The organism is Aequorivita todarodis, assembly GCF_028561335.1.
GTDB lineage: Bacteria > Bacteroidota > Bacteroidia > Flavobacteriales > Flavobacteriaceae > Aequorivita > Aequorivita todarodis.
On record NZ_JAQQTG010000007.1, the window covers coordinates 1 to 57671 of the forward strand.

General features: G+C 40.9%; 47 protein-coding genes and 1 pseudogene (1 of these 48 running past the window's edge). 28 read left to right on the plus strand and 20 right to left on the minus strand.

Annotated elements, in window-relative coordinates:
• The first annotated feature begins 203 nt into the window (after positions 1 to 203).
• On the plus strand, positions 204 to 542 hold the full coding sequence (locus tag POV26_RS03125; protein WP_272855033.1) for a hypothetical protein: 339 nt from the start codon (positions 204 to 206) through the stop codon (positions 540 to 542).
• 78 nt (positions 543 to 620) lie between these two features.
• On the opposite strand, the gene POV26_RS03130 is transcribed toward POV26_RS03125, so the two are convergent.
• Positions 621 to 1238: an L-threonylcarbamoyladenylate synthase gene (locus POV26_RS03130; RefSeq protein ID WP_272855034.1), complete on the minus strand. Its 618-nt coding sequence runs from the start codon at positions 1236 to 1238 to the stop codon at positions 621 to 623.
• 115 nt (positions 1239 to 1353) lie between these two features.
• Here POV26_RS03130 and POV26_RS03135 point away from each other — a divergent pair, with 115 nt between their 5' ends.
• Positions 1354 to 2223 (plus strand): alpha/beta hydrolase, encoded by an 870-nt coding sequence (locus tag POV26_RS03135; RefSeq protein ID WP_272855035.1) that lies wholly within the window; start codon positions 1354 to 1356, stop codon positions 2221 to 2223.
• Positions 2224 to 2435: 212 nt separating this feature from the next.
• Here POV26_RS03135 and POV26_RS03140 read toward each other — a convergent pair whose 3' ends face one another.
• Complete coding sequence (locus tag POV26_RS03140; RefSeq protein WP_272855036.1) at positions 2436 to 4757, minus strand: ATP-dependent helicase; 2322 nt, start codon at positions 4755 to 4757, stop codon at positions 2436 to 2438.
• Positions 4758 to 5050: 293 nt separating this feature from the next.
• Here POV26_RS03140 and POV26_RS03145 point away from each other — a divergent pair, with 293 nt between their 5' ends.
• A complete protein-coding gene (locus POV26_RS03145; protein WP_272855037.1) occupies positions 5051 to 6667 on the plus strand; it encodes an FMN-binding glutamate synthase family protein in 1617 nt (538 codons plus the stop codon).
• Positions 6668 to 6739: 72 nt separating this feature from the next.
• Here the strand turns inward: POV26_RS03145 and POV26_RS03150 are convergent, their stop codons facing one another.
• The 3 genes from POV26_RS03150 to POV26_RS03160 all read right to left on the minus strand — a co-directional run bounded on the left by POV26_RS03150 (position 6740) and on the right by POV26_RS03160 (position 12083).
• Entirely contained in the window at positions 6740 to 7480 is a 741-nt protein-coding gene (locus POV26_RS03150) for a LytR/AlgR family response regulator transcription factor (protein ID WP_272855038.1), read from the minus strand.
• Positions 7477 to 10257 carry a sensor histidine kinase gene (locus POV26_RS03155; protein ID WP_272855039.1) on the minus strand — a complete coding sequence of 927 codons (2781 nt, stop codon included), beginning with the start codon at positions 10255 to 10257 and terminating at the stop codon, positions 7477 to 7479. The genes POV26_RS03150 and POV26_RS03155 overlap by 4 nt, the downstream gene beginning before the upstream one ends.
• Positions 10258 to 10328: 71 nt before the next feature.
• Positions 10329 to 12083, minus strand: a complete 1755-nt coding sequence (locus tag POV26_RS03160; protein WP_272855040.1) for a T9SS type A sorting domain-containing protein — start codon at positions 12081 to 12083, stop codon at positions 10329 to 10331.
• Between the two features lie 186 nt (positions 12084 to 12269).
• Here POV26_RS03160 and POV26_RS03165 point away from each other — a divergent pair, with 186 nt between their 5' ends.
• The gene (locus POV26_RS03165) at positions 12270 to 12794 is read left to right on the plus strand and encodes a DUF7935 family protein (RefSeq protein ID WP_272855041.1); all 525 of its coding nucleotides are present in this window, start codon (positions 12270 to 12272) and stop codon (positions 12792 to 12794) included.
• A gap of 110 nt (positions 12795 to 12904) precedes the next feature.
• On the opposite strand, the gene POV26_RS03170 is transcribed toward POV26_RS03165, so the two are convergent.
• The 6 genes from POV26_RS03170 to POV26_RS03195 all read right to left on the minus strand — a co-directional run bounded on the left by POV26_RS03170 (position 12905) and on the right by POV26_RS03195 (position 20510).
• Positions 12905 to 13537 (minus strand): response regulator transcription factor, encoded by a 633-nt coding sequence (locus POV26_RS03170; protein ID WP_272855042.1) that lies wholly within the window; start codon positions 13535 to 13537, stop codon positions 12905 to 12907.
• 41 nt (positions 13538 to 13578) lie between these two features.
• Positions 13579 to 14331 (minus strand): sensor histidine kinase, encoded by a 753-nt coding sequence (locus POV26_RS03175; protein ID WP_272855043.1) that lies wholly within the window; start codon positions 14329 to 14331, stop codon positions 13579 to 13581.
• A gap of 647 nt (positions 14332 to 14978) precedes the next feature.
• On the minus strand, positions 14979 to 15662 hold the full coding sequence (locus POV26_RS03180) for a hypothetical protein (protein WP_272855044.1): 684 nt from the start codon (positions 15660 to 15662) through the stop codon (positions 14979 to 14981).
• A gap of 190 nt (positions 15663 to 15852) precedes the next feature.
• Positions 15853 to 16767, minus strand: coding sequence for a patatin-like phospholipase family protein (locus POV26_RS03185; protein WP_272855045.1), 915 nt, complete (start codon positions 16765 to 16767; stop codon positions 15853 to 15855).
• Positions 16764 to 18872, minus strand: coding sequence for a M1 family metallopeptidase (locus POV26_RS03190; RefSeq protein WP_272855046.1), 2109 nt, complete (start codon positions 18870 to 18872; stop codon positions 16764 to 16766). The genes POV26_RS03185 and POV26_RS03190 overlap by 4 nt, the downstream gene beginning before the upstream one ends.
• Positions 18873 to 18932: 60 nt before the next feature.
• Positions 18933 to 20510: a peptide-N-glycosidase F-related protein gene (locus POV26_RS03195; RefSeq protein WP_272855047.1), complete on the minus strand. Its 1578-nt coding sequence runs from the start codon at positions 20508 to 20510 to the stop codon at positions 18933 to 18935.
• A gap of 116 nt (positions 20511 to 20626) precedes the next feature.
• Between POV26_RS03195 and POV26_RS03200 the strand changes: the two genes are divergently transcribed.
• The 6 genes from POV26_RS03200 (at position 20627) to POV26_RS03225 (ending at position 32105) form a co-directional block, all read left to right on the plus strand.
• Positions 20627 to 23185, plus strand: a complete 2559-nt coding sequence (locus POV26_RS03200) for a DUF559 domain-containing protein (protein WP_272855048.1) — start codon at positions 20627 to 20629, stop codon at positions 23183 to 23185.
• A gap of 160 nt (positions 23186 to 23345) precedes the next feature.
• Positions 23346 to 24176: a helix-turn-helix domain-containing protein gene (locus POV26_RS03205; protein WP_272855049.1), complete on the plus strand. Its 831-nt coding sequence runs from the start codon at positions 23346 to 23348 to the stop codon at positions 24174 to 24176.
• A 178-nt stretch (positions 24177 to 24354) separates the two neighbouring features.
• Positions 24355 to 25869: a putative metal-binding motif-containing protein gene (locus POV26_RS03210; RefSeq protein WP_272855050.1), complete on the plus strand. Its 1515-nt coding sequence runs from the start codon at positions 24355 to 24357 to the stop codon at positions 25867 to 25869.
• A gap of 404 nt (positions 25870 to 26273) precedes the next feature.
• The gene (locus POV26_RS03215) at positions 26274 to 26933 is read left to right on the plus strand and encodes a DUF6623 family protein (protein ID WP_272855051.1); all 660 of its coding nucleotides are present in this window, start codon (positions 26274 to 26276) and stop codon (positions 26931 to 26933) included.
• 519 nt (positions 26934 to 27452) lie between these two features.
• Positions 27453 to 30080 (plus strand): M4 family metallopeptidase, encoded by a 2628-nt coding sequence (locus POV26_RS03220; protein WP_272855052.1) that lies wholly within the window; start codon positions 27453 to 27455, stop codon positions 30078 to 30080.
• A 303-nt stretch (positions 30081 to 30383) separates the two neighbouring features.
• Positions 30384 to 32105: a M28 family peptidase gene (locus POV26_RS03225; RefSeq protein WP_272855053.1), complete on the plus strand. Its 1722-nt coding sequence runs from the start codon at positions 30384 to 30386 to the stop codon at positions 32103 to 32105.
• 162 nt (positions 32106 to 32267) lie between these two features.
• Here POV26_RS03225 and POV26_RS03230 read toward each other — a convergent pair whose 3' ends face one another.
• A complete protein-coding gene (locus tag POV26_RS03230; protein ID WP_272855054.1) occupies positions 32268 to 32450 on the minus strand; it encodes a hypothetical protein in 183 nt (60 codons plus the stop codon).
• A gap of 45 nt (positions 32451 to 32495) precedes the next feature.
• Between POV26_RS03230 and POV26_RS03235 the strand changes: the two genes are divergently transcribed.
• The 11 genes from POV26_RS03235 to POV26_RS03285 all read left to right on the plus strand — a co-directional run bounded on the left by POV26_RS03235 (position 32496) and on the right by POV26_RS03285 (position 46730).
• Positions 32496 to 34700, plus strand: coding sequence for a RelA/SpoT family protein (locus POV26_RS03235; protein ID WP_272855055.1), 2205 nt, complete (start codon positions 32496 to 32498; stop codon positions 34698 to 34700).
• A gap of 159 nt (positions 34701 to 34859) precedes the next feature.
• The gene (locus POV26_RS03240; protein ID WP_045080145.1) at positions 34860 to 35333 is read left to right on the plus strand and encodes a Fur family transcriptional regulator; all 474 of its coding nucleotides are present in this window, start codon (positions 34860 to 34862) and stop codon (positions 35331 to 35333) included.
• A 5-nt stretch (positions 35334 to 35338) separates the two neighbouring features.
• Complete coding sequence (locus tag POV26_RS03245; RefSeq protein ID WP_272855056.1) at positions 35339 to 36613, plus strand: adenylosuccinate synthase; 1275 nt, start codon at positions 35339 to 35341, stop codon at positions 36611 to 36613.
• Between the two features lie 68 nt (positions 36614 to 36681).
• Positions 36682 to 38442 (plus strand): OstA-like protein, encoded by a 1761-nt coding sequence (locus tag POV26_RS03250; RefSeq protein ID WP_272855057.1) that lies wholly within the window; start codon positions 36682 to 36684, stop codon positions 38440 to 38442.
• Positions 38442 to 39626, plus strand: coding sequence for an aspartate aminotransferase family protein (locus POV26_RS03255; protein ID WP_272855058.1), 1185 nt, complete (start codon positions 38442 to 38444; stop codon positions 39624 to 39626). Before POV26_RS03250 ends, POV26_RS03255 begins: the two co-directional genes overlap by 1 nt.
• A 141-nt stretch (positions 39627 to 39767) precedes the next feature.
• Positions 39768 to 41168, plus strand: coding sequence for a tetratricopeptide repeat protein (locus POV26_RS03260; RefSeq protein WP_272855059.1), 1401 nt, complete (start codon positions 39768 to 39770; stop codon positions 41166 to 41168).
• 35 nt (positions 41169 to 41203) lie between these two features.
• Positions 41204 to 42199 carry a DUF368 domain-containing protein gene (locus tag POV26_RS03265; protein ID WP_272855060.1) on the plus strand — a complete coding sequence of 332 codons (996 nt, stop codon included), beginning with the start codon at positions 41204 to 41206 and terminating at the stop codon, positions 42197 to 42199.
• A 50-nt stretch (positions 42200 to 42249) separates the two neighbouring features.
• A complete protein-coding gene (locus tag POV26_RS03270) occupies positions 42250 to 43272 on the plus strand; it encodes a DUF368 domain-containing protein (RefSeq protein ID WP_272855061.1) in 1023 nt (340 codons plus the stop codon).
• The gene (locus POV26_RS03275; protein WP_272855062.1) at positions 43265 to 43996 is read left to right on the plus strand and encodes a shikimate dehydrogenase family protein; all 732 of its coding nucleotides are present in this window, start codon (positions 43265 to 43267) and stop codon (positions 43994 to 43996) included. Before POV26_RS03270 ends, POV26_RS03275 begins: the two co-directional genes overlap by 8 nt.
• Positions 43997 to 44098: 102 nt before the next feature.
• Complete coding sequence (locus POV26_RS03280; protein ID WP_272855063.1) at positions 44099 to 46237, plus strand: DUF349 domain-containing protein; 2139 nt, start codon at positions 44099 to 44101, stop codon at positions 46235 to 46237.
• Between the two features lie 16 nt (positions 46238 to 46253).
• Positions 46254 to 46730: a hypothetical protein gene (locus POV26_RS03285; protein WP_272855064.1), complete on the plus strand. Its 477-nt coding sequence runs from the start codon at positions 46254 to 46256 to the stop codon at positions 46728 to 46730.
• 7 nt (positions 46731 to 46737) lie between these two features.
• On the opposite strand, the gene mazG is transcribed toward POV26_RS03285, so the two are convergent.
• The 4 genes from mazG to ruvX form a co-directional block, all read right to left on the minus strand.
• The gene (gene mazG / locus POV26_RS03290; RefSeq protein ID WP_272855065.1) at positions 46738 to 47514 is read right to left on the minus strand and encodes a nucleoside triphosphate pyrophosphohydrolase; all 777 of its coding nucleotides are present in this window, start codon (positions 47512 to 47514) and stop codon (positions 46738 to 46740) included.
• A gap of 138 nt (positions 47515 to 47652) precedes the next feature.
• The gene (locus POV26_RS03295; RefSeq protein ID WP_419180003.1) at positions 47653 to 48213 is read right to left on the minus strand and encodes a DUF5606 family protein; all 561 of its coding nucleotides are present in this window, start codon (positions 48211 to 48213) and stop codon (positions 47653 to 47655) included.
• A gap of 65 nt (positions 48214 to 48278) precedes the next feature.
• Positions 48279 to 48869, minus strand: coding sequence for a peptide deformylase (gene def, locus POV26_RS03300; RefSeq protein ID WP_272855066.1), 591 nt, complete (start codon positions 48867 to 48869; stop codon positions 48279 to 48281).
• A 129-nt stretch (positions 48870 to 48998) separates the two neighbouring features.
• The gene (gene ruvX, locus POV26_RS03305; protein ID WP_272855067.1) at positions 48999 to 49409 is read right to left on the minus strand and encodes a Holliday junction resolvase RuvX; all 411 of its coding nucleotides are present in this window, start codon (positions 49407 to 49409) and stop codon (positions 48999 to 49001) included.
• Positions 49410 to 49582: 173 nt separating this feature from the next.
• Between ruvX and POV26_RS03310 the strand changes: the two genes are divergently transcribed.
• The 3 genes from POV26_RS03310 (at position 49583) to POV26_RS03320 (ending at position 51423) form a co-directional block, all read left to right on the plus strand.
• Positions 49583 to 50398 (plus strand): 2,3,4,5-tetrahydropyridine-2,6-dicarboxylate N-succinyltransferase, encoded by an 816-nt coding sequence (locus POV26_RS03310; RefSeq protein WP_272855068.1) that lies wholly within the window; start codon positions 49583 to 49585, stop codon positions 50396 to 50398.
• Positions 50399 to 50719: 321 nt separating this feature from the next.
• A complete protein-coding gene (locus tag POV26_RS03315; protein WP_272855069.1) occupies positions 50720 to 51256 on the plus strand; it encodes a hypothetical protein in 537 nt (178 codons plus the stop codon).
• Entirely contained in the window at positions 51253 to 51423 is a 171-nt protein-coding gene (locus POV26_RS03320) for a hypothetical protein (RefSeq protein WP_272855070.1), read from the plus strand. Before POV26_RS03315 ends, POV26_RS03320 begins: the two co-directional genes overlap by 4 nt.
• 28 nt (positions 51424 to 51451) lie before the next feature.
• On the opposite strand, the gene POV26_RS03325 is transcribed toward POV26_RS03320, so the two are convergent.
• On the minus strand, positions 51452 to 52195 hold the full coding sequence (locus tag POV26_RS03325; protein WP_272855071.1) for a lipopolysaccharide kinase InaA family protein: 744 nt from the start codon (positions 52193 to 52195) through the stop codon (positions 51452 to 51454).
• A gap of 149 nt (positions 52196 to 52344) precedes the next feature.
• On the opposite strand from POV26_RS03325, the gene POV26_RS03330 reads away from it, so the two are divergent.
• Complete coding sequence (locus POV26_RS03330) at positions 52345 to 53418, plus strand: glycosyltransferase family 9 protein (RefSeq protein WP_272855072.1); 1074 nt, start codon at positions 52345 to 52347, stop codon at positions 53416 to 53418.
• On the opposite strand, the gene POV26_RS15345 is transcribed toward POV26_RS03330, so the two are convergent.
• Both POV26_RS15345 and POV26_RS15350 read right to left on the minus strand, forming a co-directional pair.
• Positions 53415 to 54290 (minus strand): glycosyltransferase family 2 protein, encoded by an 876-nt coding sequence (locus tag POV26_RS15345; protein ID WP_272855134.1) that lies wholly within the window; start codon positions 54288 to 54290, stop codon positions 53415 to 53417. The genes POV26_RS03330 and POV26_RS15345 overlap by 4 nt on opposite strands.
• Positions 54285 to 55100 (minus strand): annotated as a pseudogene (locus tag POV26_RS15350) (glycosyltransferase family 2 protein); the annotation flags it as partial. The pseudogene POV26_RS15350 and the gene POV26_RS15345, both read right to left, overlap by 6 nt.
• Positions 55101 to 55228: 128 nt before the next feature.
• Here POV26_RS15350 and POV26_RS03345 point away from each other — a divergent pair.
• Positions 55229 to 55966 carry a glycosyltransferase family 2 protein gene (locus POV26_RS03345; protein WP_272855073.1) on the plus strand — a complete coding sequence of 246 codons (738 nt, stop codon included), beginning with the start codon at positions 55229 to 55231 and terminating at the stop codon, positions 55964 to 55966.
• A gap of 130 nt (positions 55967 to 56096) precedes the next feature.
• Here the strand turns inward: POV26_RS03345 and POV26_RS03350 are convergent, their stop codons facing one another.
• A complete protein-coding gene (locus tag POV26_RS03350) occupies positions 56097 to 56801 on the minus strand; it encodes a polysaccharide deacetylase family protein (RefSeq protein ID WP_272855074.1) in 705 nt (234 codons plus the stop codon).
• A gap of 59 nt (positions 56802 to 56860) precedes the next feature.
• Between POV26_RS03350 and POV26_RS03355 the strand changes: the two genes are divergently transcribed.
• On the plus strand, positions 56861 to 57622 hold the full coding sequence (locus POV26_RS03355) for a glycosyltransferase family 2 protein (protein WP_272855075.1): 762 nt from the start codon (positions 56861 to 56863) through the stop codon (positions 57620 to 57622).
• 32 nt (positions 57623 to 57654) lie between these two features.
• Positions 57655 to 57671: the 5' end (the start) of a DUF3995 domain-containing protein gene (locus tag POV26_RS03360; RefSeq protein ID WP_272855076.1), read on the plus strand. The gene runs 403 nt beyond the window's last position; only the first 17 of its 420 coding nucleotides appear in the window; its start codon is at positions 57655 to 57657; its stop codon lies beyond the right edge, outside the window.

Here is a 57671-nt window from a genome sequence, read left to right on the forward strand (position 1 = left end):
ATTTAAGAAAGAAAAGTGCCTAAGAAAGGCCAACTTTGCGTCTAAATTTAAAATTACCAAAAAATCATCGCCATCAACCAAAAAATAAAAAACCGTCCCAATTAGATTATTGAGACGGCTTCTTTTTGTCAGCTCATCCATTGGTATTGCCAAGCTTTTCGTATCTTGTATAGCAAATAAACCAAAAACAAAATTGTAGCGAAATGGAAGATTTCACCACCGACTGGACACACGACGAGTTAAAAGCCTATATGTTGTTATACTGCGCTCACGCAGATTTTAATGTTTCAAAAGAAGAAAAAGAATATATAAAGTCTAGGGTGGGAGAGGAAAAATACCGAAAAATCCATAAAGAATTTGAAAACGATAATGATTACCAGCAGATTCAGAAAATAAATGCCGCCATAGAAAGGTTTGAATATTCCAAAGAAGAAATAGACGAAGCCTTCCAAAGTATAAAAAAGTTATTTTTAGCAGATGGCGAAATGGACATTTTGGAACAAAACCTATATCGCGGGCTGAAGCATTTGCTGAAAAAATAGGAAAAGTTGATTGAATTCATCATTTGCTTATTGTGAAACTTTTTCACAAGAAATTAAAAACGCGAGCTTCCCTGTATTTTACAACTCCAAACTTCCCTTCCCTTCACGTATTACCAAGGGTTCATCGCCGGTAAGATCAATTACCGTTGAAGGAATGTTTCCGCCATATCCACCATCAATTACGAGATCGACCAAGTTGTCCCATTTCTCTAAAATAAGTTCGGGATCGGTGGTGTACTCAATAACCTCATCCTCATCTTTTATTGAAGTTGAAATAATCGGATTGCCCAATTCCTGAACAATAGCAAGGGTTATGGAATTGTCAGGAACACGAATCCCCACCTCCTTTTTCTTTTTAAACACCGAGGGAAGATTGTTGTTTCCCGGAAGAATAAAAGTATAGGGGCCGGGCAGGTTTCGTTTCAGCAATTTAAAGGTGGGCGTATCAATTTGTTTCACATAATCGCTAAGGTTGCTCAAATCCTCACAAACAAAGGAAAAATTGGCCTTTTCAAGTTTCACGCCCCGCAACTGGGCCACACGTTCCATGGCGCGGGTATTTTTTATATCACAGCCCAAGGCATAAACGGTATCACTCGGATAAATAATAACCCCGCCATCGCGAAGTATTTTCACAACACGCTTAATTTCCCTTGGGTTTGGGTTTTCCTCGTAAATCTTTATAAACTCGGCCATAGCGCAATTATTTTTTTTAAATATAAACCATTTTATAGGAATTAACAACTTCAAGAATATCGCCGTAACATAAAAATCATATTTCTTCGTTACAGCTTGTAGCAAAGCTTAATTTATGAAAAAACTCCTCATTCTAATTTTATTCTTCGGAATCCAATTTTCTTATATTTCCTGCTCAAAAGACTCTGATGCCAACGAAGAGCAATCTTTGCCGGCCGAAACATTCTTGAATGTTTCCTACGGAAGTAACGCCCAAGAAAAATACGATCTTTATTTGCCCGAAAACCGTTCCGCGGAAAGGACAAAAGTAATTGTACTGGTACACGGCGGAGGCTGGATTGAAGGCGACAAAGCAGATATGGATTTTCTGATACCGTACATAAAATTGAGACATCCCGACCACGCAATTGTCAATATAAATTATGTTTTGGCAGATGCAAACACGCCAGCTTTCCCCAACCAATTTTTAAATTTGGATGCCGTCATCAACAAGCTGACCAGTGAAAAGGATGAATTGCATATTTTGCCGCAATTTGCACTGGTTGGTGTTAGTGCTGGCGCACATATTTCCTTAATGTACGATTATGTTTATGACACAGACGATCAGGTAAAAATAGTAGGCGATATTGTGGGGCCGACTGATTTTACGGATCCGTTCTATAGCGACAACCCCAATTTTCCGGTTTTGATGGCAGCCTTGGTGGACGAGAGTGCCTATCCTGCCGGAACAAATTATGCCGAGGTTTTGAGTCCTGCATTTCAAGTCTCGAATGCCAGCAGCCCTACCCTACTTTTCTACGGAAACGCCGATCCTTTGGTGCCGCTTTCAAATGCCACAACCTTAAATTCGGCGCTCAACATTGCGCAAATAGACCATACTTTGAATGTTTATGAAGGTGGCCACGGCGATTGGTCAAACGTGGATATTGAAAATATGAAAGCACAGATAAGTACGTATGTTGATATGTATTTGGAAGTGAATTAAAAAAGAGATGCGGGATGCGGGATGCGGGATGCAGGATGCGGGATGCAGGATGCAAAAAAACTATTTTTTTTTTGATTATAGAACCTTCGAATTCACGAATCCCGTATCCCGAATCCACGAATCGCAAATCCACGAATTTACCCCCGACCCCTAAAGGGGTGTATGAAATTATTTTTCAACTGAATCCCTTTACGTAGTAACAAATCCCGAATTCACGAATTCACGACTTTCAGTTTTGCAAAACGAAGGAGCAGTTTTTTCAAGCCTCCATTCTCAAAATCTATTTCGGCCTTAGTGTCTGCGCCTACCCCTTCAATTTTAACGATTTTTCCTTTTCCGAAGCGAACGTGCTCCACCATGGTTCCCACCTCCAGATTTGCATCCTTCGCGCTGAAATTTTTATTCGTTTCACTGGAGACGGGCCTCAATCTTCGCAGTTTCTTAAGTTGCTCTTCCGTCGGACCCATTGGTGCTTTGCCGGCAACAGGCTTTTTTAATCTAAGCTTGCTGTGGTCCACCTCATCAAAAATATCGGCATCCAAAAGGGGTTTGTAGCGGTTTTCGGTAATTGGCGTTAAATATTCCAAAAAACTTTCGTCAATTTCCTCGATAAAGCGGCTGGGTTCGGCATCAATTAATTTTCCCCAACGGTAACGGGACTGGGTATAGGTTATATACGCCTGCTTTTCGGCACGGGTAAGGGCAACGTAAAACAGTCTGCGCTCCTCTTCCAGTTCGCTGCGGGAATTCATATTCATCCCGCTGGGAAAAAGGTCTTCTTCCATCCCCACGATATATACGTACGGAAATTCCAACCCTTTGGCCAAATGCACCGTCATCAAAGCTACACGGTCGCTATCGCCCTTGTCGTTATCCAAATCGGTTGCGAGGGCTACATCTTCCATAAATTCAGCAAGCGAGCCCGTGGCATCGGCAATTTCCTTTTGCTCTTCCACAAAATCGCGCATCCCGTTCAGTAATTCCTCAATGTTTTCTATCCGGGCAATTCCTTCGGGCGTGCCGTCTTTCTTTAATTCCTGAAGTAAACCTGTTTTTTTGGCAACGTGTTCTGTAATGGTAAACGCGTCGTAATTTTGGTTCAAGACCTGAAAACTTTCAATCATCGTTACAAAATCCCGCAACTTGTTTTTGGTCCCGGAATTTATTTTTAGATCAATTTTATCGATGTTTTTCATCACTTCAAAAATCGAACGGTTGTAATGGTTGGCGGCAACGATCAAACGTTCAATGGTCGTTTCACCAATTCCACGAGCGGGATAATTGATTACGCGTTTCAGCGCCTCTTCATCTTTCGGGTTTAACACCAATCGCAAATACGCCAACACGTCTTTTATTTCCTTTCGTTGGTAAAAACTGAGCCCACCGTAGATTCTGTACGGAATATCCTTTTTCCGAAGCGCATCCTCAATGGCACGGCTTTGGGCATTGGTTCGGTATAAAACCGCAAAATCACCATCCTTCAATTGGTGGTTCATTTTATTCTCAAAAATGGAACTCGCCACAAATCGGCCTTCATCCCCATCGGTCATGGTACGGTTTACGAGGATTTTGTTGCCTTCATCATTTGCGGTCCAGACTACTTTTTCAAGTCTCGTCTTATTTTTTTCGATGATATTGTTCGCGGCATTTACGATGTTTTTGGTGGAGCGGTAATTCTGTTCCAACCGAAACACCTTTACATCGTCATAATCCTTTTGAAAATTTAAAATATTGTTGATGTTCGCGCCGCGAAAGGCGTAAATACTCTGCGCATCATCGCCCACTACGCAGATATTTTGGAACCTATCGGAAAGTGCGCGTACAATTAGATACTGGCTGTGGTTGGTATCCTGGTACTCGTCCACCAAAATGTAGCGGAAACGGTTTTGGTATTTTGCCAATACTTCCGGGAAACGGGTCAACAGCTCGTTGGTTTTCAGCAACAGGTCGTCAAAATCCATCGCGCCGGCCTTAAAGCATTTGTCCACATATGCTTTGTAAATATCGCCGAGTCGTGGCATTTTGGCCATGGCATCGGCTTCCATCAATTCGGGGTTGTTGAAATATGCCTTAACGGTTATCAAACTATTTTTATAGGAAGAAATGCGCGAATAAACCTGCTTGTATTTATACACATCCTTGTCCAGGTTCATTTCCTTTATCACCGCGCGGATCACGCTTTGCGAATCCTGGGTATCGTAAATGGTAAAATTGGAAGGATAGCCCAGTTTATCGGCCTCAAACCGAAGGATTTTCGCAAAAATACTATGGAAGGTCCCCATCCAAAGGTTTTTTGCCTCGCTGGCGCCAACGATTTTTGCGATGCGGTTTTTCATCTCGCGCGCAGCCTTGTTGGTAAAGGTGAGCGCCAAAATATTGAACGGGTCCACCCCTTGCGACATCAGGTATGCAATACGAAAGGTAAGCACCCGGGTCTTGCCCGAACCCGCTCCGGCAATAACGATCATGGCCCCATCCTTTTGCAGTACGGGCGCACGCTGGGCATCGTTGAGTTGTTCTAAATATGCTTCCAAAACTTCATTTTCTTCAGGTTGTGAAAATAGCCATTATGAAACTTTTTTGCGAAGGGTTTTTAAGGAAATTATAAACAACAAGAATAGAATGTAGCATGAAGAATTTTAAAAATATTGTAAATTAATTTTGCTATTTACGGCGGGGAAGGGAACGCGATGCAATTGCGCCCAGCAGCGGGGAACGCGATGCAACCGCCCACCAGCGGCAGGGAAATTATAAACAATGGCCTACTTCAACAATAATTCTTTAGAAACAATATTTTTTTTAAATATCTTTATCAAAAATTGATTCTATGGACGAGTTTCTATCTTTCTTGGGGCAAGTGCCTTGGTGGGCCTGGGTGCTTATTTTCCTTTTAATTGTCGCCATTCGCGATGTATTTTTCAATAAGCACCACACGGTGAGCCACAACTTTCCCATTGTTGGCCATATACGTTATATGCTGGAAAGTATTGGGCCGGAACTTCGGCAGTACATTGTTGCCAACAACCGCGAAGAGCTTCCCTTTAATAGAATTGAGCGCGGCTGGATCTATGCGTCCGCGAAGAACGAAAACAACTACGAAGGTTTTGGGACGGACCGCGATATTTATGAGCCGAACTATATTTTTATAAACAATTCCCTGCTTCCGTATAAAGTGGAAAAGGACAACCCCAACTATAAAAACCCTTATTTTCTGCCCTGTGCCAAGGTTATGGGCGAATATCACAAACGTCGCCGTCCGTACCGGCCCGCTTCGGTAATAAACGTTTCGGCCATGAGCTTTGGGTCGCTTTCAGCAAGGGCTGTGGAATCTTTAAATAGAGGATGTGGACACGCCTATGCCTATCATAATACAGGGGAAGGGGGGCTCTCTCCATACCATAAAACCGGGGCAGACGTTGTTTTTCATTTTGGAACAGGCTACTTTGGCGTGCGCGATGAGCACGGTAATTTCTCCATGGAGAAAATCGTGAAACTTGTAAATGACAATCCGCAGGTTCGGGCCATAGAGGTAAAACTTTCACAAGGTGCAAAACCTGGAAAGGGAGGTGTTTTGCCCGGTTCAAAAATTACTCAGGAAATTGCCGAAATTAGACATGTTCCCTTGGGAAAAGATGTGCTGTCGCCACCAAACCATACCGCTTTTGAAGGGGTTAAAGGCTTAGTTGAATTTGTGGAAAGCATTGCCGAAGCAACTGGACTACCGGTTGGAATAAAATCTGCCGTGGGCCGTTTAAATGAATGGGAAGAGTTGGCGAAAGTCATGAAAGAAACCGGCAAAGGACCGGACTTTATTACTATTGACGGTGGCGAGGGCGGAACGGGTGCAGCGCCCCCCAGTTTTGCGGACCACGTTTCGCTACCATGGCTTTTCGGGTTTGCGGAGGTCTATAAAATCTTTAAAAAGAACGACATCTGCGACCAGATAGTCTTTATTGGCAGCGGTAAGTTAGGCTTTCCCGCAAAGGCGGCCATGGCTTTCTCTATGGGTGCCGATTTAGTGAATGTGGCCCGCGAAGCCATGATGAGTATCGGTTGCATACAAGCACAGCAATGCCATACAAACAAATGCCCCAGTGGGGTTGCCACCCAAAACAAATGGCTGCAGCGGGGTATCAATATAGAAGACAAATCGGTACGGGCACATTTCTATTTCAAAAACTTCAGAAAGGAATTATTGGAGATGACCCATGCCTGCGGTTATGAGCATCCGTGCCAGTTTACCATGGACGATGTGGATTTGACCGTGGGCGACAAAAACCTCATCAAAACCTTGGCGCAATCGTTTATGTACCACAAATGTGCCGTGCCTTTTGAAAGTATGAAAGCCTTGTCGAAATGTGAATACCTGGGAGGAAACTATCACGAAAAAGAGGCCAAGAAAGAAGTGAAGGAGATGCGGAAAAAGAATAAGGTAAGGTATTAGCCCCCTAACCCCCGAAGGAGGAACTGTTAAGGTGTGCTGCATTGCCGAATACTGAACACTGAATAAAAAACCTCAACGGAACATTTCCAAAAATGCTTTTCGGTTGGTTTTTGAAATGGGCACGCGGTTGCCGTTTTCCAGTACCAAATAGCCTTCGTTTTCAAAACTGCGCACTTTTTCGAGGTTCACGATATGCGATTTGTGGCATTTGAAAAATATTCGCCCCAAGGAAGGTTCAAATTTCCCGAGGTTATAACTGCTTAAAAGTTCTGTATTGTTGCTTAAATGAAATTTAGTATAACCCTGAAAACCTTCCAAATGCAGTACCTCGTCTTGAGGAATAAAGGATAGCCCTTTTTCGGTAGGAACGATAATCTTGTTTCTTTTTGAAATGGTTTCCGTGAGAACTTCTATGAGTTTGTTGCTGCTTTCCAATTGTTGTTTTTCCCGTATTGTGGTTATGGCTTTTGTAATTGCATGTTTCAGATCGTCATCATCCACAGGTTTTAAAATGTATCCAATTGCCGATTTTTTTAACGCTGCCACGGCGTATTCGTTGTAGGCGGTTACAAAAATGACCTGAAAATCCAATCCGTCCAGTTCCGAAAGCAGTTCGAAGCCATTCAAACGTGGCATTTGTATATCGAGAAAAAGAATTTCGGGAGGATCCTTTTTTATATACGCTATGGCGTCCTCGGGTTTTTGGAAGGTAGCGGTTATTGAAATCTCGGGAAAAAACTTTTCCACCTTTTGTTGCAGTCCCTTTAGGGCAGAAAATTCATCGTCTATCAATATGGCCGTTATAGTCGTCATCGCACTTTCTTAATTTTAAAGGTAGTAATATTGCCTGTATCGATCTTCTCCGGAAATGCTTCCGCATTAAAAAATTGTATTTCCCATTGTTTGGAACGGTTTAAGACCGCAATTCTATTTTCAAGAACTGCGGAAGAATTTACCTTGCCGTTGGGTTTCTTTCTTGAGTTTGAAAAGCCCACGCCGTCATCCATAATTTCCACCATAAATTCCTGCTCGTCAATGCTACGAAAATACAGATTGATATTGCCCTCTTTTTCTTTATTGAAGATACCGTGGTTCACAGCGTTCTCTACAATGGGCTGGAGCAGCATACTGGGAATGGTGGTTTCGGGTAAATTTAACGTAGAATCTATATGTATCTGATAGTCCAATTTCTCCTTAAAACGGAGCTTTTCAATATCCAAATAGTTTTTCAGCAATTTAATTTCAGTTTCCAGCGGAATTTCACTTTCTTTTGAAAGCTCAAAAAACTGGCGTATCAATTTTGAGAATTTCACCAGATATTTTTCTGAAGTTTCAAAGTCGTTATTGTTGATATAATACTGGATAGCAGCAAGCGAGTTGAAAACAAAATGCGGGTTCATCTGGGCGCGCAGGGCATATAACTCATATTCAGCCATCTTTTTCTGTGCGGTAATCTTGGCGGTTTTTTTTGAAACTTCCTTGTTTCTGAAATAAAAGAGCATTCCGCCTAAGAGCGAAATGCCCGCCAGCCAAAACACGGCTTTTGCCAAAGGCCTTTGCCACCATAATGGCAAAATAGTGAAATTGGCGGTTTCCATTAGGTTTCCGGTTTTCAATTGCAGGGCGTACTTGTCTGGTGGCAGATTTGAAAAATTAAGGTTTGAAGCGGTTGTAGTTGTCCAATCTTTTTGAATGGGCAGCAAACGGTACCTGTAGCTCAGTTGGTTTTGGGCGGACGAAAAGTCTATGGTGGCAATGGAAAAATCTACACTATTGTCGGTGGTGTAGCGCATTGCAGGTTCGGAGGCTGGGATAGGACTTTGATTGAACAGTGCCCTTTCAACGTAAATTTTCAAAAGTTGGGGCTGCTTATAAAGGGCTCTCGGAAGAATGGCAACCCCATCGTCCGTTGATACAAGCAAATCATCGCCCACCGGCAGAATAGCGTTAACCTTTTTCGAAGGCAGTCCGTCGTTTTCGTTTAAAGTGCCTGTATATTGATAATCGGGACCTGCTTTTTTATATTGTAAAATTCCGCTTTCAGAAGCCAGCCAGATAAAATCCTTGTTTGCAACAGCGCTTTCAACACTCAAAAATTCTGAATTCGGCAATTGTGATACCTCCTTGAGGTCTGTGAGATAAGAACCGTGCCCGTCAGTATTGACCAAAAATTGGGAGTCCGTAACCTTAGTGAGGCTCAAGATAGGTTTCTTTAAAAGATTATCGGCAAGGGTTACGGAGGTTATGGTCCCGTCCGATAGTATTTTTAAACCATCAGAAGTTGCCAAGAGCAGGGAATCGCGAAACCTCAACAAATCCCTTACGCCATAATAATCGTAGGTTTTGATTCGCTCAAAGGTTTCTGGGTCTATTTTTATTACCCCTGAGGATATATTTCCGTATAAAAAACCGTTGAGATAGACCAAGCTCCTTACGCCACCAATTTTATTGAAATGATCGACTTGGTGCCGGCTGGCTGCTTCATTCGCAATTTGTATGGTTTTCTTTTCAGAACAGAAAAATGAACTTTCAAGGGAATCTAAATATACCGCGTTGAAAACAAAACTTTTATCCGTTATAAACGGCCTAAACTTTTTTTGAAGTGAATCGTATTCATAAAATCCTTTATTGTACACATTGGCCACTATCCGTTTACCCACTCTGGCCAGTTGATCTACTTTTTGATGAGGAAGTACGTAGGTACACTGGCGCTTTACCTGTGGCAACATAAAGATTCCACGCGAAAAGGTGGCGCACCAAATGTTCTCACTTCTGTCTATCATTGAAAAATAGGCCTTTAGATTGGGGGGTATCTTAACCACCTTTTCCATCTCAAAATTCTCGTCCAGTATGCCCACAAAGTCAAATCCCGTTATCTGGATTTGATCGTTCACAAAATGGTTGCGAATAAAATTGGGGTTTTGGTGACTGGCGTATTTTTTAAACTCCCTTTCATAAATTTTCCCGCTAAGCAGGTTTATTACGCTAAAACCTTCGTTATAGAGCATTACCATGATAGAATCGCGGTTTCTGAACCGTGTTACGGACTTTTCTTTAAAAACAGGAAGCTCTGCCAATTGTACCGCTTTTTTATGAAGCTTTTTAAAATGGTATTTTGAGGTATCCTGTACCTCTGAAAATGTGAGGTTTTTCCAACATCCGTTTTCCAGATAAAACCATTGCCCGCTATTTCCGACTATTAAGGTGTTACCATAAACATTGGTAGATGCCGGAAACATTACGACTCCCGCCTGGCAATTGGGAAAGGTATGTACCTTCCCATTTTCAATATACCCCAGCAAAGTTGATTTTGAAAAGAACCAAATCCTATTTTCGGCATCAACCCGTAGGTCCCAAATATCGTTGGTTGGCAATCCATTACGGGTATTGAAAACCTTAAATTCCCTTCCGTTGAATTTTGCCATACCCTTATCGGTAATGACCCAAATAAAGCCTTCGTTATCTTGGGTCAATCGGTAGATTCGGTTGCTGGGTAGGCCATCCTTTATGGTGTAATTCACAAATTCCTGTGCAGCACAAAAATTCCACATCACAATAAATACAATGATATGGAATTTTGTTCTGCTCATATTAAAAGGGAGAGTATTAATCTTTTTTCCAATAACTAAGGTAAGGAAAATATGGCGCAAGAAGGAGGGTGCTACTCTTTAATGAGCTTAAAGGTGGTAGTATTTTTTCCGTTGGAAATTTCAACAAAGTACAGGCCAGCCGCAAGCTCAGAAACGTCCATTTGCCGTTCATTATTAAGGTATTGTTGCGATACAATTTTCCCAGAAGCATCCATAATAGTAACGTCAAGGGCATCAACTCCGGTAAATGAAATTTGCTGTATGGCTGGGTTTGGAAACATTTTTATTTTTTCCATCGAATGTTCTTCGACAGCCAATTCGCGTACGCAGAAATCCTCGGTATAGGGCATTGCCGTTGCCGTAAGATTTATAGGAAAAGCATTAGTCGGCACGTGTGCCGAGGTAACCGGCACCGACTGCTTGGTCAAGGACAAATGGTTGGGATTGATAATCTTGCTGTCGCAGGTATTGCGTTTTGCGGGATCTACTTTAAAAAGTTCCAGACTTACATCGGTCACCGTAGGATCAATAGCACGGTAGCCCGCCAAATAATAGTGGTTATTGTTGCTGTTGTCTGTTTTTGGAAAGGCCATATCGGGGTAATAGATGGTGGGCATCTGAAAATCCCAAAGGTTAAAATCCTCGGTACCGGGCTCTACGTTTGGCACAAGGTATTGATAGTTCGTCGCAACAGGATTTCCAGTGTTTTTGTCAAATTCATAAAAAAAGACATTGCTTTCGCCATAATATGAATTGGCACCAATGTTCCAGCTTTCATCTCTATCATAGCCTGCAATTACAAGGTTATTCGCACTGTTGAAGGATGGCATCAGAGCAAAACCGTACATGTTCAGGTTGTTGGGATCGTCGGCATACCAGGAGCGGGCACTATCATAGGTTCCATTATTATCAAAAACCGTTATTCCAAAGTAATGCGAGAAGGAATAATTGGTAAGCATATAGATTTTACTGGTCGTACTATCAAAATAGGCATCGACACTTACATCATTGGCATTTCCAAACACATAGCTTTGGTCCCATTGCATAGTTCCCTGAAAGTCCAATTTGTGCGCCAATACTATTTGTTGGGCCGTATTGTTCGATAGGTCTTGCCAGGTTGCGCTTCCGGTAAGAAAAAATCCATCACTGGTTTCGGCCACACCATTTACAAAGTCGTATTCTAAGGTATTTACCGTATTGGGAGCATCGGTTTCTGCGGCCCATAACACGTTTAAACCCGAATCAGTACGTAGCACAAAACCAATGTTGTTAAAAACACAATTGATATCAAGGCTGTAACAATCACTGAAATACCCGGCAATTACGAAGCCAGGATCGGCAATACTATCGCCATTGGCATCGCTGTTTGAAAAACTGATGTGCAGGCCGGTGCTATTAAAATTGGGGCCCACCACATCATAATAATTGGCTTGGAGAAAGTTTCCGCTCAGTGCCTCAAATTGTGCCACGAATACTTTTCGTTTACCGCCAATGTCTATATAGCCCGTAGCGAAAATAAGATCCAAATGGCTCACTATATCCAGAATACGCAAATGGGGTGAAGTTGGTTCCTGATAGACGATATTCCAAATTACGGCGCCATTTTCATCCACTTTTTTTAGAAACGCTCGTTCAGATTGCAGGGCCGTGTCAAAGAGATTGCCAGCCACAATATAATCTGTAGTTGGCGGACTATTAAATGAGAGGGGCTCGATACATACATCGTGATAGACCATAGTAGCTACCGAAACATTTGTTTGAAATTGACACCAACCGGATATGGCAAAGGTCAAAAAAAACAGGGTTATTAGTAATTTTGTTTTCATTGGTGAAATATTTAATAATTAATACGTAGTTGAAATTTCTTCCCTAAGGTCAAGGCTTTTAGTTAATTTTAAAACCTCCATTTATTGGCACGAGGGTTTGAGCCGATCTATTATGGGTTTGATGCAAGGAACTAATAGTTGTACAACTATTAAAAACGACTTAAGTTTGTCAATAAATTAAATTCTATGGAAGAAGCATCCCAAGTTATTAGCTATGTAGCCTACTTATTGCCCGCAATTGTTGTGGGGCTGGTCGCCTATTTTTTCTTTAAGGGCCATACCGCCAATGAAGAAGGGCGCCGAAGGTATTTGGTCCAAAAAGAGGCACAAAAACAAGTGTTGCCCCTTCGATTACAGGCGTATGAACGTATTACTTTATTTCTGGAGCGCATAGACCCCAATAAGTTATTGGTTCGGGTAAGGCCTTTTTCCGATTCAAAGGACGATTATGAAAACCTGCTCGTGAAGAATATTGAGCAGGAATTTGACCATAATTTAACGCAGCAAATCTATGTTTCTCCCGAATGTTGGAACCTGGTGAATGCCGCCAAAAATGCGACAATCCACGTTATCCGTCAGGGGGCGATGCACGAAAAGGAAGGAAATGTAGATAAAATGCGGGAGTGGTTGTTACAGAACTTTATGGAAGAGGTTACCCCATCCCAGAAAGCGCTGGGATACGTAAAAAAAGAGGTGAGCGAACTTTTCTGAGTTTTTAATAGCACAGGTTAAGACGAGCTCGTGGACAATTATTTTTCAGAGGGCTTTATATTCTTTATATGTTATATGTCATATATCCTATCATCAAAAATCAACTTTTTTTAAGGGGTAAATATATTGTGGTGAATGGCGAAAAGCATAAGCCCAATCCTGTTCTTTATTCCGAGTTTTTTGTATAGTGAATCCCTGTAACCTTCAACCGTTTTGTAGCTGCAGAACATAGTTTCGGCAATTTCCTTATAGCTCATATCGGTACAGGCCAATTTTATGAATTCCAGTTCCTTGTCCTTTATTTCGGTATCAAGGTTTTTTTCTATTGAATCCATAAGTATTTGCGAAACGGTATTCGTGTAATATTGGCCGTTTTTAATTACTTCCAACAAAGCTTGTTCAAGGATATCCTTTTTGGTATCTTTCATAAGATACCCCTTGGCTCCAGCGCGGAGCATCTTCAAAATGGTGTATTCATCCTCTTCAATGGAAAGGGCCAGCACTTTTACCTCTGGGTAATTCTGTTTAAGCTTTTCGGTAGTTTCTATACCGTTCAAAATGGGCATTTTAATATCCATCAGCACCAAATCGGGAATGTTTTGTGGGTTTTCAAATTTATCTAGCAGTTCCCTTCCATTTTTGCATAAATAAAGCACATCAAAATTTTCAAAATCCTGGACGAGCCCACCAATAGCCTGGGAAAGCAAAAAATGATCGTCAACTACTACTACTGAATACTTCATTGTATAATTCCTTTTAAATGTTTTTATATCTAAAGAATGCCCTAAGCAAATTTATATTTTAAGAGCAGAGCAGTGCCCTCGCCTTTTACCGAATCTATTCTCAAAGTTGAATTGATAAGCTTTGCCCGGGTTTTCATATTTTTCAATCCAATGCCCATGAAATCGTCATCCTTTTCAAACCCCACTCCGTTATCCGCGGCTGTAATGGTCAATTTCTCCTCGGTGTAATTCAGTACTACCTTGAGTGAGGATGCCTTTGAATGTTTTATGGTGTTTGAAAAAAATTCCTGCAAAATCCGAAAAAGAATTATCTGTGTATTTGCTTCAATCGGCACCACTGTTCCCTCTACTGTTAATTTTGCGGCTATGAATTTCAATCTATTGAAACGCTCAATCTCCAACCTAACGGCTTCCCGCAAACTAAGGCTCTTTAGAGCTTCGGGGTTTATCAGCTTTGAAAGCGCCCGCAACTCGTCAATCCCTGTGCCTATGGTTTCTGAAACCTCGATCATCATCTCTGGCTTTTCCAAGGCCATTTGTGCCTGTATTTTTGCCAAGGTCATCAACTGCCCAATGTTGTCGTGCAGTTCCCAACTTATGTTGCGCAAGGTTTCTTCCCTAATTTCTATCTGCGATTCTGCCAATTCGCGCTCAAAAGCTTTTTTGGCTTCTGCCTGTTCCCGCAACAAGCGGTTCTTTCTTCGGGTAAAAACGGAGAACAATACAATAACAATAATGACCAAGGATATTGGAATAGCTATTGCCGCTATTATTATGATCTCTTTTTCATCCATAGAAAGCCCGTCAAAAAGAACAAATACATTAGTATTATGAGCGAAAACTGTATTATTAGCAATAGGTCAAAAAAACTATCCGGCTTATAGAACCATGTTTTAATAATTTTTATTGGCAAATAACCAATATAAAACAAGAATAGCCCAACACTTACCCAAAACAACAGGTCGTTCTTAACTACCAATACCAATGAGGACTGTAAGATACTTATATAATATAGAATTATACAAAATATTAAAATACTCGCTCCAGCAATATAGGTTCTCGTGAAAGAATCCTTAAAAAAGCCGGTAAACACTATATCGCTCAAAAAAAATAACAAAAAAATACCGAAACCTATTTGAATGTTTTTTTTGAATCTTTCATTTTCAATCATCTTCATAAAAATATAGAAGAATATGGAAAAATGAATCAGATAATACCCATTGAAAATGGTAAAAATAAGTTGTGTATTCCCTGAATTTTTTAGGTAAGTGCCCAAAAATTCCGTAACCATGGTAACAAACAATACAATGGGCAAAAACTTTAAAGCAGTATTTTTATAAAGTGGAAATCTTATTAATGAAATTACAAAAACAATGGCGTATAGTACCAAATAAGTATTTTGAAGAATGGTTAATGCTGTTTCCACTAAATGAACGAGTTTTTAATCATTCCCAAAATCATTTGTACCAGGTGGCGGGATTATGGATCCGTCATTCAAAATCAAACTGCTTTCAGTACCTCCGACCGTTGCATTGTTCGACATAAAAAATCCAGCCTCATTCATCTGGCCTGTAGAATCGGCCTGGCGCTTATCTTGGTTTCCTTCCTGCTGCAGCGTACGTCTATTGATGGGTACCGCCGTATATCTACCATCCACTTCCTCCACTGAAAAACCTACGTTTTTTCCTTCATAAGCCATTGTTGGCAATACAAAAAGGCTATTCCTTCTGGGATATCTAACGGCATCGCCATTTGGAAAGGTGTCGCTATTCGGGTAATTGGAAAGGTAGAAACGCAAGGTCTGTATATCTACATTGGCCTCTTTGGCTTCGTGCTCTATATAGGCAATGTATTGTTTTATGGTTTTAAGATCGTATTCCGCATAACGTGTGGGCGTAAATTTATCGCCCCCCGGAACTATGCTGTCCTCATATTTTTGGATAATCGGCACGCGTCTTTGCGCATAGGCATCATACATTTCCTGGGCGCGCTCCACAGAGATTATATGGTCTTTCGGCGGACCTTCATAAGGTGGCTCTGTGTGTGTAGTTGGCTCTTGGCAGCCAACAAGCATCAAATTGACGAAAATCAATACGAATAAACGGTTTGTCATTTTTGCTGTCATAATAAAAGGTTTTTACAGTTGTGGGATAAATGTAATTACTAAAGAACACATTAAAAAATGTGGTTTTATAATCTAAAAGTGAAGATACACCATTAAGTCTGATTATTAATTACTTAAATAAAATTTCACAAAAAAATACGGGGAAAACACTTAAAAAAAGGGGGATTTCCCCCTATAAAATGTAGGAAGATTAATCGTCTTTAGTACGAATTTCGTTCAATTCCTCGTTCTTTTGGTGTGCGTATTCATACCCGCGCTCCCACCATTTGCTCATCATTTTCTTGTCGAAAATCAAGGAATTGGTGGTCAGCACCGTAGGGGTATAATAAAGATTGATGATTACGTTATTGTTGGTAGCCACAAATTTCCCAATACGGATGTTCTGCTTTTCAATACGGTCTGCCATATAACTGTGCATATTGGTAAGTAAGGAAAACACATTTTTTGAGGGAAGCCGATTGTAATAGGTAATCTCCGTTTCCAAAATAATAACGTCAATGCTCTTTGCACCGCGGTTGATGGCCTCTTCAATGGGGACCATGCTGCCAAAACCCCCATCGGCATATTCACAGCCGTCCTTTTTAACAAGACTCATAAAAGGGGTGAAATTTGATGAAATCCAAATCCAGTCCAAGAAATCCTGGTACTCAAAATCATTGACCGATTTGTATTCCACTTGATTTAGCGAAAGATTGGAAACCGTTACCACCACCTCTTTTTTCGAAGCCTTTAAAGTATTGAACTCTGTTTCGGTTACCGACTTTTCTATCAATTTTCGCAAATTCAGACTTTCGCCGAAGGTCTTTTTCCCTTTCAAAAAATTCAGGAGCACGGTATAATGGTCAATACCAATTTGTTTTCCGCCGAATTTGTCTTCCTTGATAACAAAGGGGCAACTGTTGAAAATGCTCTTTTGATTGACCGAAGTATAGATTTCCTTGATTTTTTCAACCTTGTCCAGTGCCAAATGCGAAATGAGCAAACTGCCCGTAGAGGTGCCCACAAAAAGATCGTAATTATGGTGCAGCGTATCAATTAAGTATTGCGCCACGCCTCCCGCAAATGCGCCCTTGCTCCCACCGCCAGATATTACCAATGCTCTCATTCCTTTATGATTGAATTTAAATAATTTGCCGCCTTTTCTGAAACCTGCCTGCCCAAAACTTTTACCTGTTCGTGGTATTTTTTGTCCTGAAGCAACTTATTCAACATTTCTTTTGAAGGCTTTGAAAAGCGCCACGTAGGATGCACACAGGCTTCTGCCAGATTTTTAAGCGTTTGCAGGTCCCAGAGTTGAAGCTCGTTTACATATTCAAAAGCCTTTTCGCGGATTTCGAAACTGTAATCTGTTGAAGTGTAATGTTTAAGTTCGCTTACATAATTTTCCTTTTCCGGATTGTCATATCCCTCCGTCAGCAAGGCCAGAGCAAGCCACAACTGCCGAATGTTTTTATTTTGAAAACCTTCAATTCCCTTCGTTTTGTTTAAATATTCTGTTCTTTTTTTAGGAAATTGCGTCCATAATTGATACAGCGCAGATTCCATCGTTACATAGGAATCATCTTGCAGCAAACTTTCATATTCGGTTCGAAGTTCCTTTGGAATAATTTCCAGCGAAAGCGCCATAGCCTGCCGAACGTATAGATTATTGCTTTCAAAAGCAGTTTTATAAAGTGGAAGCGTTTCAGCAAGTGGTTCATCCGCCAATTGATATACCGCTTCCTGCCCAATAAAATCGTTCGGGAAGGTAAGCGCGGTTTTCAACTGATTTTTTTTATCTGAAAATGGAACGGCCCGAAGCGCGGAAATTTCAAAATATTTATGGATGAAGGCCGATTTCAGCAAGGATTGGTACGCATCTTCACTTTGAAATGCCGTTTGTTGCAGCCAATCCTTTTCAAAGGTCGAAATATCCGCATCGGAAACCTTTTTCACTTCATTTAAAAAATCTTCCGTGGCAACATTTTTGAATTTATATTTTTCCAGATAATTTTTAATAGCCAATTTAAAAGCATCCTCCCCCATTCGCTCGCGTAAAATGTGCAGCGCCCATGCCCCTTTTTGATAAAAGGTAAGCGAGCTTGCCTTTGGGTTTAAAAGTGATTCGCCTTTGCCTTCATCGCTCGCAGCCTTTAATTGCTCGGCGGTTTGGTATAATTGCCAGTAATAATAATCTTCGCCGAAAATTTCCTTTTCAGCCAGTAACGCATAATAGGTTGCGAAACCTTCCTGCAGCCAATGATCTTCATTAGCCTTTTCGGTAACCATATCGCCAAACCATTGGTGGGCCAGCTCGTGGGCGTTTACGTTTACGTAGTTTCTGTCGTTAAAACCCGTGGAATCTACCACAAACGCTTCGGAAAAAATGGTGAGGGTCGTATTTTCCATCCCGGCATACAGAAAATCGCGGACGGGAACCTGTTTGTAGTTTTGCCACGGATACGGCACGCCGATTTCGGTTTCCAGAAAATCGAATATTCGTTTACTGTAACGATACGTAGGTTCTACTTTTAGGGAATCTTTCGGTTTGAAATACAATTCGATAGGAATTCCTGAGTTTGAAACGAGGTTTTTTTTGTTGAAATCGCCGATGGCGAAAGCCACGAGATAGCTGGACATGGGTTCATTCATATCAAAGCGCCAGCCGTTTATTTCGTGTACATTTTCCACATTCAATAATTTTCCATTGGCAACCACCGTTTTTTCCTTTGACGCAATTATCTGTAAATCGAATTCAATTTTATCATTTACGTCATCGATGCTGGGCAACCAATTTGAAGTGTATTTCCCCTGGCCTTGCGTCCAAATTTCAGTGTCGAAGAAGTAGAGTGTCTGCTTTGGTTTCATACTGTACCACAAATCTGCCTTATAGGTTTTTCCTGCTTCAAAATTACCTGAAAACCACAGTTTTTTTTCGTCAGAAGAAATTTTGAAATCTTTCGTAATTATGTCCAACAATTCAATGTTTACGGCATTTAAGAATACAGAATCGGTGTTTTTTAAAACTTTAAAAGTGACCGTAAAACGTCCTTCTATTTTCTTTTCAAAAACATTGGGGCCAATAGAAGCCTCAATCCTCAAAAAATCCACAACATCGGTCTGTTGGGCTTGCAATTCCGCACATCCCCCAAATATTATGAATAGCAGAAATACTATCGACGAAAACCTTCGCAACAAATTAGTTGGCTTCAATTTCAAAAAATAAAACATAAAAAAAGGTTATTCGTGTTTACCAAAAATAACCTTTTTAAAAGTTTGTGAAGTAATTTTCTATTCTAAAATGATTCTTTTCGCGCCTGTTCCGTAAGAATTTTCAAGGTTGATGAAATAAACTCCTTTTGAAAGGTCAGTAAGATCAAAAGAATAGTTGTTCAATTCAGCAACTGATTTAAAATAATATGACTTTACCGATTTTCCGTCCACAGTGTTGATGGTCATGCGTGAAACGGATTCTGGATATTGGGTCTTTATTTGAAAAACACCATTTGAGGGGTTTGGATATATTGTAATATCATACACCGCGGTATTGTCTATTGCCGTTATTCCGAGTGTGTTTCCATAAACCATCGGGTTATTGCTGTGGTTTATAATGTGCGTATCTACATAATAAATTGGGTTATACCCGTCATTGCAATCTGCACAGGTCTGGCCCGAAACGCAATTTGGATTGTTCGGGTGGCAATTATCCTGATACCCCGGATGGAAACGGTAGTCGAGGTTAAAAGTAGTGCCCGCGTATTGGGTTAAGTCGTAAACATGCGGCGGCGAAATAGCTCCGGGACACCAACCCGCCCTGCTGTACTGCCAAGTTCCCTGCTGACCGGTACAGCCATCGGGGTTCGGATTGCATTGGTTCCACAGGTGCTGCGTAAAAGTTTCGGTACCATTAATATCAAAATAGTGTGTAGCATTAAAAAATTCCGCGGCATTTGCCGTGTTGTTGCCTCCCCAGCCGTGCCCCGTGTTTGAAACACGCAAATGGGAAGCCTGCACTCCTTCCGGAATTTCCACACTAAAAGTTTCAACAGGCTGCAAATTGGCAGGATCGCCAAAGGCATAACCGTCGTCCCAAACTTCTACAACATTGCTATAAGCGTACTGCGGTGCACCGGCAGTATATTCGGTGTCTAAGGTAAGTTGCCAGCCTCCCGTGCCCCAAGTGTCAATAAACACACGGATTTCCACCTCGCCTTGCAGCAACGACATATAATCGGTAACATCCAACTCGTGATTGCACCCCACGCCATAGGGAGTAATGTATCTAATTAATTGAATCCAATTGCCGTCCGGTGCCTTTACATCTATAAATGCCCAGCGGTCCCAATCATCACATCCTCCTGGAATATTTGGGCATTCCACTTCCAAAAACGCGTTCATATCGTTATAGGCACCCACGAATTGCGGAAAGGTATGGGTTCCGTAGTACCAGCGGTCGTTTTGGCCCGTAAATTCAATAACCACATCTTCCAAACTTCGCACTACTTGGGTGTTGGCGGTCTGGTTTACCGTAATATTACGGGTGAGGGAAGTTTCATCGCCATCCGTGGTTTTGGCGGTAATAACAATGGTGTGCGCTCCGTAATTGGCGGGCGTCCACAAATAGTAATAAAAACCGGTTTCTGCCACGGCTGGGTAATCTGTGCCGTTTATGTTTACAATTACTTCTGAAATGCTATCGGGCGAATCTACCGAAGCATTCATATAAATAGGGTACGGTTTTAAAACGGGCATTTCAAGCGGATAATCTTCCGTGAGTCGCGTAGTAAGTTCGGGAGTGGCAAGATTTTCAGCAAACACTGAAAGTTGCAGAAAAAATGCCAATGCAAATAAAAGGTAGTTTTTTTTCATCTGTAAATACTATTTGAATGATTAAATTAGCCAAGATATACCAACAAATATATCATTTAAAACTTCAGAGGAAGTAAGCCAGGGATTTTTTTTTCTTAAAATGGAAGCCTAATTATATGAATGCCAATTTTCTGCAAACCCCGATAGATTACCTAAAAGGCGTTGGGCCCAACCGGGCCGATTTGCTGAAAAAGGAACTCGGCATCCATACCTTTCAGGATTTGCTGAATCTTTTTCCGAATAGATATTTGGACCGTACCCAGTATTACAAAATCGCGCAGTTGCAACAGACCAATGCCGAGGTACAGATTATCGGAAAAATCACCCACATTAAAACCGTAGAACAAAAACGAGGGAAGCGATTAGTTGCAACTTTTATTGACGAAACGGGAACGATGGAATTGGTTTGGTTCCGTGGCCAAAAATGGATTCGTGAAAATTTAAAGCTGAATGTTCCGTACGTAATTTTCGGAAAGACGAATTATTTCAACGGTAGTTTTTCCATGCCGCACCCTGAAATGGAATTGCTCGATGCGCACGAAAAAAGTATTCGTTCCGCAATGCAACCCGTGTATCCTTCCTCTGAAAAATTAAGCAACAGTGGCATCACAAATAGGGTGATAAATGGACTGATGCAGCAGCTGTTTTTAGAGAGCAAAAATAACTTCGCCGAGACCCTCTCAAAACCACTTTTGGAACAGCTGAAATTGGTCTCGAAAAAGGAGGCACTTTTCAACATACATTTTCCGAAAAGTCAGGGGCATTTGGCACGGGCACAATACCGATTAAAGTTTGAGGAATTGTTTTATATTCAGTTGCAATTAATCCGAAAAAACCTCATCCATAAATCGAAAATCAAGGGCCATATGTTTGATAAAATAGGCCATAACTTCAACACCTTTTATTCGCAACATTTGCCCTTTGAATTGACCGAGGCACAGAAGCGCGTCATCAAGGAAATCCGCAACGATTTGGGAAGCAATGCGCAGATGAACCGACTTTTGCAGGGCGATGTGGGTTCGGGGAAAACCATAGTAGCGTTCATGTCAATGTTAATAGCACTTGACAACGGTTTTCAGGCCTGTTTAATGGCGCCGACTGAAATTTTGTCAGTTCAACATTACAATGGTTTAGCTGAAATGTGTAAAAGCCTGAACACCAGTATTGAATTATTGACCGGCTCAACCAAAACTTCAAAAAGAAAAGAAATTCACGAAAAACTTGAAAATGGCGAGTTAGACATCTTAATTGGCACCCACGCCTTGCTCGAAGATAAGGTAAAATTTAAAAATTTAGGGCTTGCAATTGTGGATGAGCAACACCGTTTTGGAGTGGAACAACGGAGCAAATTATGGCATAAGGGAGGCCCACCTCAATCCTCCCTGAGGGAGGAAGCAGCAAGAGTGCGTAAAAAATATATGACGGCTAGGCCATCTGCTTATAAATTACTAAAAGAGCTCCAGCAAAAAAACAAAAAACAACCCACCCAAGCCGAAGCAATTTTATGGGAATGTTTACGAACCAAAAAACTTGATTATAAATTTAGACGACAACATATTATTGATGAGTTTATTGTCGATTTTGTCTGTCTCGAAAAAAAGCTGATAATTGAAGTAGATGGGGGATATCACAACCATCCACAGCAAAAAGAAGCTGATGAGCTGAGAACGCAGATTTTAAAAGAACTGAAGTTTAAAGTACTACGGTTCCCAAATGAAGAAATAATAGGCAATATCGATGCCTCGCTAAAAACAATTGAAACAGCTTTAAAAAGCCTCCCCTCCGGGGAGGTTGGAGGGGCCGGGGCCATTCCCCCCCACATCCTCGTTATGACCGCCACCCCCATCCCCCGCACCCTCGCCATGAGTGTGTATGGCGACCTGGATATCAGTGTGATTGACGAGTTGCCGCCAGGCCGAAAAAACATCAAAACTGTCCACCGTTTTGACGCCAATAGACTAAAGGTTTTTCGCTTTATAAAGGACGAAATTTCGAAGGGACGGCAGGTGTATTTTGTCTATCCATTGATACAGGAAAGTGAGGCGATGGATTACAAGGATTTGATGGATGGATACGAAAGCATCGTGCGCGAATTTCCTCCCGACGGTTCGGGACCGAAATATCAAGTTTCCATCGTTCACGGACAGATGAAACCAGCCGATAAGGATTATGAAATGAACCGTTTTATAAAAGGCGAAACCCAAATTATGGTCGCCACAACGGTTATAGAAGTTGGCGTAAATGTGCCAAATGCCAGTGTGATGATTATTGAAAGTGCGGAACGTTTTGGACTATCACAATTACATCAATTGCGCGGCAGAGTTGGTCGCGGTGCCGAACAGAGTTACTGCATTTTAATGACCGGCCACAACCTTTCGGCAGATGCCAAAACCCGCTTGGAAACTATGGTACGCACTAGCGACGGTTTTGAAATTGCCGAAGTGGATTTAAAACTTCGCGGCCCCGGCGATTTGATGGGCACCCAGCAAAGCGGCGTGCTGAACCTTCGCATTGCAGACCTCGTAAAAGATTCGGAAATATTGAAGATTGCCCGGAGCTATGCCTCACAGACCCTAAAAGCAGACCCCAACCTTTCTTCCGAAGAAAATATTCCTATAAAAAACACATTCGAGCAGCTTGTAAAGTACCGAAATATCTGGAATTACATTTCTTAGTTCTACTATAAAATTTTATATAATCACAACACTTCCATATAGGGGGGAAAACCCCCATCAATTTAGGGGGATTTCCCCCTAAATAATTAAATCAATTTTTCGTATTTTGTTAGATATTAGAAAGATATGGGCCAAAACACCCAGTCTTAAAGTAAATGAAATGTTTAAAACATTTATTCCATCCAAAATTCTTCAACCCTACGTTGCATTTTTTTATACCATAAAATGTGAGAAAATAAATTACGACCAAATAATTAGTGAATACGCGCTACCAAGTGGATTTGGACATATGGGGTTTCACTATAGGGGTTCCTTTTACGTCCTTCAAAAAAACAAGAAGCAAGACCTTGCCAGGTTTTATGGGGTCGGGCAACAAACGCACCAATACTATATTAACTCAGATTCAGAACTGGTAGATTTTTATGGAGTAACATTTCACCCAACTGCAATGTGGCATCTATTTGGGTTGGATATGCCATCCATTACCGATAAAGCTTTTGCAAGCACCGCGCTCTTTAGCACTAATATCGAAAAATTTACAAAACAATTTAATGAAGATCAAGAGCCTGCTTTAAAAATAAAACTTATTGAGAATCTCTTGCTCGATGAAATATTATCTGTACAACCGCAGTTGAATGTTATTGATACCGCTATCCAAAAGATAAATGAAACCTATGGCTGCGGTTCTATTGCAGCGCTTATTGATGAATTGGGAATTAGTGCTCGGTACTTTCAAAAAAACTTTAAAAAAATGGTTGGTATTACCCCTACCACCTATAAACGGATAGTGCGTTTTAATTGTATGTTTTCCCAATTAAAAATTGATGCCCCCATTGATTGCAAAGGCTTAAGTGCCTTTTATAATTATTACGACTTTCCCCATTTTACCAAGGATTTTAAAAGGTATTGTGGCAGCTGCCCATCAGCATTTCATATTGAAAAGTTCCATTTTCTTCGAGAAGTTGTGGCTTCAAAAGCGTTAATGGACTAGTCTCCATAAAATACCTTTAAAACTTTATGCAATTGATTTCCAAAGCATAAAGGGCGGTTTTATACAACTCGTTATTAAGTGTTCCTATTACTTTTAGAGTTGTAAGTGGACGAAAAAGAAAATTAGGTCAATTACAAATGGGAAAAAGAAAATTTAAACAAATTTAAAAACAAATATCATGAAATATTTGATCCTTACTACATTTTTCATTTATGGTTGCATAAGTTTTGGGCAAATCAAACCTAAAACAAATTCACCCGATAGATTCATTCCTGAAAATGTGATAGAAATTCCAACCAAAAACAATCAGGTTGAGATTCCAAAAAATACCACCCCAAAAAGAATAAACATTGTTCCAACACTTTATGGAAAATGGACAAATGCGAATAAGAATATGCTATATATTTATAAAGAAAATGATGTGAAATTCTTTTTCGTTTCCGAGGAAAAAGTCATTAATCCATTATGGACTATTATCGGAACAGCTAAAAAAAATCCCGACGGTACTTTTAAATTTGAATACGGTTATGCCTTCAATAAAAACAACACCGGTTTTGACAATTGGATTTTCGAGAAGGATTTAAAAGGAAGTTTTATGGATACACGTGGTACGAATGTTTGGAAAAAATATTCTGGACCATTGGTGCGAAGTAAAAAGGTATTTTCCCCCCCCACACCTAAAGCAGGAACCTCAGTCCTAGTTGGCCCCCTTTCCTTTTCGAACACTTACACAGATTCAAAAAGACAGATTATGTGGCATGTTAACAATGCTGGAGATAAAATATTTATGTTGGGTGAAACAGTAGATGGGGTAATACAATTTATTGGCATTGGTACTCGAACAAAACAATTAAACACAAAATATGGTAATACTTATCAACTGGATATGAATTTAGTAAATACTATAGGACCAAATGACAAAACAGTTAATTATAAATTTATGTGGGATAGCCGTGGAATATCTTATTTAAACAGTTCGGATTGCTATAATTTGGAAGCTGGATCATATCCTAGACCAGACGGGATTACATTTGTTTGTCCAGATGGAATGGTTTCGGGAATGCAATATAGAATGATACCCCTTCATAAATATGATCTTAACCGTACAGCTAATGTGGCATCAAACATACAGAAAAACCAAGCATATTTTAAATATACCCCACCCAGCTCTCCCTACAAGGACCCCAGACTCTCCGAAAATAATGACAAGGACAATGATGGCCATGGATATATTGGGGCTTACAATTGCACTTTCTGTGATGATTGTGATGACAACGACCCCAATAGATTTCCAGGAAATTCGGAAGTTGCCGATATGAATGGCTATGACGAAGACTGTAATTATGAGACCATAGGTAAATTGGATCGTGATGGGGATGGGCACACCGATTATCGGGTAACTAACATAGATGAAAAAGGAAATATTAGAAAAAGCGGAGACGACTGTAATGATAATGACCCAGACATATATGAAGGTAGAATCGAAACATGCGACGGTAAAGACAATAACTGTGACGGCAATATAGATGAAGGCTTATTAAAAACACAATATTACAGAGATGAAGATGGTGATGGTTTGGGCAACCCTGATGTTTCCCGAGGTGTTAAGAATTGCTACCAGCCTGACGGTTATGTAAGCAACTCAATAGATTGCGACGATAGCGACAAGTCAAAAAAAACAAATTGTAACTAATTAAGGAAATACAAAAACAAATTGTTTTAAAATAACACCCATGCAATTAATTGTTTTATTCGCTTTATAATTAACAACTTGTAGAGGCAGCTATCTTTTATCAAAAAAGTGAAAAGGCCGATATTATTTTTAATGTTCACCCCAATCAATTTCTAAACTCTTGCGCACGCAAAGATTGAGAGTGGCTTTAAATTTATTAAATACCAAATCGTTGGATGTAATTAAATCATTTGTTTTTTGATATTATTTATTGGTCTGCCAAATATAAATTTCTTGACATATTTAACAAATGTTAGAATCTATTAATAATCTATTGATTTAAAAAAAACACTCATTAACGTATAGAAATCATGGAAAATAAAAATCAAAACTGAAGAAAATTTTTGACCAAACTTGGCGTCGCTGTGAGTACAGGAGTAGGATTGGGATTGATGCCCAATACTGCACTGGCAAGTACGGCATTACCAACCGTACAAACCTGGGCTATGTGGATACATGGAAGCGCAGGAAGAATAGAGGGATGTGCACACGATGGGCAGAAAAGCCCTATAACAATGGCCAAACTAAAAAAGAAAATGATGACCATCAGCTCAATGAACTATTTTAGATCTGGAAATAATGGTGGCATGCCTGGGACTACTGTAGCATTGGAAGGTGAAGCTGCAGGCACTATGATCCCAACTTCTGGTGGTGGTCAATTTATTATATGGGATCGTGGCACTAAAAATAATGATAAAAACGGCGAGTTCTGGGTGCATTATGCTATTCCTACTCCTTTAATTGCAGCAGGAACAAGGGCGAAAGCAGGACTGTGCTTAGTTAGTTGTATGAGCACAGATATAAAAATGCATATTGGTCAAGTAGAGGTATGGCATGGAAATAAGAGTATCTTTAGCCAAGCAAATACACAATTGTGGGGGCCAGAAAAAATGCACCGATTCAATATACCTACCACACCTTCCGTTATGGGGGCGCTTTGCATCTCCCTTAAAATAAAAGGAGAACGTGTAAATGCAACTAAAATTCTAGAAATTAGCGGTGTAGGCATCGATTTTTATGTTTAATGGAAATATTAGATTCCAATATGATGATAAGAAGAATCGCACTTCACTTAACACAACATTTTTGCTTGTAAACTAATGTTAACAATATTAATATTTGAAAAGTTTCGTGGAGAACTTAATTGTCCATCGCAGTCATGGGCGCTTCATCAGTGTCTTTCGAGGTTTTAATATTATTATTGATCAAATTCAACCAAATTCCCCTATAGATTATCAATCCTTAAGTGCGCTCTGCAATTATTATGACCTTCCCCATTTTACCAAGGATTTTAAAAGGTATTGTGGCAGCTGCCCATCAGCATTTCACATTGAAAAGTTCCATTTTCTTCGAGAAGTTGTGGCTTCAAAAGCGTTAATGGACTAGTCTCCATAAAATACCTTTAAATCTTTATGCAATTGATTTCCAAAGCATAAAGGGCGGTTTTATACAACTCGCTATAAAATTTCCATCTTACATTTAGACATCTCAACTCCCCCATTATTTATTATTAAAAGAATATTAACCACTTTAAATTTAACATTATGGGACATTTAAACTTTCTTAATTCAAGAGCACGATCAGCAGAGAGCTACTTTGCAATTCACGCCATTAAAACACATTATTCGAAGGCAACATCAAGAATATTAAAAAAAGTAATTTCAATGTTCGTATGTTTACTTCTAATGGGCACATTGGCCTTAGCTCAAAACGTTCAAACATCTATTGATGCTTTAACCCAACAGACAGATGCGGTAATCACCGTAAACAAAAATTGTGGCATTGTCCAATTTATCAAATTTCCAGCTACGGAACCTTTAAACTTACAAGGCAATACTGCATATGAAAAAGCGATTTCATTTTTAAAAGACAACAAAGGCATTTACACTGTGGAAAACATAGATGAAGCCTTTATTCACAAAACAACCGAAACTGATCAATATGGGTTGAAACGAGTTGTGTTGACCCAAGTATATCACGGAGTTCCCATATTTGACGGCAAATTATATTTCCATTTTAATACGGAGGAAAAGCTGACTGCCATCAACGGAAACTATATGGCTAACATTAAAGTAAATCCTGTTCCAAGTATACCCCAATCACGGGCTTCATCAATTGCTCTGGAAACAATACATAATCAAAACATTAATTTTTCAGGAGCTCCAATGCAGGTACTGGAAAAGACCCTCTATATATTCCAAAAAGGAATGACACAAGGCTATCGCGGGGCGCAACATTTGGTTTATAAAATTGAAGTGAGCAACCAAGTAGATGTTAGGGAGTTTCTTTTTATAGACGCACATACCGGCATCGTAATAGAACAATATACTGGAATAGCCCATGCCATACACCGCACCATTTATGAGGTGAATACTTCAAATATTGTTTGGGAAGAAGGCGATCCATTTCCAGGAACACTTGACCAATGGCAACAAAATGAGGTAGTAGTGTCTGAGCATACCTATAATTTTTTTAAAAATGCTTTTGGGCATGTGTCTTATAACGGTGCAGACATACAAATGAAAGTAATCAATAATGACCCAAATATCGTTTGTCCAAATGCCACCTGGAATGGCATCACTGCAAGTTTTTGTGATAACGTAGCATCAGATGATGTTATAGGGCACGAATGGGGACACGCATACATGGAATATACCGGTGGACTAATTTATAGCTGGCAATCGGGTGCACTTGATGAATCTTATGCAGATATTTGGGGAGAAACAATCGATTTATTGAATGGTTATGAAGATGACGGAGAAGATCTTTCGCTAAGAACCGGTTGCGGTAGCTCTGATCGTTGGATGCAAGGTGAAGATGCAAGCGGTTTTGGAGGCGCGATAAGAGATATGTGGAACCCTAATTGCAAAGGAGACCCAGGAAAAGTAAGTGATCCCCAATTTTGGTGTTCAGGAGCCGATTGGGGTGGAGTGCATACAAATTCTGGTATATCCAACCATCTTTACGCATTATTGGTAGATGGCGGCACTTATAATGGACAGACCATCACTGGTATTGGTTTTACAAAAGCTGCCCATATTTTTTGGAGAGCACAGAGCCAGTATTTAACACAAACAAGTGGCTTTATAACTTTTGCAGATGCTTTAGAAGCAGCCACTTCAGATTTAATGGGTATCAACCTGGAAGGCTTGTCCACGGCTTCTCCAGCAGGACCTTCTGGCGAAATAATTACGGCAAATGACCTTACGCAAGTTACCAATACCATTCTTGCCGTAGAATTAAGAAACGATCCACCCGCTGCGTGTTTTGTAACCATTTTGCAACCTTTAACTGATGAATTGTGCGAAGCCGCAATTTCTAACCCAATATTTTTCGAAGATTGGGAAGGTGGATTTGGCGATTGGACCCATGAAGAACTACCTGTACATCCAGCTTTATGGGTGCCCAGAGATTGGATGATTTATACGGGTCCTTTAGATAATAGAGATGGACTCATTGCTTACGGCCCCGCAGATTATTATGCCAATTGCACCACGAACGGCCAAGAAGGTATTATTCGGTTAACAAGCCCCATTATTACCATGCCAAATGATCCTAATCCTACATTTGAAATGGCATTTAATCACACGATTTCTTTAGAAACTGGATATGACGGCGCAAACATTAAGTACAGTTTAGATGGAGGCAATTGGAACTTAGTTGAGGCATCTTCATTTACTGAGAACACCTATAACTATAGTGTTTTACCTAACAGTGATAACCCGTTATCTGGCGAGCCAGCTTTTACTGGTTTAGATGGTGCAGGTGCTTATCTAACCTGGGGAACCAGTGTTATAAATTTATCCACTCTTGGAGTAACAGCAAATTCAACCGTTCAATTCAGATTTGAAGTAGGTACAGATAAATGTGGTGGTGTATTGGGTTGGGCCTTGGATGAAATTATGATCTATAATTGTGAATCGCTTTCTATTGCCGATACAGATTTTGAAAACATCATTAAGGCATACCCAAATCCAACAGGTGGAATTGTAAACATAAAAACCACTACCCAAATAAGTGCTATTGAAGTCTATAATATATATGGACAATTGGTAGCATCTAACAATAATAGGGACCAAATTGATTTAACTGGGTTTAGCCAAGGAATATATATTTTAAAAGTTACTGCTATTGATGGCAGATTCAGTATGATTAAAGTATTAAAAGAATAATGATCATTTGCATTGTATGGGTAGCCAATTAGTTTAATAGATATTAAAATGAACTTAATAAATCAAGGCATAGAAGACTATAGCTAAAAGTCTGTGATTGTCAAGAAGTTGTGGCTTCAAAAGCGTTAATGGACTAGTCTCCATAAAATACCTTTAAAACTTTATACAATTGATTTCCAAAACATAAAGGGCGGTTTTATACAACTCGCTATTAAGTTTTCTAACTACTTTTAATCTTGATTCTACATATCAACTCCCACAATTGATTCAAAAACGAATATTAACCTTTTTAAATATATCATTATGGGACATTTAAACATTATCCATTCCGGAACAAAAACAACAGTGAACTATTTTGGCGATTCTGCCGAACCACTCCAATTAAAAGACAATAATACATCTGGTACACACAAAAATGGGTATCGGCGCAATAGAATGACTTATTTTCTAACATTAATTGTAGGTCTTTTCACTTTATTCAGTTTTGCACAAAATACTGCACCACAAATTGAAATTACAGATATTGCGGCAGATGAAACCGCAAAAACCCTAACCGTTAATTACTCCTTAAGCGATGCCGAAAGTAATACTTGTGAGGTATGGCTCAAAATGTCGTTGGACGACGGAATTTATTATGAAACTGTTCCAATCGCCAAAATTACCGGCGATATCGGTACAGGTATAAACCCTGATCCAACACTCTCTTTAACTTGGGATTATTCAGACTTAACCGTGGAAATTAGAAGTGTAGATATAAAACTATTCGCTTCCGATAACCAAGCGGTTGATATTGCAGAAATGGTCAGCCAAGTAGATGAGGCAAACTTGTTGAGCAACTTACAATTTATTGAGGGGGAGCGCCATTACTTAACGGCCCCTGTACATCTGGAAGAAGTACGGACATTTATTGAAAATGCGTTTATGGAAGTAAATCTTCAGACCGAGCGCCATTTTTTCGTTCATTCCCATTTGATGATGCAGAATATTCTCGGTCGCAAGCCCGGTGCTAAAGATGAAGCCATTACTTATATTATTGATGGCCATTTCGATGGTAGATCTAACAGTCCCTCTGCAGATGACAATGGCTCGGCAGTAGCAGGAACGCTTGAAGCGCTTCGCATACTCTCGCAATATTCTTTTGAGCATTCCATTCGATTTATTGGTTTTGATGCTGAGGAAGTATATTCTCCAATCGGTTATCCTGGAAGTTACAATTACGTTCTGAATGGTATAAAACCATTTGAAGACTTACAAGGAACTCTAAATATGGAGATGATCGGTTTTTATTCTGATGCAATTAATTCGCAAACATTGCCGGCAGGCTTCGCGACACTCTTTCCAGAAGCGGCACAGCAAATTGAGGACGATGAATTTAGAGGCAATTTTCTATTTGGAGTTGGTAACACGATTTCAGATCCGCTATTATCAGCTTTTATTGCTGCTTCTGAAGATTATGTTCCTGATTTAAGGCTAATTACGGTTACTGTTGCTGGTACCGGTCAGAGCGTTCCGGACCTGCGCAGAAGTGATCACGCCATGTTTTGGGATGCCGGTTTACAGGCACTGATGCTAACAGATACTGCCGATTTTAGAAACCCAAACTATCATACCCCCGGTGATAGCATTGGCACCTTAGATTTTGGTTTTATGAAAAATGTAGTGAAAGCAGTTTTGGCAACTGTCGCAGAACTTGCCATACCCATTAGTGTAGGTTCTGATGAAACTGATTTATCTACTTGGCTGAGCATTGGTGAACACGATCAGTTTGCTGCAGAAATATTTATTTTCCCCAATCCTTCCACTGGCCTCTTGACTTTACGGGTTGAGAATGCTAAGTCTGGATTTACATCGCTTGTTGAAGTTTATGATTTAGCAGGAAAAAAGGTTTATCAAGATCTTCGAGAATTTTCTACAGGTACCAGCAATTCTGAAATCAATCTACAGCATTTAACTAACGGCTCTTATATACTTAAGCTGAAATCTAAAAACATTACAACGTCTCTTGCATTTATTATCGCATATTAATTTGCAAGTCCAAAATAAAGCCTTATAGTCTTCTGCCACCATTATATGTAGCAGAAGACTATTTTAATTAATAAATAAAACGAAATGTTAAACCTTTCGCAATGTCTCTATTTTAAACGATAGCGAGCTATTGAAAATCATCCGCAGCTTTGCCCCCAAACTCTAAAAACTGACCCAAACCTTACTTCCGAAGAAAACATTCCAATTAAAAATACCTATGCCCAGCTTGTGAAGTACCGAAATATCTGGAATTATATTTCGTAAAACACACCTGAGTAGTTTGATTCCCTTTTCTGAAACCGTCAATTTCCGAAGGTCCTTCACAAGCACAATGCCGTTCCCCAATTAATTTTCTTGCCAATTCGATTACTTTTCAATACTTTTAGGTTTATGACAGAAGCCGCTTTAGAAGAAGAGAAAAAGGAGCTCGCCAAGCAGTACAAACAGCTGCTCAAGATCAGTTACCGCACCCTTACCAAAGCAGATAAAAAACTGATCCGCAGCGCATTTGACCTTGCCGTTGATGCCCACAAGGAGCAACGCCGCAAAAGTGGCGAGGCTTATATTTTTCACCCTATAGCGGTCGCAAAAATTGTTGCTTCGGAGATTGGACTGGACGCTACCAGCATCGCTGCCGCCCTTTTGCACGACGTGGTTGAGGATACTGAATATTCCTTAGAGGATATCGAGCGTATGTTTGGCACTCCCGTGGCCCGCATTGTGGACGGGCTTACCAAGATTGCCCATATCAATATGTCTGAAGACGTTTCCATGCAGGCGGAAAATTTCAGAAAAATGTTGCTTACCCTCAATGAGGACATTCGCGTAATCATCATAAAAATTGCGGACCGGCTGCACAATATGCAAACTATGGACAGCATGCCGCCGGACAAACAGCGGAAAATCGCTTCGGAAACGCTTTACATTTACGCCCCGCTCGCCCACCGCATTGGGCTTTACAACATAAAAACCGAATTGGAGGACTTAGGACTGAAGTTTACCGAGCCAGATGTGTATGCAGATATTTTAGGCCGCATAAAGGAAAGCAAGGAAGAACAGGACGCTTATATAGAGGCTTTCAACAAAGTGATTAAAGACTCGTTGGATGCCGAAAATTTAGAATACGAAATAAAGGGAAGACCCAAATCCATCTTTTCCATCCGAAGAAAAATGCTTGCCCAGAACGTCACCTTTGACGAGGTGTATGACAAATTCGCCGTTCGGATTATCTATAAAAGCAAGCCCGAAAACGAAAAATTCTTCGCGTGGAAGATTTATTCCATAGTTACCGACCATTTCCGCCCCAACCCCATACGGCTTCGCGACTGGATTTCTTCCCCCAAATCAACGGGTTACGAAGCACTGCACATAACCGTGATGGGCCCGAAAGGCCGTTGGGTAGAAGTGCAGATTCGCAGCGAGCGGATGAACGAGATTGCCGAGAAAGGTTTTGCTGCCCACTACAAATACAAAAACAAGGAAAAAGACGACGGCGGCCTCGAAAACTGGCTGAACAAACTACAAGACACGCTGGAGAATTCAGAAATAAGTGCCGTGGATTTTGTAGAGGAATTCAAACTGAATCTTTATGCCAAGGAAATTTTTGTCTTTACCCCGAAAGGAGACCTGTATTCACTTCCGAAAGGAGCCACGGCTCTGGATTTCGCCTTTCACATTCACACCGAAATCGGGATGCACACCCGCGGTACAAAGGTGAATGGAAAACTCGTCCCGCTGAGCCATGAGCTCAAAAGTGGTGACCAAGTAGAGGTTATTACGTCAGATAACGCAAAACCTACGGCCAACTGGCTCAATTACGCCACCACTGGCCGCGCGCGTTCAAAGATTAAATCGTCACTGAAGGACGAAAAGAAACAGCTCGCCGAAGAAGGAAAAGTAATCCTGGCCCGAAAATTAAAATCGCTGAAACTAAACCTCGATGAAAGCCTACTCAACCAATTGGTGGTTTTCTTTAAGGTGAAAACGAGTTTGGATTTGTACTATCGCGTTGGCGCGGGAATCATCGACAACCAAAAATTGAAGGATTTTGCCGCTTCGCGAAGCAATGCTTTTATCAGTTTCTTCAAAAATAGAATCCGAAAGCCCGACAAGCCCGAGGATGTTAACAAAGAAGAAATCACTGAAAAGTTTGATCAGCTTGTTTTCGGGAAAAACGAAGATAAGTTGGATTATAAAATGGCTAACTGCTGCAACCCCATTCCCGGGGATGATGTTTTCGGCTTCGTTACGGTGAATGAAGGCATAAAAGTACATAAGACCAACTGCCCGAATGCGTTGCAACTTCAGAGCAATTACAGCTACCGCATTATGCCCGCCAAGTGGATTGACAGCACGCAACGCGAGTTTAAAGCCGTCCTTAACATTTCGGGAATTGACACGATTGGTTTGGTAAATGAAGTAACGAAAGTAATTTCAAACAACCTTCATATAGACATGAAGAGTGTCCACTTCGACAGTAATGACGGGGTTTTTACAGGCAAAATAGTTGTGGTGGTAAAAAACAAATCGATTCTGAACAATCTTGTGGACAACATCAAAAAAATAAACGGAATTGATAAGGTTACCCGGGTTTAGGATGAGGGATGATGAAAAAAAGGTTAGCGGTTTAACATTTTCGTAAAGAAGTCATTCGTCTTACGTCCTACCGTCTTAAGTCCATTTCACGGATGATTTCATTTTCTACCATTTCGCCAATGCCACATCTAAAATTTGAGTAACTTTGCACACTTAATTATGAGTTCAAAAACAGACATAAATAATCAAGAAATTGTAAAGAACGTTTTCACGGGCTTTCTTGAGCAAAAGGGGCACCGCAAAACGCCGGAACGCTACGCAATTCTTCAGGAAATTTACGACCACGACGACCATTTTGATATTGAGTCGCTGTACATAAATATGAAGAACAAAAATTACCGCGTAAGCCGTGCCACGCTTTACAATACTATTGAGTTGCTTTTGGAATGCGGCTTGGTGCGCAAACACCAGTTTGGCCAAAACCAGGCGCATTACGAAAAATCGTATTTTGACCGCAACCACGACCACGTTATTCTCGCCGATGGCGAAGTGATTGAGTTTTGCGACCCGCGAATTCACAACATAAAAAAAACCATAGAAGAGGTTTTTAATATTGAAATAACCAACCATTCACTTTATTTCTACGGAAATAGAAAAAATCCCGCCACTACCGATGACGGGAACAATCAATAAAAATTATGGCAGTAGACTTACTACTTGGATTGCAATGGGGCGACGAAGGCAAAGGAAAAATTGTCGATGTCCTAACAAAAAACTATGATATAATCGCGCGTTTTCAGGGCGGGCCGAATGCGGGCCACACTTTGGAATTTGATGGCCACAAGCACGTCTTGCACACCATTCCCAGTGGAATTTTTCACGAGGGAACTATCAATTTGGTGGGGAACGGCGTGGTGATTGACCCCGTAATTTTCAAAAGGGAGCTCGATAATCTTGCAAAATTCAATTTAGACCTTAAAAAGAGCCTGCTTATTTCGCGAAAGGCGCATCTTATTTTGCCAACCCATCGTTTATTGGACGCTGCTTCCGAAGCTTCAAAAGGAAAAGCGAAGATTGGCTCAACGCTTAAGGGCATTGGCCCAACTTATATGGACAAGACCGGTCGCAACGGCATGCGTGTCGGCGATTTGGAAATGGACAACTGGCAGGAGAAGTACCGCGCTCTGGCAGATAAGCACGAAGCGATGATTGATTTTTACAATGTGGATGTACAATACGATTTGGCAGACCTTGAAGCAGAATTCTTCAAAGCGGTTGAAGTATTAAAAAGCCTGACATTTATTGATAGCGAGGAATATTTGCACCAAGCCCAAAAAGATGGCAAAACCATTCTTGCCGAAGGCGCTCAGGGGTCTTTGCTCGATATAGATTTTGGCACCTATCCCTTCGTAACCTCATCAAACACTACGGCCGCAGGAGCGTGTACCGGTTTGGGAATAGCTCCCGGAAAAATAAAGGAAGTATTCGGAATTTTTAAGGCTTACACCACTCGCGTGGGCAGTGGCCCCTTCCCTACCGAACTTTTTGACGAAGATGGCGAAACCATGGGCCGTGTGGGCAATGAATTTGGCGCAACTACAGGCCGTCCGCGCCGTTGTGGCTGGTTGGATTTGGTAGCGCTTCGCTATGCAGTGCAAGTAAATGGCGTTACCCAATTGATTATGATGAAAGGCGACGTGTTGAGTGGTTTCGACACACTTAAAGTATGTACTGCCTATAACTATAAAGGTGAAACAATCCATCATTTTCCGTATAATATTGAGGCCGAAAACGTAACGCCCGTATATACTGAAATGAAGGGCTGGCAAGCAGACTTAACCAAAATGACAGAAGCCTCGCAAATGCCACAGGCCTTGAACGATTATATCGATTTCTTGGAAAAAGAGCTAAAAGTGCCGATTAAAATTGTTTCCGTAGGGCCGGACAGAAAGCAAACCATTCATCGGGGTTAGGGATTTGGGATTAGGGATTAGGGTCCCGATAGCTATCGAGATGGGATTTGGGATTTTAAAAATATCATTTGAAAATAAATTCGATATATAGTTTTTTTCTTCTTTTTTTCCTCTTCTTCGGAATAAATGGTTCCGCACAGGAAAAACAAAAGGTGGATATACAGTCCGGTTACCTTGAAATAAGGCCCGAATTTCCCGATGCCGCCATTTACACCAAAGACGAAACCGGGCAGGTGTATATCGTACACGAAGGTGTGGAAATGTGGTGCGACCAAGCTTTTGTTTACCTAAAAAATAATTTCGTAAAAGCCTATGGCGATGTGCGGATTACGCAAGGCGATACCGTCTCAATGAACAGCAAATACGCTGAATACAACGGAAACACGCAGTTTGCCTTTGCCAGCGGTGATGTAGTTTTAACAGAACCGAAAACCACCCTTAAAACAGATACGCTTTATTTCGACAGGATAAAACAACAGGCCTATTACAGGACTGGTGGCACGGTGCAGGATACTTCCAGCGTTTTGACCAGCCGTTCGGGAAGGTATTTTGCCGAAAGTAAAAAGTACCAATTTCTTCAAAATGTTAAAATCGTAAACCCGAAATATACTGTAAACAGTAACCAACTCGATTTTTATTCCGAAACTGGCGATGCGTATCTTTACGGCCCTTCCACCATTGTGAGCGAAACCAGTACCGTTTATTGTGAACGTGGTTATTACGATACGCGCGGCGATACGGGCTATTTCGTAAAAAATTCAAAAGTAGATTACGAAAACCGAACGCTTTACGGCGACAGCATCTACTTTGACCGAAACAAAAGTTTTGCCTCTGCCACCAATAATATTCGTGTTTTGGATACCATCAACAAAAGTGTAATCCGCGGCCATTACGCCGAAGTTTACCGCGAAAAGGATTCGGTTTTTATTACGAAAAGAGCCGTGGCAATCACGGTTCGCGATGGCGATTCCATTTATGTGCACGCTGATACGCTTCGGGTTACGGGCAAACCTGAGAATAGAATTGTAAAAGGATTTTATCGCGCCCGGCTTTTCAAACCCGGAAAAGAAGGCGACGACCCCACCAGCGGAAAATGTGACAGTATTTACGTCAACGAAAAAAGGGGAATTACAAAACTATTGCGAAACCCAGTTTTGTGGAGCGGCGAAAACCAAATGATTGGCGATACCATCCACATTCTTTCAGATACGATAACGGATAAACTGGATACGCTCAAGGTTTTCAACAATGCTTTTTTGGTGCAAAAAGACAGCATGGGCTTCAATCAGGTTAAGGGCGAACGGCTTATCGGACTTTTTACAAATAATGAACTGGACACGGTAAACATCAACAAAAACGCACAAGTAATCTATTATTCCCGAGATGATAACGAGAAATTGGTCGGTATAAACAATACGGTTTCCAGTTCCATTCAAATGTATTTGGAAGAGCAGCAAATTACCGGAATCAGGTTTATAAAAAAGGCAGATGGGAAAGTGTATCCGCCGTCAATGCTGCCTGAGAATGCGAGAATTCTTCCCGGGTTTCAATGGCGGGGCGATGAACGATTGTATTCCGTGGAAGATTTATTTAAAGGAAAACCCGCACCCATACTCCCAAAAATTAAGGGAATCCCACTGCCGAAGGACGAGGGTGAATTTTTTGAGGATATTCCCGAAGACGAAATTGAACTTCCCGAAGAGTCCAAACTTTCCCCAAAAGATTTACAAAACCGACCGGACGACCCCAAACCCGAAACTTTGGAAAGCGAGGCGAAGCGGGATTCCATTCAGCAGAAAGCTAATGATTCCATTCAAACCGGGAACTAATGACTGAGGATTTCTACAAATACCAAGCCCAGACCACGCCACATCCGCTGGCGCTGGAAATTTCGCACGCCGAAGGAAGTTACATTTACGATACTTCCGGCAAAAAGCATTTGGATTTTGTAGCGGGAGTTTCCGCCTGCACGCTGGGGCATTGCCATCCGCGCGTTGTTTCGGCAATAAAAACGCAAGCTGAAAAATATCTGCACGTCATGGTTTATGGCGAATATATTCAAGAACCCGCCGTGGAACTTGCAAAACTACTGGCCAATAATCTTCCGCAAAACCTAAACACAACTTATTTGGTAAACAGCGGCACCGAAGCTATCGAAGGCGCGTTAAAACTCGCCCGCCGCGCAACGGGCAGAACGCAAATTCTTTACGCAAATAATGCCTACCACGGCAACACCATGGGCTCGATGAGCGTCATGGGCTATGAAGAGCGCAAAAATGCATTCAAACCTTTAGTTCCGGATTGCTTCCCTGTAAATTTCAATGGTGAAGCAGACCTTCAAAAAATAACCACGGAAACGGCTGCTATTATTTTGGAAACCATCCAAGGCGGCGCAGGCTTTATCCAGCCCGAAAATGATTATCTGAAAAAAGTGCGAAAGCGTTGTGATGAAACCGGGACGCTTTTGATTTTGGACGAAATTCAACCCGGATTTGGAAGGACCGGCAAACTTTTCGCTTTTGAACATTTCGGCATCGTGCCCGATATTTTAGTGATGGGAAAAGGCATGGGCGGCGGCTTGCCCATCGGTGCTTTTACGGCTTCACACGAAGTGATGGCACTGCTTCAGGACAACCCAAAGCTGGGGCATATTACCACTTTTGGCGGAAATCCCGTGATTGCGGCTGCCGCTTTGGCAACCCTTCAGGAATTGACGGAAACTGATATTGTTCAGCAAACACTTCAAAAAGAAAAACTTTTAAGAAAATTGCTGGAACATTCGCTAATAAAGGAAGTTCGGGGTCGAGGCCTGATGCTTGCCGCAATGGTTGAAAGTCCCGAAATCGCTTCCGAAGTAATCCTGGCTTGCAAAGAGCGCGGATTGGTGCTTTTTTGGCTTCTTTTTGAAGGTCGGGCCATCCGTATTACGCCGCCACTGACAATCAGCAATGACGAAATTGAGGAGGGCTGTAAAATACTGACAGACGTTCTAAACTCCCTTCAAAAGAGATAGATGTTGCGCAAAGCCTTTGTTTACAGAGGTTTACAAACAAACCTACTGTTGATAAGTCCGTTAACAATAAACGCGGCATAACAATTGAACTTATTTATACATTATTATCTTTAAAATAGAAGAAACCGTTAAACCGTGCGTATGCAATTAAGTTCAAACGAGCATAACAACTTCTCGCTGGAAAGATTCGAATCTATGCTGAAAACCAACAGCGTTCTGTTTTTCGACTCAGAGGAATTTGAGGAAATAGTGCATCACTACCTTGAAAATGGAAAAATTGCACTTGCCAAAAAAGCGACCAAATTAGGGTTGGAACAACACCCATCCTCCACAAACCTTAAGCTTTTCCAAATAGAAATGTACATTTTTGAAAACCAATTGGAAGTCGCCGAAGAACTTTTGGACGAACTATACCAATTGGAACAAAGCAACGAGGAAATCTACATCCAAAAGGCGAACATTTTCTCGCGCCGCGACATGCACAAAGAAGCCATTACCCTGCTGGAACAGGCCTTGGAGATTACTATGGATGAGGCTGATGTATTGTCGTTGCTGGGAATGGAATATTTATTTCTGGAAGATTACGAAAACGCCAAGCTCTATTTTATGAGATGTTTGGAAGAAGACGAGGAAGATTATTCTGCACTCTACAATATTATTTACTGCTTTGAATTCTTGGATGAATACGAAGCGGCCATCGATTATTTGAATGATTTTCTCAATAAAAACCCGTATTGCGAAGTTGCGTGGCACCAAGTAGGCAAACAGTATTATGAACTGAAGGACTATAAAAAAGCCCTTGCCGCCTTTGATTTCGCCATAATCAGCGACGACCGTTTTATAGGCGCTTACCTTGAAAAAGGAAGAGTGCTCGAAAAACTGAAACGATATGAAGAAGCCATTGAAAGCTACTCCATTACCTTAGGACTCGACGACCCAACTTCCTACGCACTATTGCGAATAGGGAAATGCTACGAAAAATTGGGCAACGCCGAAATGGCGATCCAGTTTTATACAAAATGTGTGGAGGAAGATTCCCTACTGGACAAAGGTTGGATAGCCATTACCGATTTTTACATAAAAAACAAACAATATCAAAAAGCGCTTTATTATATAGAAAAAGCCATCAATATTGACAGTGAAAACGTGCTTTATTGGAAGCGTTATGCCAAAATAAACAATAAACTCAACCTATTTGAGGAAGCGGAAGTCGGTTTCAGAAAGGCGTTGGAATTGGGCAATTATGAATTGGAATCTTGGTTAACGCGCGGTGATATTTTGACCAATCTCGGTGAATTTGAGGCTGCAGTGAACAATTTCAATCAATCTTTGGAATTCTATCCGGAACACGCCGAAATAGAATACCGTCTTTCAGGCCTTTATTTCACATTGAACGAAAATGACAAAGGCGCGTTCCACTTAAAAAATGCCCTAAAATCTGAGCCCGAATTCTTGATGATTATTGAGGAACTTTTTCCGCAGGTTTACCAAATGCCAGCGGTAGTGGAAATAATCAAACAACACAAAAATCCTTCGCTTTAATTTCTGTATTTTTGGGGTTTTAGCAAAATAGACCTATGCCTCAAAGGAATTTTTTTCAGTATTTAATTATTACCGCAAAAGGCCTCGCCATGGGCGCTGCCGATGTTGTCCCTGGCGTTTCGGGCGGTACCATCGCCTTCATTTCCGGAATTTATGAAGAATTGATAGAAACCATCCATAAATTGGATCTCGGGTTCTTCAAAATCTGGAAAGCTGACGGTTTTTTAAAAGCGTGGAAACATTATAACCTCGGGTTTCTTTTGGCGCTGTTTTCGGGAGTTTTTATCAGTATCATTTCCTTGGCAAAATTGATTACTTGGCTTTTGGAGGTTTACCCAATTATGGTCTGGTCGTTCTTTTTCGGGTTGGTAATTGCCAGTATTGTTTACGTGGGCAAACAAATTACCAACTGGCGATTGGCGGTAATCGGCGCTCTTATTTTAGCTTCCTTTCTGTCCTATTTAATAACTATTGCAGATCCTATCGGTTCTCCGGAAAGCATTTGGTTTCTGTTTCTGGCCGGCTTTATTGCTATAATCGCAATGATACTTCCCGGAATCTCGGGTGCTTTTATTCTTTTGCTCTTGGGGGCTTACACAGCCGTTATCGGGATCGTGACCCAATTGGGCGAGGGAATAACAACATTAAATGGCTCGCTTTTTTTGAGCGCCCTTGGAAAACTTCTAATATTTGGAGTTGGAGCTATTTTAGGGTTAAAGATGTTTTCGCGGGTATTGAACTGGATGTTCAAGCACCACAAAAATTTAATACTTGCGGTACTTACCGGTTTTATGATTGGCGCGCTGAACAAGATTTGGCCATGGAAGGAAGTTTTGCAATACCGATTGAACCATGCCGGAGAACAAATTCCCTTTATTGAAAGAAGCATATTTCCGCAAAATTATGAGGGCAATCCACAAATTTTGTACGCTATAATTTTTGCCGTTATAGGCTTTCTGACAATCTTTTTATTGGAAAGAATCGCCGTAAATAAAGTCGCAGTTTCCAGCACCAATAAACAACCCAATTAACTCCTAACCCTTAACACTTAACCCTTAACACTTAACTTTCAAACCAACCCGTGTACGAAAATCGCTCCTTCTCCGATAAAGCTTGGCTGGTCCTAAAAGGGCTGGGAATGGGCGCGGCCAATAAGGTGCCCGGTGTGTCGGGGGGCGTTGTGGCTTTTGTGGCAGGTTTTTATGAGGAATTTATTTATTCGCTTCAAAAAATTAACAGAAAAGCCTTCAAGCTGCTTATCGGCGGCCGTTATAAAAGCCTGTACCGCTACACGAACGGGCAATTCCTGAGTTTGTTGATCTTGGGAATGGTCGTCAGTTATTTCAGTATTTCCAAGGTTCTTGATTATTTAATTGACCATTACGAACTTTATGTTTGGAGCGCCTTTTTCGGTATGATAATAGGCTCCATTTATTTTATTGCAAAGGATTTTGGCGAATGGAACCGAAAATATGTAGCTTATCTGCTGTGCGGGGTCATAGCGGGTGTGGCAATAAGTTTTTTGGAACCCGCAAAGGAGAACAGCAATTTGTTTTTTGTGTTTTTCTGTGGAATTATCAGCGTTTCGGGAATGACCTTGCCCGGACTTTCGGGTTCTTTCATTTTGATCCTTTTGGGGAATTATGTATTGCTATTGGTAGATGCCGTAAATGCACTTTTTGACACGTTCGCCGATATTTTTCAGTGGGATTTCGTTTGGATTTACGATCCCGAAAGGATTGAACTTTTAAAGGTTTTGGCAGTTTTTTCCTTGGGCTCCTTGGTTGGTTTGGTTTCCCTTTCACATTTGTTGGCGTATGTTTTGAAACGGTTCAAAAAAGCTACTTATGCCGTTATCATCGGGTTTATCGCCGGTTCGCTGGGCGTGGTGTGGCCGTGGAAAGAAGAAAAATATGTCTTTGACAGCTTGGGAAAAATAAAACTTGACGCCAATGGAAGAGAAATAATAACAGGCTACACCCGCTATTTCCCTGAAAACTTTGGCACTGAAACCACCCTGGCCATCGTATTTATGATCGTGGGAGCGGCTATTGTGCTAAGCCTGGACTGGTATGATAATTATAAAAAGAAACCGCGTGTCTAAATTTGGATTGATCGGAAAAAACATCGGCTATTCTTTTTCAAAAACTTTCTTTTCCGAAAAATTTGAGAAGGAAAATCTGGATCACACATACGAGAATTTCGATATTCCTTCAATAGCATTTTTCCCGAGGATAATTTCCGAAACTCCTTCTTTAAAAGGCGTAAACGTTACCATTCCCTATAAAGAAGAAGTGATTAATTTTCTGGATGAACTGGATGAAGAGGCAAAAAAAATTGGCGCCGTAAACACTGTTAAAATTTCTGAAAAAGGAAAACGCATCGGCTATAATACGGACCATTTCGGTTTTCAGAAATCGTTGGAAGCCTTTTTACCACTTCAACAGAAAACCGCGCTTATATTGGGCACGGGCGGCGCTTCAAAAGCTGTTGCGTATGCTTTGGACAAGTTGGGTTTCGAATTCAAATTTGCAAGCAGGAAAAAAACAACTGCCGGTTTGCTATATTCTGAATTGGACCGATCAACCGTTGAAAACCATCTTTTAATAGTAAACTGCACCCCGCTTGGCACCTTTCCGAATATCGCTGATTGTCCGCCACTTCCCTATCAATTTCTCACAAAAAACCATCTGCTTTTCGACCTAATCTACAATCCCGCCGAGACCGAATTTTTAAAACGTGGAAAACTTCAGGGCACAAAAACCAGCAATGGTTTGAGAATGTTGGAATTACAGGCCGAAAAAGCCTGGGAAATCTGGAATTCATAAAATTCGCATAAAAAAACCCAAAAAAAAGCTGTGTGCTTTGCCAATTGCGCAGTTGTTAGTATCTTGACCCTCCAAGAAAAACGAACCTAAACATTGAAACAAATGTCTGACGAGAAAAATGGAAGCCCTCTAACCTCCAAAGGGGAAAATGATTCTGAAAAAATTTTAACGAATGAAACTTCGGAAGAAACAAACACTGCCTCAGCGCCTGTAGAAACCTCAAATGAGGAAAGTACTGTTGAAGCTGAAAAAGTTGCGGAAGAAAAAAATGCTTCCGAAGAAACTTCAAAAGAAGATGCTGTTGCCGAAGAAAATGCTGAGGAAGTAAACGCGGTGGAAGAAGCAATGGTTGCCGAAAAGGAATCTGTGAAAAAGAAAGAAGCTATTGAAGCATCTACCAATGAAAAGATTGAGGCTTCTGAAAAGATTGAGGCTTCCGAAGACGAGGAAATTGAGGACGAGGAAGAGGAAGTAGCTTCTTCGGAAGATGAAGAGGACGAAGAGGAACACGAGGCAAAAGCCCAAAAAGACTACAGCACCCTTTCAGAAAAAGAATTGGTTGCCGAACTTGACAAACTTCTGAAAACAAAAAAAATACAGGAGCTAAAGCACGATGTTGAGGAAATCCGTTCCGAGTTCAATAGTAAATTCAACGAGGAACTGGAGCACAAAAAGGAGGAATTTCTTGCAGAAGGCGGGAATATCATCGACTTCCATTACACTACTCCGCTGAAAAAAGAATTCAATTCGCTTTATTTTGATTATAAAGAAAAGCGAAACAATCACTATAAAAATCTTAAAAAAGACCTTCAAGCCAATTTGGATAAGCGCTGGGAACTTATTGAAGAACTAAAGGGCCTATTGAGCGCCGAGGAAAATATCAACACTACCTATAACCATTTCAAGGAAATTCAGGAAAAATGGCACGTTGCGGGGGCAATTCCAAGGGACAAATACAACACCGTTTGGAACACCTACCACCACCATGTTGAGAATTTTTATGATTTTCTTCATTTAAACCGTGAGTTCCGCGATTTGGATTTCAAGCACAATTTAGACAGCAAGCTGAAAATCATTACCCGTGCCGAAGAGTTAGGCCAGGAAGCAGATGTCAATAAGGCTTTTAGGGAATTGCAGATGCTCCACAAAATGTGGAAAGAAGATATTGGTCCCGTAGCAAAGGAGTATCGCGATGAAGTTTGGAACAAGTTCAGCGAGGCCACAAAAGTAATCCACGATAAGCGCCAAGCACAGTTGGCCGAAATGGAAAAAGATTTTGAAGACAATCTGGAAAAGAAAAGGCAGATTGTTGAAGACATAAAAAAGGCGACCGAAGAAGCGAAGCCGAGCCACCAAGGCTGGCAAAACGCCATTAAAAAAGTACAGGAACTTCGGGATGCTTTTTTTAACACCGGTCGTGTTCCTCGGACCAACAATAAAGAAATCTGGAAGGCTTTCAAAGATGCCACAGCCAACTTTAACCACCAAAAAAATAGTTTCTATAAAAACCAGAAAAAAGAGCAGTACACCAATCTTGAAAAGAAACGCGAGCTCATAAAAATTGCAGAGGAAAACAAAGACAGCGACGATTTTGAAGCCACAACTCCGCTGATGAAAAAAATCCAAAACGATTGGAAAAGTATTGGGCATGTGCCGAGAAAGGACAGCGACAAGATCTGGAAGCGGTTCAAAAAAGCTTGCAACCATTATTTTGACAGGCTACACGCCCAGAAAAACGAGGCCAATAAAGAAGAAATGGTTCACTTTGAAGCCAAACAGGCAATGCTTGATAAATTAGCTTCTTTTGAATTAAGTGGCGACCATAAGGCCGACGTGAAAGCAATAAAGGAGCAAATTACCGCCTGGAAAGAAATTGGCCGTGTTCCCTACAATAAACGCAGTATTGAACAAAAATTCAACAAAATCCTGGACGGCGTGTTTTCAAAACTCGATTTGGGCAAAAAGGAAACCGAGCTTATCAAGTTCGACAATAAATTGAACACGCTCGTAAACCGTGAAGACGATCGCAAACTGCAGAACGAGCACTTCTTTATTTCGAAAAAGATTGATGAAACCAAGGATGAAATCCGTCAATTGGAGAACAATCTTGGCTTTTTCCACCACGTTGATGAAAACAATCCATTGGTAAAGGAAGTGCACAAAAACATAGCCCGCCACAAAGAACAACTTGAAGTTTGGAAGGCGAAACTTTCAAAAATCAAGGAAGTTCGGGAGGATTAAAATTCCACATAATTTTATGATTGATATTCACAATTTCGATTTTCTTATTGGCAAATGGAATGTGTTAAACCGACGTTTAAATGAACGTTTAGCCGATTGTGATGAATGGACTGAATTCACTGCCGAAATGGAAACCAATCCAATTTTGAATGGTTTAGGAATTATGGACGAAATGAAATCAGCGCATTTTGGCGATAACTTTATTGGCCTCAGCATCCGGATTTTAAATCCAGTTTCCCATGAATGGAAAATCTTTTGGGCAGATACTGCAAACCCAGAAATTGGTTTGAAAAAACAAGTTGTTGGAAAATTTGAAAATGGTGTTGGAAAATTTTTCGGGAAAGAAGATTACAAAGGAAAGGAATACAATTTAAGGTTTTTTTGGAAAAAGGAAACCGCAGACACAGCACAATGGGAACAAGCGTATTATAATGAAGCAAACCAAGTGTGGGAAACAAATTGGACCATGCTTTTTACTTCAATAAAAAACTGAAAACTGCTTACTGAGATTTAGCTTCGTTCCAAAAAACGTCCATCTCGGTCAGCGTCATATCTTTTAAGGATTTGTTCATCTCCGCGGCTTTGCTTTCCAAATACTGAAAACGTTTGATGAATTTTTTATTAGTTCGCTCCAATGCGTTTTCGGGATTTACCTTTAAGAATCTTGCGTAGTTTATCATAGAGAAAAGTACATCGCCAAATTCGGCTTCTATCTTTTCTTGGTTGTTTGCGTTCACTTCGTGCTGCAGCTCGCCCAACTCTTCCTGCAATTTTTCAAAAACCTGTTGCGGTTCTTCCCAGTCAAAACCCACTCCGGCAACTTTTTCTTGAATTCTACTGGCCTTAACCAAAGCAGGCAACGATTTTGGCACGCCTTCCAAAACGCTTTTTTTACCTTCCTTCAACTTTAAGTTTTCCCAATTTCGTTTTACTTCTTCTTCGTCAGCCACCTTTACGTCGCCATAAATATGTGGGTGTCGTGAGATCAATTTTTCACAAATATCGTTGCATACATCAGCAACATCGAAAGCGTTTGTTTCACTGCCTATTTTGGCATAAAAAACAATGTGAAGTAAAACATCGCCCAATTCCTTTTTTACCTCGTTTAAATCATTGTCAAGAATAGCATCGCCCAACTCGTAAGTTTCCTCAATGGTCAAATGCCGAAGTGTTTCCATGGTTTGTTTTTTGTCCCACGGACATTGCTCGCGCAGCTCGTCCATAATGGTCAAAAGTCTGTCGAAGGCTTTAAGTTGGTCTTTTCGGGAATTTTTCATTGTTTCTTATTTCTTGTTATGAATTTTGAACCTGTTACCCTGAGCGCAGGCTAAGGGTTGAATTTAAACGGAAAAAACAAAAAAATCCCGAAAGTTTCGAAACCTGCGGGATTTATATTATTCTATTGCAACAAAATTCTATGTTTTTCGCGAAGCGGCATTTTTTGTTGCCCCTCCTTTTTTGGTTGAAGATGCCTTTGGAACATTTGTTTTTGTAACACTGGCTTTATTGGGCTTAGCGGCTATTTTTTCAACAGGGTTTTTATCCGTCGCAGTAGCTCCTTCGGGGGTTTGGGGGCTTTCCTCTTTGGCTTCGGAAAAGTCAGTCAAGCCATTTTTCACAAGAAGGTTATACCATTGCACCACTTTTTTAATATCGCTTGCATACACGCGGTCTTCATCATAATCTGGCATTACGCCGAAGAAAAATTCCTCAAGCTCCTCTTTTGAAGCTTTATGGCTTATGGTTTCCTTTCCCTCTGCTTTCTCAGCAATTTTCTGGAATACCTCGCGCAGCGGCACTTCTTCCGTTAGGGTGTAAACCGCTATTTCCGAAAGCAGGCTCACATTTTGGCGGCCGCTTACGTTTATGGTTTTCCCATCTAAAAGCGATTCAGCCAGAAAGCCAGTACGGGTTTGGGTTTTTAATTTGTAAAGTCCGGGTTTGCCGGTAATGGAAAGCACTTTTTCTAAGCTCATAAAATACTTTTAAAATGTTTTAACAGATACAAATATCCTTGGTTTGGTTTATATATACAAGCGCCTTAACGTTTCTTTTTTGCATTGGGAAATTTCATGCGGTAATCCACACTTACGTTTCCTTTTGAAATATTGGCCAACTTGCTTTTTATCAGTCTTTTCTTCAACGGTGAAAGCTTGTCGGTAAAAAGGATTCCTTCAATATGGTCGTATTCATGCTGGATAATCCGCGCCACGATTCCGCTGAAAGATTCTTTGTGCTTTTTGAAGTTTTCGTCTTCATATTCCATAACAATTTCAGGCTGGCGGAAAATATCCTCCCGAACCTCGGGAATGCTCAAGCAACCTTCGTTGAAAGCCCATTCGTCGCCGGTTTCATCAAGAATTCGGGCATTTATGAAAACTCGTTTAAAGGTAGCAACGAATTTCCGCTCTTCCTCACTTAGGTCTTCATCATCTTCAAACGGGGTAGCATCCACAATAAAAAGACGGATGGGCAGATTTACCTGCGGTGCGGCAAGGCCAATGCCTCGTGCTTCGTACATGGTCTCGAACATATTTTCGAGCACTTTATCCAAGTTTGGGTAATCTTTCGTTATCTCTTCGGTTTCCTTTCTTAAAACGGGGTCGCCGTAGGCTACAATCGGTAAAATCATTGTTTATTTTCTATTATTATTTTTTATTGTTGTTTGAGATTTTATGGATACTTTGGAATCTATTGTTTCTATCGTTCCAAATTTTTTAAATCATTTGCACGGGATAAATCGCGAGACTACCTCTTTCCTCTATTTATTATAAAGATATTCCTGAAGAATTATCGTCGCACTAATTTCATCAACCAACGCCTTGTTCTGTCGTTGTTTCCTTTTCAGGCCGCTATCGATCATGGTTTGGAACGCCATTTTGCTGGTATAACGCTCATCAACGCGCTTCACTTCTAAGTCGGGAAAGACTTCGGAAAATTTCTTCAAAAATTGCTGAATTTCCGCTTCAATATTGGAATGGGTTCCATCCTTCTGTTTTGGTTCGCCTACCAATATTAGTTCCACTTTTTCCGAAGCGATATATTTTTTCAAGAAATCCATCAATTCGGCAGTAGCCACCGTCGTTAAACCCGAAGCAATAAGCTGCAGCTCGTCCGTAATGGCGATGCCCGTGCGCTTGCTGCCGTAATCCAGTGCTAAAATCCGTCCCATACCGGCTGCAAAAATAAGCGTTTCGGAAATAGTATGCTAAAAATGGGGCGTTAATTGGGATGGAGGTTTTATATTTGTATAACAGGAAACAGGACTAAAGGGAAACAGGACGAGTCTGTCGTGGTTGTTTGTCTGGGTTCTTGGTTCCCGTTCGTCTTGATTCCAAAAATAATATGACCGAACTACAACAAACCATAGAAAAAGCCTGGGAAGACCGTTCCCTACTCACTGAAACCGAAACCATCGTCGCCATTCGCGAAGTGGTAAACCTTTGCGATGAAGGCACACTGCGGTGCGCCGAACCAACTGCTGACGGTTGGCGGATAAACGAATGGGTAAAAAAGGCAATCGTGCTCTACTTCCCCATCCAAAAAATGAAGACTTTGGAAGTGGGTATTTTCGAATATCACGATAAGATTCCCTTAAAATCTGGCTACGAAGCTAAGGGCATTCGCGTAGTACCACACGCGGTTGCGCGCCATGGCGCATATATTTCCAAGGGTGTAATCCTGATGCCAAGCTACGTAAACATTGGTGCCTACGTAGATGAAGGCACCATGGTGGACACGTGGGCCACGGTAGGCAGTTGCGCGCAGATTGGCAAAAACGTACACCTTAGCGGGGGCGTGGGCATTGGCGGCGTATTGGAACCCTTACAGGCAGCGCCCGTAATTATTGAAGATGGTGCTTTTATAGGTTCCCGTTGCATCGTTGTTGAAGGCGTTCGCGTGGGCAAGGAAGCCGTTTTGGGTGCCAATGTGGTGCTTACGGCTTCCACTAAAATAATTGATGTTACGGGTGAAAATCCAGTGGAAGTTAAAGGTTTCGTCCCCGAACGCTCGGTGGTCATTCCCGGAAGCTATACCAAAAAATTCCCCGCAGGCGACTACCAAGTGCCGTGCGCGCTGATTATTGGGGTTCGAAAGGAAAGTACCAATCTTAAAACTTCCTTGAATGATGCTTTGCGGGAGTATGGGGTGGCGGTTTAGTCCAGTCGCAGTTTTCAGTCGCAGTTTTCAGTTGCGGTGTTCAGTTGCAGTTTTCAGTTGCGGCGTTCAGTGGGAGTTGGTATTCTTCTTTTTTCTTATGCTGTTTGGGATTCATTGAAGCTTTTTTTGTTCAATTGGATTTAGTTATGCCTCTAACGGGTCCGGGACGGTTTGGGAGGGGTAAATTTGTATATTTGAAGTTAAAAATATAATGTGGGTGGATGCTGCTGTTGCATTTATCTGTATATTGGTGGTAATGCAAGAAATATAGACCTCCAAGAAACATTAGTCCAACTTGACAATTTATAGTAAATTAAACGAGTGAAAAAAAAAGAAAATATAGAACTCGATTTCTTAATTGATAAGCTGACAAATTCCATTGAAAATGTAGTAACTGGCGATAGTTTTCAAACCGTTGTTTCCTTGGTTTCTAAAAACGACCTAAAAGCTGTAACGAAAAAAAACAATTGGCTTTTCGACTGGAAATTTGAGCACAGGCAACCTGAAAGAGAGGTTTACAAATTGACGATTTCCGGAAATCCAACTGTAATCCAAGGACTAATGTGCTTGGAAATAAAAACAGACCACGTTTATATGCACTTGGTCGAAAATGCGCCGTTCAATAGAGGGAGTGAAAAAATGTATGCAGGTGTTCCTGGAAACCTTGTAGCCTTTGCTTGCAGACTGTCATTCCAACGAGGCAACGAAGGAAACGTATCTTTTCTATCAAAGTCACAACTGATAGAATATTACGAAAAAACTCTTGGTGCAAGACATTTTGGTGGACGTGTGATGATAATCGAAACCAAGTCTGCAATAAAATTGATAGACAGATATTTTAAAAATTTGGATTTATGAAAAAGAAAATAAAAGAACCTGACTTCATAGGAGGACAAGGTCCATTGACAAAAGAAGAAGAAATGGAGTTGCAAAAATACTTTACCGAAAAGAAAATGAAACTATCGGAACGGAAAACAAAAAAAGCAAACTCTACAAAAAAGAAAAGACCCTCAACGGCTGAATAAATGCACTACCGCCAACAAACTATAACCGTTACCGCCGCCGCAACTTCTTGCTATTGACCTTTTTCTGAAAAGCCCTGCTATGCTTCAATATCAGTGTATGGGTTTCTTCAAAACTTTTCCCATAAAGCACGGCATATTCCTGCGCCATAATTTTCACCATTGTCCTTGAAAGCCACAACCTGCGGAAGTTGTGCATGCGCTTTTCAAAGTCCATCGGTTCAAAACGCATACGGTTCAAGTCTATCAAATAGAATTCGTAGCTATCGTTACCATTGTCCACAATCAACGTATTTCCCGGCGAATGGTCCAAAAAGTTCACCCCGTTTTCGTGAAGTTTAAAAGTGAATCGGGTAAACTGTCTCAATATTTCGTTGCGCTTCTTAAACCTCGGGTTGTGTATCAATTCCCGGAAATCAAAATCGTAATCAATGTGTTCGCTTATGTAGAAACTCTCCCGCAATCCGCCCGAAAATGTTTCCAAATACGCCACGGGAAAAGGTGTTTTTATTCCAAAACCGATCAATTTTGAGGCGTATTCAAAAGAGCGCTTCGCCTTACTTTTCCGAAGAAATTGATACACCAGGGCCTGAAAAGCATTCGGCGTCCTAAACTTTTTGATGTTGAAGGAAGTTCCCTCAAGCTGCACCATTTTTATCACATTGCGCTCGCCTTGGGTCACATATTCCCCTCTTACGGAAAAATTGTGCAGCACCTCCCTCAGGGTTTCGGCCAAGTGGGAATATTTTGGATTGATAACAAAATTCTCGCGCATTTATAAAAAAATACTTTTAAAAAAGGTATTTTGCGAAGGTAATCCATTAAAATTCTTGTCCCAACCCTAAAGGTAGGAATTTTAAAAACGGCAATATTTCCCCCTTTAGGGGGCAGGGGGTTATCCTAAGTTTTGCGAAAGCAAGTTTTATGAAGAAAATACTCGTAATACAAAACAAAAGAATTGGCGATGTGCTCATCAGCTCGGTCATTGCCAATAATATAAAGAAGGTTTTTCCCAAAAGCGAAGTAACCTATTTTGTATATGAATACACCGCGGGTGTTCTGGAAAACAATCCAAACATCGACCGTATTATTTCGGTAAAGGAAAAGGAACTAAAGAGCTATGCCAAGCTTTTTCAGACCATTTCCAGAATAAAAAAAGAGGAGTACGACATTATTTTTGATCCGTATTCCAAATTGCAAAGCAGGCTGATCTGTCTTTTTTCCGGTGCCGAATACCGAATTGGTCTAAAACGCGCCCATAAGGATTTGAAGCTTCCCTTCTACACCCACCCCATAAGCCATTTGAAACACCGCACCAAAAACTGCGGCAAGGCAATTGAGGATAGAATCAATATGATTGCCTCGGTTTTTGAGCTGAAAGAGCCCGAATACGCCCCGAAAATATTCTTGACGGAAGTAGAAAAACAATACAACAGAATCGATTCCCTGCAAAAACCCGTAATTATGCTGGGTATTTTGGGCAGTACGCCCCAAAAATCCATGCCCTATACCTATATGGTTGAAATTATAGACTACATCACTGAAAACCATCTTGGTACTGTTCTTTTCAATTATGCTCCCAATCAAAAAGAAGAAGCGCAGAAGGTTTATGAAATGTGCAAAAACAAAAACCGGATAAACCTCGACATATACGAAGACTCCATCCGTGGATTTATAAAACTTATGAACAAATGCGACCTCTTGGTTTCAAACGAAGGGGGAAGCGTTCACATTACCAAAGCATTGGATAAACCAACATTTACAATTTATTCGCCATATGTAAATAAAGAACACTGGTGCAGTTTTGAGGATGGCGACCATCACGATTCCATACATTTATTGGAAGAAAAACCCGACCTTTTCAGCAGTTTCACTTTGGAAGAACGAAGAACCATTGAAGAAGACCCAAATTCGCTCTACAAAGAACTGACGCCAGAAATGATCCTCTCAAAACTAAAACCCTTTTTGGAGCATCACCTCGCAGGATTTTCTTCCTAATTTTTTAGCGTTTCTTCCTTTGTAAGACTTACGGGATTTTTAGCCTTAACGATACCGTATTCTGTCCAAACGCGTTTTTCCTGCTTGGTAACTTTTCGGATGGCTTTGTTTTTCACAAACATTTCCTTGGTAACATAGCCGCGCTCGTGGTCCAAATGGAGCGTTACGGTACTATATCTAATTTGTTGCGGCCTTATTCCGTAGTTCATAAGGCGCTCGCCCATTTCGCGGTCTTCGCCACCGTATTGCATGCGTTCGTCAAAACCGTTCACTGCCAGTATATCCTTACGCCAACCCGAAGCATTGTTACCGTCCCAAGTGGCGCTTGTTGGGGTAAAATTATTCAGAATATCCTCCTTTAGGCCATAGGAAGTAAGTTTGTTGATCTTAAAAGTTTTTTTCAGGCCGTGTTTCAAGAGCCATTTCGCATTGAAACACCGCTGGGTTTCAATATCGTCTTTAGTTATCTGTTTAGAGATTTTCATGGAAAGCTTAAAATAACCTGCCGAAAGAAAACATCCCGGACGGCTCAGCCCCAAATGTGTTGAAACCAAATCGTTCCGCGGAATACAGTCGCCATCGGTAAAAATAAGATACTCCCCTTTTGAAGCAAGGATGGCCTTGTTGAGTATTTTCGTTTTCTGAAAACCGTGGTCTTCCTGCCAAACGTGGGTGATATTTAAAAACGAATTTTCCTTAAAGGAGTCTATCAGCCTTTTCGTTTCTTCCGTAGAACCGTCATCGGCTATTATTATTTCGAAATTCTTTTCCAATTGCTGCTCAAAACCCCAAAGTGCTTTTTGGAGCCAATCGGGTTGATTGTAGGTGCTCACGATAACGGAAACATAGGGTGTGGCATCTGTGTTTTTCACAATTCCGTAGGGCGTCCACTTCTTTTTTTGATCGCGGGTTTGTCTGCGAATGGCCAGATTTTTTTCTATGGACTGCTGGTTTTTGTAGCCGCGGGGATGGTCCAAATGCAGCACCACCGCATTGTAGCGAATCTGCTTGCTTTTTATGCCCAAGTTGGTCAAGCGCTCTCCAAGTTCGCGATCCTGCCCGCCGTATTGCATGCGTTCGTCAAACCCGTTTATGGCCAAAATATCCTTTTTCCACCCTGAAGCGTTATGGCCGTTCCAACTGGCGTTTGTGGGTGTGAGCGCATTCAAAAGATATGCCTTAAAAGGGCCCGAATGGAGTTTGTTGTTTTTAAACGACGGTTTTAAGCCGTGTTTTTTTAGCCATTTTAGGTCAAAACATCTTTCAGTATAGATATCTTCCTTGGTGATTTTTTCTGAAATATCCATTGGCAGCATAAAATAGCCTCCCGAGAGAAAGTAGCCCTCCTCTCTGTATTTTACGTGTTGCTCCACAAAATCCTTCCGAGGAATACAGTCGCCGTCGCTCATTATAATATATTCAGTACTGCACTGCTGAATGGCCTTATTGAGTATCTGCGATTTCTGAAACCCCTTGTCTTCCTGCCAAACATGGACTATCGGGTAAAAGACCTCGGCTTCCATCCTTTTGAGCAACTGCCGTGTTGCGTCATTGGAACCGTCGTCTGCAATTACCACTTCAAACTGCCTATAGGTTTGATTGTTATAGCCATACAGCACTTTTTCCAGCCATTCCGTGGCATTGTAGGTGCTTATGATTATGGAAGTGTCCAGTTGTTTCATCGGTACAAAGATAAAGTTATTTACCCAGTTGGCTCAGGAAACAAAAAGTTGTAATTTCGAAAAAAAGATAGACCACGAATTCACGAATATTTTTCAGTTACAATCATTCGTGCATTCATGGCAGAAAAATGATCAAACTCACCGTAATCATACCCACATTTAATGAAGAAGCCTACATTGAAGATGCGCTTTTTTCCGTCGCATTTGCCGATGAAATAATCGTGGTTGATTCCTTCAGTACCGATAAAACTCCGGAAATAGCCAAAAAATACGCCACCAAATTCCTCCAGCGAAAGTTCGATAATTTCTCAAACCAAAAAAACTTCGCCCTAAAAGAGGCAACTGGCGATTGGGTTCTCTTTGTGGATGCCGACGAACGCGTTACGCATTCATTGGAAGCCGAAATTAAGGAAACCCTCCAAAATCCAAAACACGGCGGCTATAAAATAAACTTCCCACATTTTTATATGAATCGCTTTTTGTACCATCACAGCGATGATGTTCTGCGGTTGGTAAAACGCGAAGGTGCAGTATTTTCCGGCACCGTTCACGAAAAACTACATTGCGAGGGAAGTATCGGGAAACTTAAGAACAAAATGCTCCATTTTACCTACAAAGGTTTGGAAAACTATATTTCGAAAAAGGAATCCTATGCGTGGTTTCAGGCGCAGCAGCAATTTGATAAAGGCAAAAAGACCACCTGGTTTCACTTATTATTTAAACCCAGCTATCGCTTTTTCCGTTCTTTCATTTTAAAAGGCGGTTTCCGCGATGGAGTTCCAGGAATGACCGTTGCAGCCGTTAACGCTTATGGTGTTTTTGAACGGTATGTGAAGTTGATGTTGTTGCATAAAAAATCCCGCTAACTCCCAAAAAGGGGAATTCCACTATTGTGAAAAAGGAAAAAACTCCAAAAGAAGTTTTTTATTAAGTCTGAGTAAGTGTTTCCCCTTTGGGGGCGGAGGGGGCTAATTCCCCCTTCGGGGGTTAGGGGGCTTAGAACAGTTTCCCAAACCGAATCTTCTGTCTAAACTTCAACAATGAAAACTCTCCCTTCACATCAATACGCTCTATTTCGAAAGGTTTTTTAAACGGAAAGCGGTTTATTCGGTTGCCAATCCGCAAACCGTATTGTATTCCGTTATTTGAAAGTAACTTTTTGAAAATTTTATTTCGGGTTTTCTCTTTCGGGAACTTGCCATACGGATATGCCAGAACGGGCGAAAAATTCAAGTTGTTTTCCGAAACGAATTCCACGCAACGCCGGGTATCGGCTTCAATTTCAGCATTGGAAAGTTCGGTGTATTTTTTATGGTAATAGGAATGAAAACCGAGTTCCACAATTTTAGGATCAAGGGATTTCAACTGCTCCAAAGTCATTATTTTTAGGGAAGAAGTATTCCAGCTATCTGTTTTCCCAAGAAAATCAAGCGGGACAAAAAAAGTGGCTTTCAGTTTGTATTTTTTTAGCAAGGGAAGCGCGAGTTCTTTTTGGCTGACGTAGCCATCATCAAAAGTGATGACAATATTTTTACCTTTTGGCAATTGCTTCATTTGCAACAATTCTTTTAAGTGATAGGTTTTGTAACCGTTTTCAGCCAAATGTTTGAATTGCTTTTCAAGCTTTTCCACAGAAATAGTCAAGTCCTTTCCCGCTTCAACGGTAACGTGATGGTACATTAAAATTGGCAGTTTCGTCATAACAGTTTTCAAATTTATACCTGTAAAATTATTACTTTTACGCAAACTACAGCCCATATTTGGAAAACCCCGTAAAAATTACCGCCCTTGCCATCACGCTCAACGAGGCACACAATATTGAGGCTTATCTAAAAAGCCTCTGGTTTGCGGATGAAATTGTGATCGTGGATTCCTTTTCTACAGATGAAACGGTGGCATTGGCCTCAAAACACGAAAAGGTTACGGTTTACCAACGTACCTTCGATAATTTTTCAGCACAAAAAAACTTTGCCATTTCAAAAGCGAATAACGATTGGGTTACCTTTTTTGATCTGGATGAAGTCATAACTGCTGATTTGGCAAAGGAAATTGTTGCAAAATCCAATGACCCAAAAGCAGTGGCCTATTTTGTAAAACGCGACTTTTATTTTATGGGGAAACGCATAAAATACAGCGGCTTACAGAATGATTACGTCGTGCGTTTTTTCAATAAAAACCATTGCAAATACAACGCAAATCTGGTGCACGAAACCTTGGAAGTTGATGGCAAAAGCGAAAATTTAAAAAACACCTTGCCGCACCATACCTATAAATCCTTTGACGAATACACTGCAAAAGCACACCGTTACAGCGCATTGCAGGCAGAAATGCTCTATAAAAAGGGAACGAAGCCGAACTATTACCATTTTCTTTTCCGCCCCTTTTACCGTTTTTGGAATCAGTTTATTTTTAGATTGGGAATTTTGGACGGCAAGGAAGGTTTTGTTCTGGCCTATGTGAGTGCCTTTTCGGTGTTTAAGCGATATGTGAATCTTTGGCTGCTGTATCGAAAGATTGAGTAATAATACCCTTTAAAAACTACCAATATAGAATTATGATTTTATCCATTTT

Coding starts and splice junctions, on each gene's coding strand:
- POV26_RS03125 (WP_272855033.1), top strand. CDS start 204: ATGGAAGATTTCACCACCGACTGGACACACGACGAGTTAAAAGCCTAT.
- POV26_RS03130 (WP_272855034.1), bottom strand. CDS start 1,238: ATGGCCGAGTTTATAAAGATTTACGAGGAAAACCCAAACCCAAGGGAA.
- POV26_RS03135 (WP_272855035.1), top strand. CDS start 1,354: ATGAAAAAACTCCTCATTCTAATTTTATTCTTCGGAATCCAATTTTCT.
- POV26_RS03145 (WP_272855037.1), top strand. CDS start 5,051: ATGGACGAGTTTCTATCTTTCTTGGGGCAAGTGCCTTGGTGGGCCTGG.
- POV26_RS03150 (WP_272855038.1), bottom strand. CDS start 7,480: ATGACGACTATAACGGCCATATTGATAGACGATGAATTTTCTGCCCTA.
- POV26_RS03155 (WP_272855039.1), bottom strand. CDS start 10,257: ATGAGCAGAACAAAATTCCATATCATTGTATTTATTGTGATGTGGAAT.
- POV26_RS03160 (WP_272855040.1), bottom strand. CDS start 12,083: ATGAAAACAAAATTACTAATAACCCTGTTTTTTTTGACCTTTGCCATA.
- POV26_RS03165 (WP_272855041.1), top strand. CDS start 12,270: ATGGAAGAAGCATCCCAAGTTATTAGCTATGTAGCCTACTTATTGCCC.
- POV26_RS03170 (WP_272855042.1), bottom strand. CDS start 13,537: ATGAAGTATTCAGTAGTAGTAGTTGACGATCATTTTTTGCTTTCCCAG.
- POV26_RS03175 (WP_272855043.1), bottom strand. CDS start 14,331: ATGGATGAAAAAGAGATCATAATAATAGCGGCAATAGCTATTCCAATA.
- POV26_RS03180 (WP_272855044.1), bottom strand. CDS start 15,662: ATGACAGCAAAAATGACAAACCGTTTATTCGTATTGATTTTCGTCAAT.
- POV26_RS03185 (WP_272855045.1), bottom strand. CDS start 16,767: ATGAGAGCATTGGTAATATCTGGCGGTGGGAGCAAGGGCGCATTTGCG.
- POV26_RS03190 (WP_272855046.1), bottom strand. CDS start 18,872: ATGTTTTATTTTTTGAAATTGAAGCCAACTAATTTGTTGCGAAGGTTT.
- POV26_RS03195 (WP_272855047.1), bottom strand. CDS start 20,510: ATGAAAAAAAACTACCTTTTATTTGCATTGGCATTTTTTCTGCAACTT.
- POV26_RS03200 (WP_272855048.1), top strand. CDS start 20,627: ATGAATGCCAATTTTCTGCAAACCCCGATAGATTACCTAAAAGGCGTT.
- POV26_RS03205 (WP_272855049.1), top strand. CDS start 23,346: ATGTTTAAAACATTTATTCCATCCAAAATTCTTCAACCCTACGTTGCA.
- POV26_RS03210 (WP_272855050.1), top strand. CDS start 24,355: ATGAAATATTTGATCCTTACTACATTTTTCATTTATGGTTGCATAAGT.
- POV26_RS03220 (WP_272855052.1), top strand. CDS start 27,453: ATGGGACATTTAAACTTTCTTAATTCAAGAGCACGATCAGCAGAGAGC.
- POV26_RS03225 (WP_272855053.1), top strand. CDS start 30,384: ATGGGACATTTAAACATTATCCATTCCGGAACAAAAACAACAGTGAAC.
- POV26_RS03235 (WP_272855055.1), top strand. CDS start 32,496: ATGACAGAAGCCGCTTTAGAAGAAGAGAAAAAGGAGCTCGCCAAGCAG.
- POV26_RS03240 (WP_045080145.1), top strand. CDS start 34,860: ATGAGTTCAAAAACAGACATAAATAATCAAGAAATTGTAAAGAACGTT.
- POV26_RS03245 (WP_272855056.1), top strand. CDS start 35,339: ATGGCAGTAGACTTACTACTTGGATTGCAATGGGGCGACGAAGGCAAA.
- POV26_RS03255 (WP_272855058.1), top strand. CDS start 38,442: ATGACTGAGGATTTCTACAAATACCAAGCCCAGACCACGCCACATCCG.
- POV26_RS03260 (WP_272855059.1), top strand. CDS start 39,768: ATGCAATTAAGTTCAAACGAGCATAACAACTTCTCGCTGGAAAGATTC.
- POV26_RS03265 (WP_272855060.1), top strand. CDS start 41,204: ATGCCTCAAAGGAATTTTTTTCAGTATTTAATTATTACCGCAAAAGGC.
- POV26_RS03280 (WP_272855063.1), top strand. CDS start 44,099: ATGTCTGACGAGAAAAATGGAAGCCCTCTAACCTCCAAAGGGGAAAAT.
- POV26_RS03285 (WP_272855064.1), top strand. CDS start 46,254: ATGATTGATATTCACAATTTCGATTTTCTTATTGGCAAATGGAATGTG.
- mazG (WP_272855065.1), bottom strand. CDS start 47,514: ATGAAAAATTCCCGAAAAGACCAACTTAAAGCCTTCGACAGACTTTTG.
- POV26_RS03295 (WP_419180003.1), bottom strand. CDS start 48,213: ATGAGCTTAGAAAAAGTGCTTTCCATTACCGGCAAACCCGGACTTTAC.
- def (WP_272855066.1), bottom strand. CDS start 48,869: ATGATTTTACCGATTGTAGCCTACGGCGACCCCGTTTTAAGAAAGGAA.
- ruvX (WP_272855067.1), bottom strand. CDS start 49,409: ATGGGACGGATTTTAGCACTGGATTACGGCAGCAAGCGCACGGGCATC.
- POV26_RS03310 (WP_272855068.1), top strand. CDS start 49,583: ATGACCGAACTACAACAAACCATAGAAAAAGCCTGGGAAGACCGTTCC.
- POV26_RS03320 (WP_272855070.1), top strand. CDS start 51,253: ATGAAAAAGAAAATAAAAGAACCTGACTTCATAGGAGGACAAGGTCCA.
- POV26_RS03325 (WP_272855071.1), bottom strand. CDS start 52,195: ATGCGCGAGAATTTTGTTATCAATCCAAAATATTCCCACTTGGCCGAA.
- POV26_RS03330 (WP_272855072.1), top strand. CDS start 52,345: ATGAAGAAAATACTCGTAATACAAAACAAAAGAATTGGCGATGTGCTC.
- POV26_RS03345 (WP_272855073.1), top strand. CDS start 55,229: ATGATCAAACTCACCGTAATCATACCCACATTTAATGAAGAAGCCTAC.
- POV26_RS03350 (WP_272855074.1), bottom strand. CDS start 56,801: ATGACGAAACTGCCAATTTTAATGTACCATCACGTTACCGTTGAAGCG.